This is a genomic window from Comamonas sp. 7D-2 (genome assembly GCF_022749555.1).
Taxonomy (GTDB): domain Bacteria; phylum Pseudomonadota; class Gammaproteobacteria; order Burkholderiales; family Burkholderiaceae_C; genus Comamonas; species Comamonas thiooxydans.
The window spans coordinates 2,229,550-2,285,388 of the sequence record NZ_CP094238.1; the positions used below are offsets into that span (position 1 = coordinate 2,229,550).

General features: G+C 58.6%; 57 protein-coding genes and 2 pseudogenes (1 of these 59 only partly in view). 22 read left to right on the forward strand and 37 right to left on the reverse strand.

Annotated elements, in window-relative coordinates:
- From MPZ60_RS10300 to MPZ60_RS10330, 7 genes and pseudogenes are all read left to right on the forward strand, one after another.
- Positions 1-460: pseudogene (locus tag MPZ60_RS10300) on the forward strand (hypothetical protein); its annotated part reaches 226 nt to the left of the window's first position; the annotation flags it as partial.
- Between the two features lie 285 nt (positions 461-745).
- Positions 746-1,633 (forward strand): LysR family transcriptional regulator, encoded by an 888-nt coding sequence (locus MPZ60_RS10305; RefSeq protein ID WP_238585768.1) that lies wholly within the window; start codon positions 746-748, stop codon positions 1,631-1,633.
- A 119-nt stretch (positions 1,634-1,752) separates the two neighbouring features.
- Positions 1,753-2,745: a tripartite tricarboxylate transporter substrate binding protein gene (locus MPZ60_RS10310; protein ID WP_034359544.1), complete on the forward strand. Its 993-nt coding sequence runs from the start codon at positions 1,753-1,755 to the stop codon at positions 2,743-2,745.
- A gap of 85 nt (positions 2,746-2,830) precedes the next feature.
- Positions 2,831-3,517: an RraA family protein gene (locus MPZ60_RS10315; protein WP_242881749.1), complete on the forward strand. Its 687-nt coding sequence runs from the start codon at positions 2,831-2,833 to the stop codon at positions 3,515-3,517.
- On the forward strand, positions 3,514-4,440 hold the full coding sequence (locus MPZ60_RS10320) for a hydroxyacid dehydrogenase (protein ID WP_034359550.1): 927 nt from the start codon (positions 3,514-3,516) through the stop codon (positions 4,438-4,440). Before MPZ60_RS10315 ends, MPZ60_RS10320 begins: the two co-directional genes overlap by 4 nt.
- 9 nt (positions 4,441-4,449) lie before the next feature.
- The gene (locus tag MPZ60_RS10325) at positions 4,450-5,511 is read left to right on the forward strand and encodes a cyclase family protein (protein WP_034359552.1); all 1,062 of its coding nucleotides are present in this window, start codon (positions 4,450-4,452) and stop codon (positions 5,509-5,511) included.
- A gap of 94 nt (positions 5,512-5,605) precedes the next feature.
- Complete coding sequence (locus MPZ60_RS10330; RefSeq protein ID WP_034359555.1) at positions 5,606-6,571, forward strand: tripartite tricarboxylate transporter substrate binding protein; 966 nt, start codon at positions 5,606-5,608, stop codon at positions 6,569-6,571.
- Positions 6,572-6,860: 289 nt separating this feature from the next.
- Here MPZ60_RS10330 and MPZ60_RS10335 read toward each other — a convergent pair whose 3' ends face one another.
- Positions 6,861-8,021 (reverse strand): IS30 family transposase, encoded by a 1,161-nt coding sequence (locus tag MPZ60_RS10335; protein WP_034359557.1) that lies wholly within the window; start codon positions 8,019-8,021, stop codon positions 6,861-6,863.
- A gap of 50 nt (positions 8,022-8,071) precedes the next feature.
- On the opposite strand from MPZ60_RS10335, the gene MPZ60_RS10340 reads away from it, so the two are divergent.
- On the forward strand, positions 8,072-8,500 hold the full coding sequence (locus MPZ60_RS10340; protein WP_165571729.1) for a MerR family transcriptional regulator: 429 nt from the start codon (positions 8,072-8,074) through the stop codon (positions 8,498-8,500).
- 23 nt (positions 8,501-8,523) lie between these two features.
- Here MPZ60_RS10340 and MPZ60_RS10345 read toward each other — a convergent pair.
- Positions 8,524-9,020 (reverse strand): annotated as a pseudogene (locus MPZ60_RS10345) (IS5 family transposase); the annotation flags it as partial.
- Between the two features lie 356 nt (positions 9,021-9,376).
- Entirely contained in the window at positions 9,377-9,598 is a 222-nt protein-coding gene (locus MPZ60_RS10350; RefSeq protein WP_080746195.1) for a helix-turn-helix domain-containing protein, read from the reverse strand.
- A 36-nt stretch (positions 9,599-9,634) separates the two neighbouring features.
- Between MPZ60_RS10350 and MPZ60_RS10355 the strand changes: the two genes are divergently transcribed.
- Positions 9,635-10,731, forward strand: a protein-coding gene (locus MPZ60_RS10355) for an IS3 family transposase (protein WP_370688514.1) whose coding sequence is annotated in 2 segments (ribosomal slippage) — positions 9,635-9,890 and positions 9,890-10,731 — 1,098 coding nt in all. Because the reading frame shifts where the segments join, the coding sequence is not laid out codon by codon here.
- 1,277 nt (positions 10,732-12,008) lie between these two features.
- Here MPZ60_RS10355 and MPZ60_RS10360 read toward each other — a convergent pair.
- The 7 genes from MPZ60_RS10360 to MPZ60_RS10390 form a co-directional block, all read right to left on the reverse strand.
- A complete protein-coding gene (locus MPZ60_RS10360) occupies positions 12,009-12,476 on the reverse strand; it encodes a hypothetical protein (RefSeq protein WP_034359567.1) in 468 nt (155 codons plus the stop codon).
- Between the two features lie 298 nt (positions 12,477-12,774).
- Positions 12,775-14,327 (reverse strand): IS3 family transposase gene (locus MPZ60_RS10365; protein ID WP_228412727.1). Its coding sequence is split into 2 segments (ribosomal slippage): positions 12,775-13,877 and positions 13,877-14,327, totalling 1,554 coding nucleotides; the frame shifts between segments, so codons are not numbered across the junction.
- Positions 14,328-15,084: 757 nt separating this feature from the next.
- Positions 15,085-15,648, reverse strand: a complete 564-nt coding sequence (locus MPZ60_RS10370; protein ID WP_034359569.1) for a fasciclin domain-containing protein — start codon at positions 15,646-15,648, stop codon at positions 15,085-15,087.
- Between the two features lie 208 nt (positions 15,649-15,856).
- Complete coding sequence (locus MPZ60_RS10375) at positions 15,857-16,585, reverse strand: anti-sigma factor domain-containing protein (protein WP_034359571.1); 729 nt, start codon at positions 16,583-16,585, stop codon at positions 15,857-15,859.
- The gene (locus MPZ60_RS10380) at positions 16,582-17,160 is read right to left on the reverse strand and encodes a sigma-70 family RNA polymerase sigma factor (protein WP_034359574.1); all 579 of its coding nucleotides are present in this window, start codon (positions 17,158-17,160) and stop codon (positions 16,582-16,584) included. Before MPZ60_RS10380 ends, MPZ60_RS10375 begins: the two co-directional genes overlap by 4 nt.
- Before the next feature lie 66 nt (positions 17,161-17,226).
- The gene (locus MPZ60_RS10385) at positions 17,227-17,802 is read right to left on the reverse strand and encodes a DUF3455 domain-containing protein (RefSeq protein ID WP_034359575.1); all 576 of its coding nucleotides are present in this window, start codon (positions 17,800-17,802) and stop codon (positions 17,227-17,229) included.
- 150 nt (positions 17,803-17,952) lie between these two features.
- Positions 17,953-18,207, reverse strand: a complete 255-nt coding sequence (locus tag MPZ60_RS10390; RefSeq protein ID WP_034359578.1) for a hypothetical protein — start codon at positions 18,205-18,207, stop codon at positions 17,953-17,955.
- Positions 18,208-18,338: 131 nt separating this feature from the next.
- On the opposite strand from MPZ60_RS10390, the gene MPZ60_RS10395 reads away from it, so the two are divergent.
- Positions 18,339-18,800 carry an N-acetyltransferase gene (locus MPZ60_RS10395; RefSeq protein WP_034385382.1) on the forward strand — a complete coding sequence of 154 codons (462 nt, stop codon included), beginning with the start codon at positions 18,339-18,341 and terminating at the stop codon, positions 18,798-18,800.
- A 254-nt stretch (positions 18,801-19,054) separates the two neighbouring features.
- On the opposite strand, the gene MPZ60_RS10400 is transcribed toward MPZ60_RS10395, so the two are convergent.
- From MPZ60_RS10400 to MPZ60_RS10420, 5 genes are all read right to left on the reverse strand, one after another.
- Entirely contained in the window at positions 19,055-20,611 is a 1,557-nt protein-coding gene (locus MPZ60_RS10400; protein WP_242881682.1) for an IS66 family transposase, read from the reverse strand.
- Between the two features lie 65 nt (positions 20,612-20,676).
- Positions 20,677-21,009, reverse strand: coding sequence for an IS66 family insertion sequence element accessory protein TnpB (gene tnpB / locus MPZ60_RS10405; RefSeq protein WP_157667094.1), 333 nt, complete (start codon positions 21,007-21,009; stop codon positions 20,677-20,679).
- Complete coding sequence (locus MPZ60_RS10410; protein ID WP_087743482.1) at positions 21,006-21,545, reverse strand: transposase; 540 nt, start codon at positions 21,543-21,545, stop codon at positions 21,006-21,008. The genes tnpB and MPZ60_RS10410 overlap by 4 nt, the downstream gene beginning before the upstream one ends.
- Positions 21,464-22,027 carry a GNAT family N-acetyltransferase gene (locus MPZ60_RS10415; RefSeq protein WP_242881744.1) on the reverse strand — a complete coding sequence of 188 codons (564 nt, stop codon included), beginning with the start codon at positions 22,025-22,027 and terminating at the stop codon, positions 21,464-21,466. Before MPZ60_RS10415 ends, MPZ60_RS10410 begins: the two co-directional genes overlap by 82 nt.
- A gap of 162 nt (positions 22,028-22,189) precedes the next feature.
- A complete protein-coding gene (locus MPZ60_RS10420; RefSeq protein ID WP_034359582.1) occupies positions 22,190-22,426 on the reverse strand; it encodes a hypothetical protein in 237 nt (78 codons plus the stop codon).
- A 259-nt stretch (positions 22,427-22,685) separates the two neighbouring features.
- On the opposite strand from MPZ60_RS10420, the gene MPZ60_RS10425 reads away from it, so the two are divergent.
- Positions 22,686-24,359, forward strand: coding sequence for a sensor domain-containing diguanylate cyclase (locus MPZ60_RS10425; protein ID WP_242881743.1), 1,674 nt, complete (start codon positions 22,686-22,688; stop codon positions 24,357-24,359).
- A gap of 498 nt (positions 24,360-24,857) precedes the next feature.
- Here the strand turns inward: MPZ60_RS10425 and MPZ60_RS10430 are convergent, their stop codons facing one another.
- The 8 genes from MPZ60_RS10430 to MPZ60_RS10465 all read right to left on the reverse strand — a co-directional run bounded on the left by MPZ60_RS10430 (position 24,858) and on the right by MPZ60_RS10465 (position 32,115).
- Positions 24,858-25,301 carry a lipocalin family protein gene (locus MPZ60_RS10430; RefSeq protein ID WP_034359652.1) on the reverse strand — a complete coding sequence of 148 codons (444 nt, stop codon included), beginning with the start codon at positions 25,299-25,301 and terminating at the stop codon, positions 24,858-24,860.
- Positions 25,302-25,529: 228 nt separating this feature from the next.
- Complete coding sequence (locus MPZ60_RS10435; protein WP_034359632.1) at positions 25,530-26,318, reverse strand: SDR family oxidoreductase; 789 nt, start codon at positions 26,316-26,318, stop codon at positions 25,530-25,532.
- Positions 26,319-26,323: 5 nt separating this feature from the next.
- On the reverse strand, positions 26,324-26,884 hold the full coding sequence (locus tag MPZ60_RS10440; protein WP_034359634.1) for a DUF3833 domain-containing protein: 561 nt from the start codon (positions 26,882-26,884) through the stop codon (positions 26,324-26,326).
- A complete protein-coding gene (locus tag MPZ60_RS10445) occupies positions 26,881-28,173 on the reverse strand; it encodes an MFS transporter (RefSeq protein ID WP_034359636.1) in 1,293 nt (430 codons plus the stop codon). The genes MPZ60_RS10440 and MPZ60_RS10445 overlap by 4 nt, the downstream gene beginning before the upstream one ends.
- Before the next feature lie 13 nt (positions 28,174-28,186).
- Complete coding sequence (locus MPZ60_RS10450; protein WP_187771884.1) at positions 28,187-28,756, reverse strand: chalcone isomerase family protein; 570 nt, start codon at positions 28,754-28,756, stop codon at positions 28,187-28,189.
- The gene (locus tag MPZ60_RS10455; RefSeq protein ID WP_034359639.1) at positions 28,749-30,020 is read right to left on the reverse strand and encodes a cyclopropane-fatty-acyl-phospholipid synthase family protein; all 1,272 of its coding nucleotides are present in this window, start codon (positions 30,018-30,020) and stop codon (positions 28,749-28,751) included. Before MPZ60_RS10455 ends, MPZ60_RS10450 begins: the two co-directional genes overlap by 8 nt.
- A complete protein-coding gene (locus MPZ60_RS10460; RefSeq protein WP_034359641.1) occupies positions 30,017-30,769 on the reverse strand; it encodes a DUF1365 domain-containing protein in 753 nt (250 codons plus the stop codon). The genes MPZ60_RS10455 and MPZ60_RS10460 overlap by 4 nt, the downstream gene beginning before the upstream one ends.
- Entirely contained in the window at positions 30,766-32,115 is a 1,350-nt protein-coding gene (locus tag MPZ60_RS10465; protein WP_034359643.1) for an NAD(P)/FAD-dependent oxidoreductase, read from the reverse strand. Before MPZ60_RS10465 ends, MPZ60_RS10460 begins: the two co-directional genes overlap by 4 nt.
- Positions 32,116-32,260: 145 nt before the next feature.
- On the opposite strand from MPZ60_RS10465, the gene MPZ60_RS10470 reads away from it, so the two are divergent.
- The gene (locus MPZ60_RS10470) at positions 32,261-32,896 is read left to right on the forward strand and encodes a TetR/AcrR family transcriptional regulator (protein WP_034359656.1); all 636 of its coding nucleotides are present in this window, start codon (positions 32,261-32,263) and stop codon (positions 32,894-32,896) included.
- Positions 32,897-33,000: 104 nt separating this feature from the next.
- On the opposite strand, the gene MPZ60_RS10475 is transcribed toward MPZ60_RS10470, so the two are convergent.
- The 4 genes from MPZ60_RS10475 to MPZ60_RS25200 form a co-directional block, all read right to left on the reverse strand.
- A complete protein-coding gene (locus tag MPZ60_RS10475) occupies positions 33,001-33,498 on the reverse strand; it encodes a nuclear transport factor 2 family protein (RefSeq protein ID WP_034359644.1) in 498 nt (165 codons plus the stop codon).
- An 845-nt stretch (positions 33,499-34,343) separates the two neighbouring features.
- The gene (locus MPZ60_RS10480; protein ID WP_242607104.1) at positions 34,344-34,775 is read right to left on the reverse strand and encodes a DUF1524 domain-containing protein; all 432 of its coding nucleotides are present in this window, start codon (positions 34,773-34,775) and stop codon (positions 34,344-34,346) included.
- A gap of 52 nt (positions 34,776-34,827) precedes the next feature.
- Positions 34,828-34,947, reverse strand: coding sequence for a DUF1524 domain-containing protein (locus tag MPZ60_RS25195; protein ID WP_080747464.1), 120 nt, complete (start codon positions 34,945-34,947; stop codon positions 34,828-34,830).
- A gap of 4 nt (positions 34,948-34,951) precedes the next feature.
- Entirely contained in the window at positions 34,952-35,134 is a 183-nt protein-coding gene (locus MPZ60_RS25200; RefSeq protein WP_370689379.1) for a DUF1524 domain-containing protein, read from the reverse strand.
- Here MPZ60_RS25200 and MPZ60_RS10485 point away from each other — a divergent pair.
- The 3 genes from MPZ60_RS10485 (at position 35,063) to MPZ60_RS10495 (ending at position 38,266) form a co-directional block, all read left to right on the forward strand.
- Positions 35,063-35,311 carry a hypothetical protein gene (locus MPZ60_RS10485; RefSeq protein WP_242607105.1) on the forward strand — a complete coding sequence of 83 codons (249 nt, stop codon included), beginning with the start codon at positions 35,063-35,065 and terminating at the stop codon, positions 35,309-35,311. The two genes, MPZ60_RS25200 and MPZ60_RS10485, sit on opposite strands and share 72 nt — an antisense overlap.
- A gap of 280 nt (positions 35,312-35,591) precedes the next feature.
- Positions 35,592-37,073: a hypothetical protein gene (locus MPZ60_RS10490; RefSeq protein ID WP_131324741.1), complete on the forward strand. Its 1,482-nt coding sequence runs from the start codon at positions 35,592-35,594 to the stop codon at positions 37,071-37,073.
- Complete coding sequence (locus tag MPZ60_RS10495; protein ID WP_052057703.1) at positions 37,070-38,266, forward strand: hypothetical protein; 1,197 nt, start codon at positions 37,070-37,072, stop codon at positions 38,264-38,266. Before MPZ60_RS10490 ends, MPZ60_RS10495 begins: the two co-directional genes overlap by 4 nt.
- A 22-nt stretch (positions 38,267-38,288) precedes the next feature.
- Here MPZ60_RS10495 and istB read toward each other — a convergent pair whose 3' ends face one another.
- Positions 38,289-39,074: an IS21-like element helper ATPase IstB gene (gene istB / locus MPZ60_RS10500; RefSeq protein ID WP_034359664.1), complete on the reverse strand. Its 786-nt coding sequence runs from the start codon at positions 39,072-39,074 to the stop codon at positions 38,289-38,291.
- The gene (gene istA / locus MPZ60_RS10505) at positions 39,064-40,590 is read right to left on the reverse strand and encodes an IS21 family transposase (RefSeq protein ID WP_034410946.1); all 1,527 of its coding nucleotides are present in this window, start codon (positions 40,588-40,590) and stop codon (positions 39,064-39,066) included. The genes istB and istA overlap by 11 nt, the downstream gene beginning before the upstream one ends.
- Positions 40,591-40,917: 327 nt before the next feature.
- Here istA and MPZ60_RS10510 point away from each other — a divergent pair.
- The 6 genes from MPZ60_RS10510 to MPZ60_RS10535 all read left to right on the forward strand — a co-directional run bounded on the left by MPZ60_RS10510 (position 40,918) and on the right by MPZ60_RS10535 (position 48,181).
- Positions 40,918-42,005 (forward strand): IS3 family transposase gene (locus MPZ60_RS10510; RefSeq protein WP_122974783.1). Its coding sequence is split into 2 segments (ribosomal slippage): positions 40,918-41,170 and positions 41,170-42,005, totalling 1,089 coding nucleotides; the frame shifts between segments, so codons are not numbered across the junction.
- Between the two features lie 59 nt (positions 42,006-42,064).
- Positions 42,065-42,748 carry a glycosyltransferase gene (locus MPZ60_RS10515; protein WP_255777548.1) on the forward strand — a complete coding sequence of 228 codons (684 nt, stop codon included), beginning with the start codon at positions 42,065-42,067 and terminating at the stop codon, positions 42,746-42,748.
- A 1,793-nt stretch (positions 42,749-44,541) separates the two neighbouring features.
- A complete protein-coding gene (locus tag MPZ60_RS10520) occupies positions 44,542-45,444 on the forward strand; it encodes a glutamate ABC transporter substrate-binding protein (protein ID WP_034351868.1) in 903 nt (300 codons plus the stop codon).
- A gap of 3 nt (positions 45,445-45,447) precedes the next feature.
- On the forward strand, positions 45,448-46,110 hold the full coding sequence (locus MPZ60_RS10525; protein WP_003063004.1) for an amino acid ABC transporter permease: 663 nt from the start codon (positions 45,448-45,450) through the stop codon (positions 46,108-46,110).
- Positions 46,107-46,907 (forward strand): amino acid ABC transporter permease, encoded by an 801-nt coding sequence (locus MPZ60_RS10530; protein ID WP_034351869.1) that lies wholly within the window; start codon positions 46,107-46,109, stop codon positions 46,905-46,907. The genes MPZ60_RS10525 and MPZ60_RS10530 overlap by 4 nt, the downstream gene beginning before the upstream one ends.
- 266 nt (positions 46,908-47,173) lie before the next feature.
- Entirely contained in the window at positions 47,174-48,181 is a 1,008-nt protein-coding gene (locus MPZ60_RS10535) for a LysR family transcriptional regulator (protein ID WP_052057562.1), read from the forward strand.
- Between the two features lie 118 nt (positions 48,182-48,299).
- Here the strand turns inward: MPZ60_RS10535 and cobF are convergent, their stop codons facing one another.
- Genes cobF through cbiT form a run of 4 tightly spaced genes read right to left on the reverse strand, consistent with a single transcriptional unit; the run spans position 48,300 to position 51,485 of the window.
- Positions 48,300-49,058, reverse strand: coding sequence for a precorrin-6A synthase (deacetylating) (gene cobF, locus MPZ60_RS10540; RefSeq protein ID WP_034351870.1), 759 nt, complete (start codon positions 49,056-49,058; stop codon positions 48,300-48,302).
- The gene (gene cobM, locus MPZ60_RS10545; protein WP_034351871.1) at positions 49,058-49,852 is read right to left on the reverse strand and encodes a precorrin-4 C(11)-methyltransferase; all 795 of its coding nucleotides are present in this window, start codon (positions 49,850-49,852) and stop codon (positions 49,058-49,060) included. The genes cobF and cobM overlap by 1 nt, the downstream gene beginning before the upstream one ends.
- Positions 49,849-50,292, reverse strand: a complete 444-nt coding sequence (locus tag MPZ60_RS10550; protein WP_034351872.1) for a cobalamin biosynthesis protein — start codon at positions 50,290-50,292, stop codon at positions 49,849-49,851. The genes cobM and MPZ60_RS10550 overlap by 4 nt, the downstream gene beginning before the upstream one ends.
- The gene (gene cbiT, locus MPZ60_RS10555; protein ID WP_034351873.1) at positions 50,289-51,485 is read right to left on the reverse strand and encodes a precorrin-6Y C5,15-methyltransferase (decarboxylating) subunit CbiT; all 1,197 of its coding nucleotides are present in this window, start codon (positions 51,483-51,485) and stop codon (positions 50,289-50,291) included. Before cbiT ends, MPZ60_RS10550 begins: the two co-directional genes overlap by 4 nt.
- Between cbiT and MPZ60_RS10560 the strand changes: the two genes are divergently transcribed.
- Positions 51,478-52,233: a cobalt-precorrin-6A reductase gene (locus tag MPZ60_RS10560; RefSeq protein WP_080746064.1), complete on the forward strand. Its 756-nt coding sequence runs from the start codon at positions 51,478-51,480 to the stop codon at positions 52,231-52,233. The two genes, cbiT and MPZ60_RS10560, sit on opposite strands and share 8 nt — an antisense overlap.
- 31 nt (positions 52,234-52,264) lie before the next feature.
- On the opposite strand, the gene cobJ is transcribed toward MPZ60_RS10560, so the two are convergent.
- Genes cobJ through MPZ60_RS10580 form a run of 4 tightly spaced genes read right to left on the reverse strand, consistent with a single transcriptional unit; the run spans position 52,265 to position 55,715 of the window.
- The gene (gene cobJ / locus MPZ60_RS10565; protein ID WP_034351875.1) at positions 52,265-53,053 is read right to left on the reverse strand and encodes a precorrin-3B C(17)-methyltransferase; all 789 of its coding nucleotides are present in this window, start codon (positions 53,051-53,053) and stop codon (positions 52,265-52,267) included.
- A 25-nt stretch (positions 53,054-53,078) separates the two neighbouring features.
- Positions 53,079-53,819: a precorrin-2 C(20)-methyltransferase gene (gene cobI, locus MPZ60_RS10570; protein ID WP_034351876.1), complete on the reverse strand. Its 741-nt coding sequence runs from the start codon at positions 53,817-53,819 to the stop codon at positions 53,079-53,081.
- 11 nt (positions 53,820-53,830) lie between these two features.
- Positions 53,831-54,460, reverse strand: coding sequence for a precorrin-8X methylmutase (locus MPZ60_RS10575; protein WP_034351877.1), 630 nt, complete (start codon positions 54,458-54,460; stop codon positions 53,831-53,833).
- Complete coding sequence (locus MPZ60_RS10580; protein ID WP_242607006.1) at positions 54,444-55,715, reverse strand: nitrite reductase; 1,272 nt, start codon at positions 55,713-55,715, stop codon at positions 54,444-54,446. The genes MPZ60_RS10575 and MPZ60_RS10580 overlap by 17 nt, the downstream gene beginning before the upstream one ends.
- Positions 55,716-55,839: the final 124 nt, after the last annotated feature.

Genomic DNA, 55,839 nt, shown 5'->3' on the forward strand with positions numbered 1-55,839 from the left:
GGCGCACGATCAAGCAGATGTTTCTGGACTTGCAGGCGTTGGGCTACACCGGCTCCTACAATTGCCTGGCTCACTTGCTGATGTGTGGGAGCAAGAACGCTCAACCTTGATGCCCATGCCTCGGCCGTTTGACGGCTTTGTCGAGCATGCCAAACGAGTCTCTCCCACCTGCCTAGTTCACTTCGAGCGCAATCGCTACAGCGTGCCGGCCTCTTATGCCAACAGGCCCGTGAGCTTGCAGGTTTATGCCGACCGCCTGGTTGTCGTGGCCGAAGGTCAGCTCGTCTGCGAACACCCGCGCATCATTGAGCGCAATCACCAAGGCTCTGGACGTACGGTCTATGACTGGCGCCATTACCTGGCCGTATTGCAGCGCAAGCCTGGCGCATTGCGCAACGGTGCGCCGTTTGCCGAGTTGCCAGACGCATTTAAACGACTGCAAGCTTTGTTCCTGAAGCAAACGGTGGCGCTCCGAAAGACTCGAGTCGACCAATAGAACCATTCCGTTGAGCAACATGGTCTCCGAAACTCCGACGCTCAACGACCAAGAATCAACGCTGTCCTTTTCCGAACACTACGCCCGCCTTGGTTAGGTGATATCGCCGGCAACTATCTACGCCGCTAAACTTTCAATGGGCGTCGCGGCAAGTGTTCGCCTCTTGTCGTTACCGGCATTGCGAGTCTGCGTACGACGATGCCACTGGACATAGATTGAACTAAAGGGATTCACGTGGACTTGCGGGATTTGAAGTACTTTGAAGTCATTGCTGAACTTGAGCACATGGGCAGAGCTGCCGAGCGCTTGCACAAGACTCAACCAGCTCTTACGAGTTGCGTTCGACGTCTGGAGGATGCGTGCGGGGCCACGCTGTTAGAAAAGGCCGGCCGAGGAATTCGGTTGACTACAGCGGGGCATACGCTATTGAAGTGGGCTCAACGGACTCGGTTCGACATCGAGAGCGCTCACCGCGAAATTGGAGACATTGGTCAGGGAGTATCGGGTCACGTCAAGCTCGGAATTGTCCCTACTGCGGCGCAGTTTCTGTTGCCGCCCGCAGCACGGGACTTGCTTGCAGAAGCACCTGGTGTGACGATACAAACAACAGTCGCACTTGGCGACGTCCTTGCCCCGCTGCTGCGTAGCGGAGACATTGATCTTCTTGTCGGCACAGATGCCCCCAGCGAACCGGGACTCACTTCGCGTTTGTTGGCTGAAGACCAGCTTGTTGTGGCCGCGATTTCGAGTCATGAGTTGTTCTCGAGGCCTCGGGTAACACTGAGTGACCTCACAGACTACAAATGGGTATTGCAGCCGCAAGGTGCACCCATCCGCGATTGGTTGGACCAAACGTTCGACCGACACCATCTGCCACGCCCGATCGTCCAGGTAGAAAGCACGATGTTGCTGATGCTGCCCACGCTGATCGCTGAAACAGGCTTGCTGAGCTTCATCTCCCGATTGCACCTCCAGGAGGGCAGTTCTGGTGCAGGGCTGCGTGAAGTAAAGGTACGTGGTGCAACTATGCGCCGTCGGATGGTCGTCACTTACCGAGACAGCGGTTATGTTTCCCCTGCGGCTCAGCGACTGATCGCCTTGTTGGCCAAGCACGCCAGACTGCCAGTCGCCCAATAGGCAAAGTTAAATTTATCGGTTTGAAAAAAAGTTCGATTGGACGAATAGGAGAGTGAAGCGAATACTTGAGTCTTATAGAGGTGCGACTTTGACGCATCCGATCTTTAGGAGACATCAAGATGAATTCGTTCCGCAGCGTTCGCGCTTTTGGGGCCGCCGTAATCGGCGTCGGCCTGCTCGCTAGCCTCACCCCTGCCATCTCTTCCGCCGAGACGTACCCGGCACGCTCAATCAAGATCATCGTTCCATTTCCAGCCGGTGGTGGTCCCGACATGATTGCACGGGAAGTCGCGACGACCGTCACGAGTCAGCAAGGCTGGACCATCATCATCGATAACAAGCCTGGTTCAGGCGGAAACATCGGGATGGATGCGGCTGCCAAGGCGGCACCCGACGGATATACGCTGGTTATGGGGCAGACGTCGAACATGGCCATCAACCCTTCGCTCTACGCCAAGTTGCCCTACAACCCTCAAAAAGACCTTGCTCCTGTCGGATTGGTCGCAAGCGCTCCCTTGGTCATTGCAGTTGCAAGCAACTCTCCCTACAAGACGCTTTCCGATTTGTTGAATGCAGCCAAGGCGAATCCTGAAGGTATTAACTACGCGAGCTCAGGAAGCGGAACAGTTGCTCATTTGGCGACCGAGCAGCTCCAGCGCATTGCCAATGTCAAGTTGACACACGTTCCTTACAAAGGAGCTGCACAGGGCGCGACGGACCTGATTGGTGGACAGATTCAGATGTACATCTCGTCGGTTGTGACGCTCAGCGGCCACATCAAGAACGGAAAAATGCGAGCGCTTGCCGTGACGTCTGCCAAGCGTTCCGCCGACCTGCCTAACGTTCCTACCGTCGCGGAATCAGGCTTCAAGGGATTTGAGGCAGTGACTTGGTTCGGCCTCGCTGCGCCGGCTGGCGTGTCCAAGGACAAATTGAGCAAACTCAACGCTGCATTCAACAGGGCGCTCGAGAACCCTGACGTAAGAAAACGACTCACGGAGCAAGGCGCAGATGTTCTGGGTGGAACCCCTGAGCAGTTCGCTAGCTTGGTACGCGACGAGACAGGCCGCTGGGCCAAGGTCGTCAAAGAGTCCGGCGCGAAGGCCAACTGACTCCCCCTTTTTCCTCCGGTAATGGCTACGCATCTGCCGTTTGCGGGGGAACGCCTGCCTTCTCACTTTTCTTGGAATTTGAATAATGAATAACGTACCTGACATCATCCGCGACTTCGACCGCGTGCCTTTGAACATCGTTCAGGAGGCATCACAGTTCCAGCCTGCCATCTTGGCTGATGTAGCCGGTCGGCGAGGTGCAATGCACGGTCGCATCAAGGCCTTGCGCCCCAACATGAAGCTGGCGGGAACAGCCTTTACAGTGGAAGTGCGCCCTGGCGACAACCTCATGATTCACGCAGCCATGGCAATGGCGAAGCCCGGCGATGTGCTTGTCATAGATGGCAAGGGGGACCAAACGTCCGCTTCGATGGGCACCATCATGATGACTGCCTGCAAACAGCTCGGAATCGCAGGTGTGGTCATTGATGGCGCTGCTCGCGACAGCCTGGAGATTGAGGAGATGGACTTCCCCGTCTTCTCCGTGGGAACCAATCCGAATGGACCAACCAAGATGGTTCCAGGTCGCATTGGTTGTCCTGTGTCCGTTGGTGGCGTCATGGTTCACCCTGGCGACTTCGTTATCGGTGACGCGGATGGGGTTGTGGTTGTCGAGCGCGAAAAAATTGAAGCGCTGCTTCCCGCTGCTGCAAAGAAGGTCAAAGACGAAGCGGCACGCATTGAGGCTATCAAGGGCGGAGACACGAACGCTAAGTGGTTGACATCGGCGCTGCGTGCAGCCGGCGTGCTCAAGGAAGGGGAAAGCCTGTGAGTACCATTGTCATTACGGCCGATGCAATTGCTCCCAGTGCCGTCGCGCTTCTCAAGGACTACGACCTGGTCTACACCGGCAAGACACCGACACCCGACGACATCGTCGCTCTGTGCAAACGCCACAATCCCGTCGCCATGGTCGTGCGATACGGCAAGGTGGGGGCTGCTGCAATGGACGCAGCTCCGGCCCTGCGGGTTATCTCTAAACACGGCTCGGGAACCGACAACATCGACAAATTGGCTGCAAAGGAGCGGGGAATTGAAGTTGTCGCCGCAGTTGGTGCCAATGCGAATGCCGTTGCGGAGCACGCGTTTGCTTTGCTGCTAGCCTGTGCGAAGTCTATTCCTGCCGTTGATGCCCGGATGCATGCCGGACATTGGGAGAAAGCCACTCATTCGAGCGTCGAACTGTCCGGTCGCACAGTAGGCGTAGTGGGGTTGGGTGCCATCGGCCGTCGTTTCGCACGGATGGCAGAAGGCTTCGGAATGAACGTCGTCGCTTTCGACCCTTATGCTAAGGATGTACCCGACTACGTGACGCTCGTAGACTTGGAAGAATTGCTCAGCATATCCGACGCAATCTCGTTGCATTGCCCGCTCACCGAAGACAACGAAGGAATGCTGAATGCGACGACCCTCGAACGGTGCAAGCGAGGGGTCATCGTGGTCAACACCGCACGCGGCGGTCTGATTGACGAGCAGGCGCTCTTGGATGCGGTCAGTGGTGGACAGGTCCGTGCAGCAGGCCTCGATAGTTTTGCCGTGGAGCCCATGGCGCCAGGTCATCCGTTTCAATCCCAAAAGGGTTTCGTACTGAGCCCTCATGTGGGTTCGGTGACGTCGGATGCTTACATCAACATGGGCGAGTCGGCCGCCAGGAACGCACTTGCTGTTCTGGCGGGACAGTTTCAAGCAGCGTAAGGACACTCCATGCAACGATGGAAGCATGCCCCGGACCGAAGCAACTGGGGCGAATTCGGAGCAGATGACCAGCGCGGGCGCATGAATCTGGTTGACAGCAATAAAGTTCTCCAGGGAGTCGCCGAAGTCAGGTTCGGAAAGACCTTCTGTTTGTCGTTGCCCTTGGACGTGCCTGGTGGAATGACGATGAATCCCCGCCGCATGCCTGCGAAGACATTCTCGACCCTTCGCGACGGCAAGAGCGCTGGCGCACAGGGGTTTTGCTGGTCTTACCTGCACGAGGACGAGACGCTAACGGATGTTGTTTGTGACGAAGTGCTTGTCATGAATACCCAGTACTCGACGCAATGGGATAGCCTCGCGCACATGGGAAGCCGCTTCGACGCAGATGGCGATGGTCACCCCGAAGCTGTTTTCTACAACGGATTTCGCGCTGGCGTGGACATCTTTTCTTCTGCGGAAGACAAAAATGCTCCAACCGAATGGATGCGCTTTCCATCGCCTCGTGCGCAGGCACTGGGTATCGAGAACCTGGCAGAGCACGGTGTTCAGGGGCGCGGAGTGATGATCGACCTCGAGCATCACATTGGGCGTTGCCGTGAGGCCGTCGGCTATGACCGGCTGATGCGCATCCTTGAATCCGACCAAGTGGAAATTGAAGCTGGAGACATGGTGTGCATCCATACGGGATTCGCAGACACGTTGCTCGCAATGAATCGCCACCCCGACCTCAAGCAGCTCCACGAGACAGGTAGCGGCTTGGATGGCAACGACTCCAAGCTGCTCAATTGGATAGTTGATGTACGCCTTGCGTGCTTGCTAGCTGACAACCCTGCCGTTGAGTTGCTCGTACCCCGACTGATGCAACCAACGCCGATTCGTGGTCCACGACTGCCACTGCATGAGCATTGCCTCTTCAAGAACGGAATACATCTCGGAGAGTTGTGGCATCTCACTCCGCTCGCGAGATGGCTGCGTCAGCATGGCCGTTACCGTTTCCTGTTGACGGCGCCTCCTCTGCGTCTGCCTGGAGCGGTGGGTTCCCCTGCCACTCCCATCGCGACTGTGTAGTTAATTGAGTTGCTGCCGAGTTTTTGCTCGGCCGCTGAGACGATATGGGGGATGCCTGTTGTCGCGACCGGTCCCCTTTTCTATGGAGACAAAAATGAAACAGTGGATGAAGCCCGTCTTGGCAACAGCCAGCATGGTGATTGGGATGAGCGCAGCGCATGCGCAATGGCCCGACAAGCCTATCAAGTTGGTGGTCCCGTATCCGGCAGGGGGCGCAGCAGACAACACAGCTCGCATCATGGCTCAGCATCTTGGGGAGAGACTTAAGCAGCAAATCATTGTCGACAATCGTCCTGGCGCAAGTGGCACGATTGGAGCTGCCTATGTTGCAAAAGCGCCTGCTGACGGTTACACCCTTCTTTTGGATGCCACTTCATACACGGTCAATCCGAGCCTGTTTCCAAAGCTTAGCTACGACCCTGCCAAAGATCTCGCGCCAGTCTCGCTCATCATGCAGGTCCCTCTCCTCATGCTAGTGCCAGCCAATTCTCCATATACCAGCGTCGCTAGCTTTGTGAAGGCGGCGAAGGAGAAGCCGGGAAAAATTACATTCGCATCTGCTGGAACCGGTGGCGCGCAGCATCTGGCAGCAGAACTGTTCGCTCAAAATGAGAAGATTTCGATGACACACATCCCTTACAAGGGTGGTGCACCGGCACTGACGGACCTGATAGGCGGTCAAGTCGACCTTATGTTCAGCGCTACCACTGCGAGCGGTACTTTCGTGAAGAGCGGCAAGCTCAAACCTTTGGCCATTACTTCGTCAAAACGACTTGACGGCTTTCCACAGGTTCCGACCGTTGCCGAGAGCGGCGTCAAGGGATTCGAGGTGAACGAATGGAACGGCCTCTTCGCACCCGCTGACACGCCTAAGCCCATCTTGGCCCGCCTTGAGGAAGAAACCCGCATCGTTGTTGCCAGCCCTGCGGTAGCAAGCCGCTTTACAGAACTGGGTGTCCAAGGTGTTGGGTCCAGTTCGAAGGACTTTGCTGCCTTCGTAAAGTCTGAGACTGCGAAGTGGTCTAGTGTTATCAAGGCCGGAAGCATCAAGGTTGACTAACCAAGCTTCGAACGTGAAGCAGCGAAATTCGCCTTAACGAACTTCAGGTGGGAGTTCCATAGTGAGTTGACAAGGCTAATTCATAAGCTGAGCAGCTTACTTCGTTCTGCACGTAGGGTCAATGTCGGCACCCGGTTTGAATCCTGTCGTTGGGCCGCCACCAGACCTGGAGCTCGAATGACCGCTATGTAGCAGTGACGAATAGGTCACGAGGCAGCCAGGAGCAACAGCAATCGCTGCGCGGCAGGCATATGCTGGCGAAATCCGAGCGACAGCAATGGTGGCGGATTCAACCGGTCAATGCAACACATTCGCTGAACATCTCCGCGGGTGTACGGAAGCCGAGCGTCTTGCGCGGCCTCTCGTTCAATTGTCTCGCTGTCGCGTTGAGTTGATGCTGTGACAGCCCTGATAGGTTCATGCCCTTGGGCATGTACTGCCTGAGCAACCCATTCGTGTTCTCATTGCTCCCCCGCTGCCATGGGCTTTGCGGGTCGCAGAAGTAAACTTGGATGTCCGTAGCCAGGGTGAATTGCTTGTGCGCATGCATCTCGGTGCCCCGGTCCCAGGTCAGAGATTGGTAGAGCTCCTGTGGCAGCTTGCGGGCATTCTTTATGATCGCGTTGACGACCGTCTGCGTGTCTTTGCCATTGAGTTTCACCAACATCACGTAGCGCGTTTGACGCTCGACCAGCGTCGCGATCTGACTGTTGCCACTGCCAAAGACCAGATCGCCCTCCCAATGCCCAGGCACAGCTCGGTCTTCAACGCACGCCGGACTCTCACGGATCGTGACTGCATCGGCGATCTGGCCATGGATAGCCGTCTTCTGCGTGTAGTGCCGTGAGCGGCGCATTCCGCGAGTACGTCTGAGGTGTTCCAGCAGCTCCTTCTTCAAGGCACCACGCGCTTGAATGAATAGACTGCGGTAGATGGTCTCGTGTGACACGTGGTGGCTCTCGTCGCAAGGATAAGTCAGCTTGAGCCAACCAGCAATCTGCTCCGGCGACCACAGCATCCGTAACTTGCGGGCCACGACTCGGGCCAATGCGCGGTTCGCAACGAGTTTGCAGCGCTTGGGGCGCCGCGCTCGATCCCAGGCTACTTCATCTGCCTGGTTGGCACGGTAGCTGTTGCAGCCTCCATTGCGCTTGATCTCTCGACTGATCGTCGATGGTGCTCGTCCGAGTCGAGTGGCAATGGCGCGAATCGATGCGCCCGTCACCATTGACCGCGAAATCTCTTCTCGTTCGGCCAGCGTCAATGCGGTTGCGGCCCGTGATCGTTGGACTGGACGGATTCCACCTGTCTCGGCCAGGATTCGATGGATCGAAGAGTGGGCGCGATCAAAGAGCTTGCCGATCTCCTGCAAAGTCCAGCCTTGCTTCCAGCGCTCCCACATCAGCGCCTTCTGGCTGTCCGAATAGTAGATTCTGGGTCGCTGCTTCATTTGCAACACTCCTGCCGCCTATGCGGTGGTTAGTGTGTTGCAACGACCGGTTGAATCCGCACGCCAAGGCGGCCGGTGTTTCCACCGACACCGTTCGCTACTACGAGAAACAAGGGCTCATCAGTGCGCCGCCACGCCAGCCCAACGGCTATCGTTCTTACGGCGAACCCCACGTTGGTCTGGTGCGGTTTGTACGGGGCGCGCAAGCGCTGGGATTCTCATTGGCAGAAATAAAAGTCATCTTGCCGCAGATGGCGCAGGGCGCGTTTGGTCGCGGAGAGATCGAGCAGCAACTCGAAGCAAAGATGGCGCAGATCGACGCACACATGGCGCAGCTCAGGACGTTGAAAAAGGAGCTCCAAGCAACCTTTGATGCGCTGCGATGCGCACCCTCGAAGCCAGTGTCCACCGCGCAAGCGACGGCCCCCGACAGCGGCAGTGGTGCGACGCGCATTTGCCAAGTCAAGCGAGCAACGTGATGCGCTCCGAAAGTCAGCCCAGATAGGGCATCAACCAACTCGTCGAACACCACCGAGTCGTGACGATTGTCCCCGGTGACGCAGAACATCATCGGGATGCCTTGGCCATCCGTGACGGGATGGCGTTAGCTGCCAAGCTTGCCCCTGTCCGTCGGGTTGGGGCCCGTTTCCTGGCCCCCCGGGGGCTTGGCACCGAGGAGCCATCTATGCTGGCTCGGCTCCAATCAATCTGGTCATGCTCGCGCAGACGCACCAGCATGGCTTGGTGCAAACGCTGCCAGACGCCATTGGCATTCCAGTCACGCAGGCGCCGCCAGCAGGTCATACCGCTGCCGTAACCCAAGGACTGAGGCAAATCTTCCCATGGGATGCCTGTTTGCAGCAAAAACAGAATGCCATTGAGCGCTGCTTCATCGCTCACGGTGAGCTTGCGTGCGCCACCTTTGACGGAAGGCGTGAAGGCTGGGATTAGGGGCTGCAGTTGTCGCCACAGTTCTGTGCTAACGGGTTGTGTTGCCATGAGGGCCAGAAGCATAAATGCTTCTGGCTGATCTCAAAGGGAAGTGGCGTTAGCGGCTCTAAAAGAGTTATGGTGGAGCTATTGAAGGGGAACCTCAACGGCTTAAATTTCACTGGCTCTCAGGAGCCTCCTGAACCGACCGCCCCAGACTCTGGGGGGCGATTTGTCTCGACCATTGACCGCGGAGACAAGGCCGGAAGCGCGAGGATGGCGCGGCTCTGGGTATCTCCATTGTTCGGGCGATTGCGCAGCGTTTAGGAGGCACGCTGAACTAGGAGGAGGAATCGTTGAAGAGCTGGTCATCCCGGTTGGTGCGGCGGGAGCCTCAAGCCGATGGCTGCACAAGGATAGGCCGGTCATTGCAGCGACTGTTGTGCAGCCCGGTAAGCGCCAGGTGTCATGCCTGTCCAATGGCGGAATGCTCGATGAAAAACTGCTGGTGAACTGAATTCCAGCGCATAGGCAATTTCGCCCAACGAGACGTCATCGCGCACGAGGCTCAGAATGGCAAGATCCCGGCGCAGTTCATCCTTGATGCTTTGAAAGGATAGTGAAGCCTCCTCGAATCTTCGCGCCACTCAAAAGTCGTGAATCCCCCTCACGGAGGTCTCAACATGAAGAAGTCCAAATTCAGTGAAGCGCAAATCGTCGGCATCCTCAAGGAGGTTGAGCTAGGCGCCAAAGTCGGTGACACCTGCCGCAAACATGGCATCAGCGATGCCACGTACTACAAGTGGAAGAGTCAGTATTCAGGGATGTCCGTGCAGCATCTGGCCCAGATGCGGCAGTTGCAGGAAGAGAACGCCAAGCGCAAGCGCATGTATACCGATTTGGCGCTCGTGCACCATGCCCTGAAGGATGTTGTCGAGCGAAAGCTCTGACCCCGGAGCGTCGGCAATCCATCGTGCATGCGCTTATGAGCGAGCACCACCTAAGTCAGCGCAGAGCTTGCCAAGCTGCGGGCCTGGCTCGCTCAACGCTGCGATATGCACGTGTGGTCTGTGACGACTCCGGGGTAATCGACTTCATCCAAAGATACGTGGCATTGAATCCTCGCCACGGGTTTGGGCTGCTTTACGCTAGCGCCCGCTTTCAAGAACAGCCCTGGGGTAAGACTGTGCTTTGGCGTGTGTATTGCCAGCTCAAGCTGAACCTGCCCAGGCGGGGCAAGAAACGTTTGCCGCAGCGCATCAAGCATCCCTTGGAGGCAGCCTCAACACCGAACCAGGGCTGGAGTTGTGACTTCATGTCCGATGCCCTGTGGTCAGGAAGACAGTTCAGAACCTTCAACGTCATTGACGACTTCAACCGAGAGTGCCTGCGTATCGAAATTGATGCCAGCTTGCCTGCAGCTCGGGTGGTACGAGCCTTGGAGGAGCTCACTGAGGTCCGTGGGGTGCCGCAGTGCATTCGCCTGGACAACGGGCCCGAGTTCATCGCCCAGGCCTTGAAGCAATGGGCGCAGGATAAAGGCATAGCGTTGAACCACATTCAGCCAGGCAAGCCGACGCAGAACGCTTACGTAGAACGTTTCAACAGAACCTATCGCACGGAGGTGCTCGACTGCTATGTCTTTGAATCGCTGCAGGAAGTGCGCTCAATGACCGAGGACTGGCTGCATCGCTACAACCACCATCGTCCACATGAATCGCTGGGCCGGATTCCGCCGGTCGCGTATCGTGTCAAACGTTTCCCCAACCTCTACTTTTAGGTAGTGCAGGAAAGCGAGGATGCTTCTCCTGTGACAAAAGAAAAAGCCCGCAAGCAGTTGCTGCGGGCGCGAATAAAAAGCCGGTGACCTATTTGGTCATGCCTGGGCAAGTTGAGGAAGTGAAAGGAGTCTGTGACCCCAGGCCCGGCAAAACAGGTACGTGACGTAAATTTTGCCCAAAGAGAGTGATGGAATCAAGATGTGCGTGGGCTCATAAACAGGCGCTGCCTTATCTGGCGTGACCACTTTGGCTAAAGACGCTGAAGCCACACCGCACTCCCAATTGTCGCCAGCCCAGGCGAATTCCTGAGTTACCGTACCTGCTCAAGCGGTCACGCCGGATGGCCCTAAATTCAGGACAAAAAAAGCCACCTCGTGGGTGGCATAAGAGGCTCCACCTACGTCCTAATAGCTGGGCCCAACGCGAATGCTACTGGAATAATTTCACGAGGGGCATGCTTTTGCTGCTCAATACATTTCGAAGTGCCTTGGCGCGTACATTTCCGCGCTGTGGTGGCTCCGGTAGAGCCCTGCCACATGCTAGCAGCTCATCGCACAAGCGCATCAGACAGGAAAAATCCGCCTAGAAGGCTGCATGCTGAAGAAATCGAAGACGTTTGGTTCAGTGGTGTGTTGGCAAGTCTTCGACGTTGCATATTTCGACGCACAGACGAACTTTGTGGCCGATGTTCGAGCCACGTATGTCCCAAATAAAATGAAGTACATCCTTTACACGTAGGAACTGTCCTGTCTGGGGCTCAGGGAGCCATCTAGCATTTCTAAATCCATTCCAACTCATCTTGTCTCCGACGGCGAAGGGTTGAAATGGTGTTGATGACTCAAGGTGGACGACCGGTTCGCTCTTAATTGAGTCCTGTGAAATTTCAAGGTGATAGGTAATGGGGCGTACCAGCATCTTTGCCTCAGCTTGGCTTGAAGTTCTCTGCCGCGTAAGCTTGCTCTTCGTGCATTTGCATGCATAGAGTGCTTTCATTGATTTTTGCTTGAAGCACTCAGCGCCACTTCCGCAAATTACACGCGAAGCATTCATTCGTCATGTTTAGGAAAGTTGCTGGGCCATCTAGTGTTACCACTGCTGCCACGACGCGAAAGCCGCGCCGTGCTCTTGATAGATGGCTAGCCCAAGCCCATTCCTGAACTGCCGTGCCTGCGTGAGCGAACACGCCAGATGGTCTTCTCGGGGAGCGCTGCATGCTACTTCGTGCAGAAGGCCGGTAACCCTGCAAGCAGGTGTCAAGACTGGTTTGCTGGAATTGCTAAAGCAATGTGGGAGGCTCAACGTAGCTGCAGAGAGCGTGCTTCTTGATATCAAGCGTGGGAGAGCAGTTCGTTTCCCATAGAGCTTGCCCGCGGCAGGTCTTGATCAAGTTTTTCGCTTTGGCAACTTCGTCTTCGTTTTCGAGCCTGTCCTCCATAAAGTTCTTGAAGTCCTTATCCTGAAGCATTTCCACTAGGCTTGCGGTGTGCGTGTTGACTTCATAGACAAATGGTTTCTTGCCTGGATATGACGCTAACTCACCTTGACGAAAGCCCACAAATCCGCAGACAGCATCGCCGTTCTTTCCCAACTTCACATCTTTGAACTCGGCATGCTCAGGGAAGGCAAGCAGCCGCCTGGCAGCTCGCCTGGCCTCAAGTTTGTGGCTCTCCTCATTCGTACAGGAGACAAGGACGAAGCTTGAAATGGCGATCGATATGCTGATAGACAGCGTTGATGGACGCATAGCTATTCCAGTATTGATTTGGCTAAGCCGGGACTTCGCAACGGTCACAGACACGATTGCTAGTTCGCGTTGGCTGTTAGATGAATAGCTAGATCAAGCCGAATTCAAGCGGCTTTCACGGAGATTGCGGTGGCGCTTGGGAAGCGCTTCAGGGCATCTTCAAGTGCGGCGCATGTGCTTGGGAATAAGGCGGTGTAGCAGGCTCCTGCTACTTTGATGATGCATCGCTTCAATGAAATCTCCTTGAGTCTGTTCAGCTCTTATGAGGCGGCGTCTGTCAATGTAGTTGGAACATGAGTCATGCTGCTTCTAGTTCACTATGCACATGGATAACGGTCGTTTCCTTCTCTGGATTCAGCCAAACGCTGCCTACGGGTTGCCAGTTTCGAGTATTGCCCGACCAGCGTGCAGGATGCTGAGCGCGAGCGATCTGATAAAGGGCATGGCGCCGGGCAAGAATGGCGTGATCCTGGCCGGCGTGGCGCTGAGCGGGCGTGACGTAACGGATCTCGCTATGGCGATGCTGTTCGTTGTACCAATACACGAATTGCCCCACCCACTTGCGGGCGTCGGTCAGGTCGGCAAAGCCAGCCACAGGGAAGGCGGGATGGTATTTGCAGGTACGGAACAAGGATTCAGAGTAGGCGTTATCGTTCGAGACGCGGGCACGGCTGTGCGACGGTGTGACGCCGAGTTCTTCAAGCTTGGCATGGATGGTCGAACCCTTCATCGCCGAGCCGTTATCGCCGTGCAGGACCAGCGGCCGGTGACCACATTGCTCACGCAGTACCGCTCGTTGAACGACCTGCGCGCTGTTGGCCATGTTCTCGGCTTCAAAGACTTCGTGGCCCACGATCTTGCGGCTGTAGATGTCGACGATCAGGTACAGATAAAAGAACTGGCCGCGAACCCGGGTCGGCAGATAAGTCACATCCCAGCTCCACACGGCGTTGGCGTGGTCGGCACGATGGCGCCGTGGCGGGCCCTTGCGCTGGGGCGCGGCTTGGCGACCACGACGGCGCTGTTCTCCCGCCGCATGCAGGATGCGATAGAAGGTCGACTCCGAGGCAAGATACCGTTGCTCATCATCCAGCAGCCGCGCAACAATCTGCGCCGGAGGCAAGCTGGCAAACTGCGGTCGGTGGCAGACATCCAGCACCGCCTGGCGTTCTTTGTGCGTCAGGGCATGAGCCGGCCTTGGCCGTGTCGCGTGAGGCCGCTGGTCTTCACCACCTGCCGACCAACGCCGGTAGGTGTTCTGCCCGATTCCCAGCTCGCCACAGGCATGACGCAGGCGCGCACCGGCCGCTCTGGCTTGGTTGACCAACTCTACAATCCGACGGCGATCTGTGGCATTGGTCATTTTTCCTCGTCCCCCCAGATCGCCTGGACTTTTTTTCGCAGCGCCAGCAATGCTGCCGTTTCAGCCAAGGCGGCGTCCTTGCGACGCAACTCCCGCTCTAGCTCCCGTATGCGTTTGCGCTCGGCCTTGGTCGCTTCTGATTGCCGTGCGGCGGCTTGGTCAGACCGATCATTGGCCTGTTCACAACTGGCGCGCCAGCGACGAATCTGCTCAGGATATAGACCACGGCGACGGCAGTACTCGGACAGCTCTTCTTCGGTCAACGCAGCGGTTTCCAGTACCGCATTGAACTTCTGCGCCGAGGTCCAGCCTTCCGTGGTGGGGGAGGCGTTTGGAAGCAATCGGCCCGTGCTACGGGCTTGCTTTCGCCAGTTGTATATCGTGGCAGCTGAGATACCTTCCTCGCCAGCCAGATCATTGACGGTACGGTTATACGGCGCTTCCAGCTTGGCCAAGATGGCTTCGCGCCGCTCGGGGGAATACTTCATGGGAACCTTCTCTCTGCCCCAGGTTGGATATTCAAACTCTAACATCTGTAGAGGTTCCAACTATTCTGACAGCGGGGGGAGGTTATCGGCTGACATGTATCAGACTGAAACATTGAAGGTGAAGCAGTTAAGATAGTCTTCGAAGGCTACGGGCAACAGTTCGGCCGTCTAGGTGAACGTATAGGCTTCAGCCACAGTCTTGATATCCGCGATGTCGAGCTTGGCGTCCTTCGGCTCTTCATCTCCAGACTTCAGGTAAGCCGATGCGGCTGCATTTCTTTAACTAGCTCTTCTCATGTCTGCATGAGCCCCACAGACACCAATCTGCTGAGCTTTGGCCAAGCAAAGTTGATGGCGTGCAACTGCATCAACGACAGTGGTGCCGCTTGTAGCCCGTATCTACACCCAAGCAGCACGTACTAGACGTAATGTTAGCTAAGGGCGTCAGCAACGCCCACATGCACGAAGTTATCGGTGGTCCCTGTTTCGTCAGAACACTGCTGAAAAACAGCGCCCGTAAGCGCCGTCAACTGAATGTGAGCCGTCAAGATGTCACTCAGGAGTAGTCCCTCCATTCAGTGGGGCGCATCGCCAGTTTCTGAGGAGACCCTACAGTATGGGGACTTTACGAGTACATCAACCAGAAGCATTCCCGTCCCATCGACCGCAATCATCACTCGCGTGGTGTTGCGGTCGATTTCAAGGGTGTCCCATATTTCAGCTGAGGATTGTTTAGAGCCTCTAACTGCAGGCTTGCTTATTTGGGGAGCAAAACCTTGTCGATCACGTGAATTACGCCATTGGATTGATACACGTTAGGAATGGTCACTGTGGCAGTGCCGCCTTTTTCATCCGTGAGCATGATTTTCTTACCGCTGGCCCTGGCCGTCAGGGTGCCGCCACTGACTGTTTTGATCATGGCCTTGCCTTTGCCGTCCTTGATCATCTTGCTGAGTGCTGCGGCATCCCATTTACCAGGGACGACGTGGTATGTGAGGACCGTGGTCAGCATGGCTTTGTTTTCAGGCTTCAGCAGCGTATCTACGGTACCAGCGGGAAGAGCATCAAATGCGGCATTGGTGGGCGCAAAGACGGTAAATGGACCGGGGCCCTTGAGCGTATCGACGAGGCCAGCAGCTTTCACCGCCGCGACCAGCGTAGTGTGATCCTTGGAATTGACTGCGTTGTCTATGATGTCCTTGGAGGGCAGCATGGGGGCTCCACCCACCATCACATCAGCCATTGCCGCGATGGATACAGCAGACATCGAGATAGCCATGCTGAATGAGGCCAACTTGCGTGCAGATTGAATCGAGAACATGGATGCTCCTTGATGTACAAGCCGAAAAATGCCGGCTGAAAGGAATACGCAACCACTCCCTATCTGGATTCATTGAATTTCGCTATTTATTTTCTGCTGGCGATTTGTCAGGTGCGCGGGTGAAAGGCAAGGTTGCCTATGGCAGCCGCAATGTTTGCTTATGGAGATGCCGGCAAGTGGCTCATCAAGCCTTGATCGGCAGAAGATCCTAGATCTGGACGGCTCGGCCAATGAACTGAATGGGGCCAGTGGGTCGTCCAATCGGGGAGCCGCCATAGGGTTCCAGGGTCAGCTCAAACAATTGATTGGGCTGTAGGGGGGGGAGCTTGTCCACTGGAACCTCTATGGCCTCGCCTGGCTTTACGAGGCCAAGCGATACTGGAGCGCTCCAGCCATCAGCCTTGGTCCAGAACTGCAGGGATTTTTCTGCAGGAACCTTATCGGTGCCCAACGGGACCAGTTGCAGTCTTCCTTCGACCTGTGCCTGTACCAACCAGCCTGGAGATTGACTCTGAGGCGCGGCCAACACCACGAAATAGCGCGGCGCTGTTGGGGGAGACGCTTCACGTACCACAAGAACAGCGGCCAGCACTGCTGTGGCGGCGAAACCCGCGCCCGTCAGGCTGCGCCATAGAGCGAGGCTGTCCCACTGCCACCAGCGTACTCGAGCTGGCACGACTCGGGGGCGACTCGCTGGCGCGATGCTTGCGGCGATCCGCTGCCAGAGGCTGGCTCCTGGCTCCACAGGCTCGGCTAGCGTGGTCAGCGGCAACAGGCGCTGCTCCCATTCGTCCACAGCTGCGCGCAGGGCTGGCTCGTAGGGAAGGCGCGCTTCAATAGAGCGACGCTGGCCTGCCTCGAGCGTGCCCAATACATACTCTCCGGCCTGTGTATGCAGGTCGTCTGGAGATTGTGGTTGTTGGGTTTCGCTGGTCATTGCATGCATTCCCGCAGTGCGCGCAGTCCGCGCTGAATCCAGGCCTTGACTGTGCCCAGGGGGGCTTTGACCCGCTCGGCAATTTCGCGATGGCTGCAGCCGTCCACATAGGCGTGCAACAGGCAGGCGCGGCGCGCTGGCTCCAAGCCATCAAGGCAATGCCCCAGACGGCCAAGTGAGGCCTGTCGTGCAAGCTCATCACCACTTTCCTGCCAGGCCGCAAAAGCCGCTTGTGCATCCAGGTGCGCTGTAGCCGGTTCATCCAACATGGTCTCTCGCGCGCTACCACGCACTCGATTCAGTGCAGCATGTCTTACGATGCTGTAAATCCAGCCTCGGCCAGCACCACGGCTGGCGTCGAAGCTCGATGCACGCTCCCAGATGGACACAAAAGCGTCGTGAAGCACATCCTCTGCCGTAGCGCGGTCACGAACTATTCTGAGAGCAACACCCAGCAGATAGCGTGTTTCGCGCTCATAGATGCTGCGCAGGGCTTCGCGATCACCTCGCGCACAGGCCTGAAGCGCAGCGTCATGGTCGAAAGCGTCATCTTGGAGGGCGGCAGCAGGCGGCACAAATAGAAGGTCAGAAGGTAATAGAGATAAATCCTCCGACCATTCTAGTCATGCCGTTGCAAAGCCTTACATCGTGGGTTTCCAGAAGATGTAATCGGCCTGGTACTTGACCATGGTCTTCTGGCCTTTGGTGGCGGTGGTGCAGGGTTTGTCTGCAGGAGCAACACCCCCTTGGAGTGCGACGCGCTGAATGTAGCTCACGTCTACCAGCGCGCCGGCCCCCATGGCGGGATTGGCCTTTACCAACTGATAGGGCAAGCTGCCAGGGCTGGAGGGTGCTACTGCGAGTTGCGTAGCTGTGAGCTTGGATCCGTCATTGGCTTCCCAGGTTGCGGGAGGTCCGTAGTAGCGGCCCACAGTCTTGCCGGAGCGATCTTTCAACACCGCATCGGGACCGACGAAGACCCATTCGGTTTGGCCAGGTGCGTTGGCCTTGTCCCGGCACTCATAGGTGATGTCGCCACTGCCAACAGTTTCCCAGGCTACCTTGTGACCGGTTGGAACCTGGATGGGAGCAGGCAGTGAAGCCTGAGAGAAGTTGCTGGCTGATGACTTCATCGAGCCGCATGCAGCGAGCAGGGCTGCAGCGGAAGTGACGGCAGCAAAGGCGGCGAGGCGGTATGCGAAGCGAGTGGTCGACATTGAGATTCTCCAATTAGATCGGTTGGAAGGATTCACTGAAGCAGCACATTGCTTGTGTTGCTGCAGGTACTACCCACGAGATCGATGTTTGGATGCACCCGATACAAATCTTTTTGGAAATGTTCCGTGACGCTATAACTCGTGGCCGCTTTAGTAGCCTTCAACCAAAGGCATTTCCGTCCCATCGACCGCAATCATCACGCCCGTGGTGTTGGGGTCAAGTTCAATCGGGACGCCCCAAAGCTCATTGGGCTTGCCGAAGGAGTTGACGATGTTGAACTGCCGCAGCTCTTCCGGCGTCATCTTGATCAGCTTGGGGTAGGCGTTGTTGTGGGCCTTCCAGTGCCTCAGGAAGGTTTGACACACGCGCTTGTGGATTGTGTGGATGGGAGATTCATCGGTCATTGTGCGATTGTCTCAGAGCATGCGCGGCTCTCCGGCGTATGACTGGGTATGGAGAGATACAGATTCTCAGCAGAGCATTTCAGTTCGAATCGACAAGTCGCTACCATCGAAGAAATAATTCATGGATGGCTATGAACCTACGACCAGCAAACACCGAGGATCTCGCACATCTGTTTGCAATACATCGATCGGTATTTCACTCACATATTGAGAAGCTATGGGGCTGGGATGAAGCTTGGCAACGCGAAAACTTCACATCGGAATGCACAACTGCCACTACCTCCGTGATTGAAGTCGATGATCAAATCGCTGGGTACATCCAAGTCCTTGACCGCGAGTGCCAAATCTACTTGCAGAATATTGCTATCGCGCCTGCATTTCAGAGTGCAGCTATTGGCACCAGAATTTTGAAAGATTTGCAGTTAAGTGCAGCGGCTCGGCAGGTGCCGCTGCACTTAGGTGTGTTCAAAAGCAATATGCCTGCTCATAGGCTATATCAGCGCCTTGGATTTCGTGATGTCGACGAAACACGTACTCATATCGAGATGTCGTGGATTGCTCCTTGTCTTGATAGACTGAGCGGAAAGTGTTGAGCTAATTTTGAATGGCTGCTAAGGGTTGTGAACACTCCTTTTCCGTTGACTGTTACTGGCCAAAGCTTGTCGGTCATATGATTGCCGGATAGGAGGCCGACTTCAGACGCTCTGCTCTCTTACGAGTTTATTGGGTGCATAAAGGCGAAAGCGCTGAAAGCGAGCACCTTCAATGTTTACTTCGCCGTCAGGCTGGAAGCCTGTAAGCGCACGGCAAACCCATGTTGACCGCAGATGGCTACCATGGCTGACGATCAGATGTCGGTGGGCTGCCAGCGGTGCGGCAAGAGCTCGTCGATACGGCTGGCCTTGTGCGTGGGCAGCCTGGTGAGCACGTCCTGTAGGTAGGCATAGGGGTCATGCCCGTTCATGCGTGCCGACTGCACCAGACTCATCACCGCCGCCGCACGCTGGCCCGCGCGCAGGCTGCCGGCGAACAGCCAGTTGTTGCGTCCAATGGCAATCGGCCGGATCTGGTTTTCGATCCAGTTGTTGTCCACGGGCAGTTGCCCGTCATCAACGAAGCGCGTCAGTGCAGTCCAGCGCCGCAGGCTGTAATCCAGGGCCCTGGCAGTCGCCGAGCTGTCTGGCAGCTTTTGCCGCTGCAATGTCATCCACTGGTGTAACGCATCCAGGATCGGCTTGGTGTGCTGCTGACGAATGGCTTTGCGTTGATCGGCGTTCAGCTCCTTGACCTCGCGCTCGATGTCGTAAACCTTGGCGAACTGCTCCAGCGCGAACCCGGCAAGCTGGCTTTTGTTCGCCGCATGCAAGTCAAAGAATTTGCGCCGGGCGTGCGCCAGGCAGCCCACCTCGGTCACACCGTTGGCGATCGTGGCTTTGTAACCAGCAAAGTCGTCGCAGACCAGTGCCCCCTTCCAATCGCCCAGGAAGTGGCGCGCATGCTCGCCCGCTCTTGACTCGCAGAAGTCGTACACCACGGCCTTCATGTCTTCGAAGGCGCCTGGTGCGTAAGCCCACAGGTAAGCCCGGTGGGTGCTGCCTTTGCCAGGCTTGAGCATTTGCACCGGCGTCTCGTCGGCGTGCAGCACGCTGCGGCTGAGTATCTCCGCCTTGAGCGCATCGACCAGCGGTTGCAGTCGCACGCCACAGGTGCCCACCCACTGCGCCAGGGTGGAGCGAGGCAGGCCCAAGCCTGCGCGAGCAAAGATGGCTTCCTGACGGTACAGGGGCAGGTGGTCGGCGTACTTGGCCACCAGCACCTGGGCCAGCAGGCCCGCAGTCGGGATGCCCTTGTCGATCACATGCGCCTCGACCGGCACCTGGGTGATGGTCTCGCACTTGGCGCAGGCCCACTTGCCACGGATGTGGCGCTCCACCGTGAACACGCCGGGCACATAGTCCAGCTTTTCGGCCACGTCTTCACCGATGCGCTTCATCGCACAACCACAGGCGCAGGTAGTCAACTCAGGCTCGTGGCGGATCTCGCGCCGCGGCAGGTTGGCCGGCAGCGGCTGGCGCTTGGGTTGTTGTTTGGCTTGGGGCGCTGGCGCAGGCGGCTGCAGTTGCTCGATCTCGACGGCGACCGCTGCCAGGTCGGCCTCGATCTCGTCTTCAAGCAGGCTGCGCTGCTCGGCGTTGAAGCGCTCGGACTGGGCCGCGAACTTCATGCGCTTCAAGAGCGCGTTCTCGTGGGTGAGCTTGGCGTTGAGCGCCTGGCTGTGCTTGAGTTCGGTTTGGTGGCGGGCGATTTGCGCGTCCTTGTCGCTCACGTGGCCCATGAGGCTGGCAACCATCTCGCGCAGTTGCTCTGCGCTGAGATTGTTCAGGGATTGTTGCTGCACCACCATGGCAGCCAGTGTGCCAAGGAAGGCCCTGCGCTGCCATGCGCAGATCCACCGATTGCGCGCCGGCTTCAGACCATGGTGATAATGCCGGCGTTTCCCATGCGTTGCCAGGGCAGGCCCAGCACCAGGGCGTCAAGCTGGACAGGCTCCAACTGCCACTGCTCATTGCCTGGCGCCGGCCAGACGAACTTCCCCTGGTGCAGGCGGCGAGCGGCCAGCCAGATGCCGATGCCGTCGTGCACCAGCACCTTGATGCGGTTGGCGCGTCTGTTGGCGAACAGGTAGGCGTGATGAGGGTGGGCAGCACCGAACACGCTGACCACCCGGGCCAGCGCCGTGTCGGTGCCGGCGCGCATGTCCAGCGGGGCCGTGGCAAGCCAGGCAGCGTCGATACGGATCATTGCCGCAGCACCTGGAGCAAACCCTGCAATGCGCGGGAACACTCGCCAGCAGCGGCCACCGGCCAATTGACCGTCACGAGGGTGCCGTGATGACAGCACTCGATGCGGATGTCTGATGAGGGAGTTGCCGATGCAGCACTTGGGGCAGCTTGCGCACCCGCTGGCTGAGGCCCCATCGCCGGCGAGCCCAGCGTCATCGCGATGAAGGCGGGCACGGTGCTGGCATGAGGCAGATGCGCCGGGGCACGAACAGGCTGTGCATTGGCCATTGGCTCAGCCGCTGCATCGTCGCAGTGCGGGGCGATGCCGGACGCCACAGCATGCGCGGTATCGCAGGTGGGCTGGTGAAGGCCCAGACGATGCTCCTTGAGCCAGCGATGCAGCACATTGGCATTCATGCCATGTTCACGTGCTGTGGCGGCAATTGATGCGCCGGGCTGCTGGCACGCGGCGATCAGTTCAACCTTGAATTGCGCGCTGTAGACCCGGCGTGTGCGGGGGACACGGGAGCGCGAGTTGGGGATCTCTTGAGACATGGTGTGCACGATGGTTTACGTGGACACGATGGTGCTTGCAATTGCTCATTCGGGGTAGATGGGGTGGCCGGACGGATACGGAAGCCTAGCCTGAAAATTGCTTTGATTCTTGTCCTTGAGGGGGGAAGCAAAATTGTGATGGAGCCCAGCTTCAGAGAGTTGAATGCCCATTTAACGATCTCGTGATAAATCGCTTTCCCTCTACCCCAAAAATCTGGATGAAGCACTAATGCTAGGTCGGCATCACCTTTCTCGTACTGCAAGCCACCCCAACCAGCAAATGTCTGATTAATTAGAAATGCCCACGGACCGTAGCCATATTGTTGCCACTGTGCGTCTTTTTGCTGGACCCATCCTTTTGCCTTCGAAAGATCGAAATTTGCACTTCCAAGCGGCATTTGCCGTAGCACATCGGGATTGTTGTTGAGCGAAATGATGTCTATCAGGTCGATTTCTGTAAGGCGCTTGAATTCCAAGGTCATGCTGAAGCTAAATATGTTTGTCCGTCGACTCGCAATAGCATATTAAAGCGGTGCTGGCTGGCTGTTGCGTCTTAAACTGACAGGCAGCTCTTGGTGGTTTGCAGGGCCGCGCTCGTTGGGAAAGCCATATCTGCCTGGAGTGCACAACAGGGGGATCCGTCCTCATCGATCATCATCACAATACGGCTTGCGCATTACACCTGATATTGTGTTTTTGTGTGTGCGTTCCCAGTATTCGTCCAGCGTGTCAGCCACCTCGATGACTGTGAGAGTTCCCTCAACCGGGGTGGCTTCTGGATGTTCCTTTTTAATCATCTCCCCGGAGCAGAGGTGCCTGGTGGTGCGCCACTTACCGAGATTGTCTTGATAGCGCCAGTTGTAGTGATGTTCGATGTGCATGTGAACTTCCTTTTTGCGCTGTGTATTTATACAGATTTAGAGAAATCCGACTTGCTAGTCTGTACGTATGTGCAACCGCAACAACACCCCGTCAGAGATCAAGATTGAGCGCTACTTTCGCATCGGCCGGGAGTTTCCGGGCTGGTGGAGGAATAAGCGCAACAGTAGCGTAGCGGCTGCGCCGACAATATTGGGCGCTATGCGCCTGAGCCGTCTTTTCCTTTGCTCCACTGTGCTGCTACTCAGTCTGGTCTCATTGATGCTGGTGCGCACGATGTGGACCGACTGGCAGGACGTGCGCCGTGCTGAATTCGGACTGGATGCGATGGAGCTGGCCTATGCTGCCATGAAGGTCGCCGAACACGCCTCGGCCGAGCGAGGTCCTGCTATCCCGGTACTCAACGACCCGCCCTCGGACGCTTTGCGCAAGCGCCTGACGCAGTTCCAGTTGGAGACCGATGCGGCCTTCGATGTGGCGCTGACGCGGCTGCGCCGACGTGAGGAAGCCGAGCTGCTGACTGCCCTGCCGGTGTTGGAGCGGGCGCGCACGCAGGTGCAGGCAGCCCGGCAAGAGCTTGAGCGGGTGGCGGCCCTGCCCCAGGCTGAGCGCGCGGCCGTCGATAAACGCCGCACCCGTCAGGTCATCGACCAGATGTTCGAGGTCGTCGACACAGTGCTAGAGGCGGTTACCCTGCTGTCGGCCAGTGCCGAGCGCATCCATCCCAGCCTGTCGCTGCCGCTGGTCGGCGCGCGCTACGCCGCTGAGCTGCGCGAGCATGCTGGCCGCTTGGGCTCGCAATTCACCGCGCCGCTGGCCAGCGGCTCGCCGCTCGGCCCGCAAGAGCGCGACGGCATTCCTCGAATGCTCGGCCGTATCGAGCAGCTCAAGGCTCTGCTGGATGTAAAGGCGCGCACCAGCCTCTCCGATCCGCGCATTGACGCCGCGCTGCAGGCCCAGCAGGAACGCTATTTCGGTCAGAGTTTGCCCTTTATCGCCGAGATTACCGCTCGAGGCCTTGCCGGCCTGCCCTATGGCATGGACTCGGCACAGTTTGTCTCCCGCCATGTCCCGGGGATGGGCAGCATCGTCGATCTGCGCGACACTCTGCACGAGGTAGGCCGCGAACAGACGCTGGAGAAGGTGGCGGAAGCCTGGCGGCGGCTGCGCGTCAACGCGCTGATTGGCTGCTGCATCCTGGTGCTGGAGGTTGGCGTTTTCATCACGCTGCGCCGCCGTGTGCTGTCGCCGCTGCTGCTCATCACCCAGCATATGATGGAACTGATGCGTGGCCGGCTGAACCGGCAGCTACCCGCGGTCCAGCGCAGCGACGAGATCGGCGAGTTGCAGGCCGCGGTGCATGCGTTGCAGGCCAGCCTGCAACGAACCCAGGAGCTGGAGGCCGAGCGCGAGACCCTGATTACCGAGCTTCGCCAGCTCAGCCACCGCGACCATCTGACCGGGCTGATGAACCGCCGCGCCTTCGACGATCAGGCGCCGGCCCAGCTGGCCCAGGCCGAACGTCATCGTTGGCCGCTGGCGCTGATACTGTTCGATTTGGACCATTTCAAGCGCATCAACGATCAGCATGGTCACGAGACCGGCGACCAGTTGCTACAGCATGCGGCGCAACTCGCACAGGCCCAACTGCGCAGAGGCGATCTGCTGGCCCGCTATGGCGGCGAGGAGTTCATCGCGCTGCTGCCCGATTGCGATGACAAAGCGGCACTGGCCCTGGCCGAGCGCTTGCGCCAAGCCCTGCAGCAGCCGCTGCATCGGCCCGATGGCAGCATGCTGAACCTGAGCGCCAGCTTTGGTCTTGCGGTGCAGCCGGCTGGTCTCCAGTCCTCGCTGCCCGAACTCTTCAGCCGTGCCGACGCCGCCCTCTACGCAGCTAAGGCCAAAGGCCGCAACCGGGTGCAGTTGGCTCTCTGAGCAGATCAAGTTCTGGTCACAAAGCCGTAAAAAGCCATCTCTGATGACCGTTTGGATCGGCGATTCGTCTGTCATGGAGCACAGACTTTTGGTGCCGAGTGCTCATTTCATCTCGCGCTTCCATAATTGAACTCACTGCTGCATGAATTACTTGCAGCACTAGACCTCTAAGTGACCTGATGGCATGTATTTCCTCTCTCTGTTGATTTCCACCCAGAAGTGACCCACTAGCCCCCGGCGGGTCAGTTTTGCGTGGAAATTAACACGGCATGGGCCAAGAACTGTGCACAGCTGAGCCCTGCCGTACCGGCGCCAATGATGGCAATGCGGTGGGCGGCGCTGTCCGCTGTAGGGTGAGAAGTCATCATGTCAATGGAGTGTCTGTCTGAGGTTGACTATCTGTGACTGGCACGAATGAGTCGGTTCACTGCGATGCAAAAGGCCGCGGTGCGAACTTCAAAGTCGTTTGAAAATGCTTGTACCTGGCGGCAATGAGCGCTATTGGGGCACCCGGATTACACGACTGAGATCTACGCCGAAACTTTGAGCCTTTAGCAGCAGCGAATGAAGTTGCTCCTCTGGGATGGACTTCTGGCGCGACAGCAGCCAAAAGTAATCCAGGCTACCGCCAATGACCAGAGAGGTCTGGTATTCGTCGTCTAGGCTGACAACGTTATAGCCGCCGTAAAACGGGCCAAAAAACGAGACTTTCAGTGCCGCTACATTGGACGGTCCTAAAAATTGGGCTTTCCCCTCGGCTTCGCGCCATTCCTGCTTGCGCGCGTCAAAACCTCGATTCAGCACGGAAATGCTGCCATCCGCGTTGAGCTGATAACGTGCTGCCACTTGGATCAGATTTTTCTCAAAGTGGTGATCAATGCGGGCCAGCTCATACCAAGTTCCAAGATAACGATTGATATCGAAATGGCTCACCGGATCCACCCCACGAGGTACAGATACGGCGCAGCCCGATAAAGCCAGCTGGGTCCCGACAAAGACGGCCGCTAGCGCTGTAGCGCGCATGAAAGAGCTTCTTGAAATATACATAAAGCGCCTCGATAGTGTGAAGTAAACAGAGACCACGGCAGGCTCTGGTGTACGAGATTCAGGCTGAATGGCAACAGTGCATCGACGTATGCGCACTTGAAGTGCAGACGGCTGCGGGTGAGATCACATTCCGGTGACACGACGTACCGCCGAGAAATACCAGCTATCGGGCAGGCAGCGCATGAGCTTCACCCAGCGCGTGAAGCGACGGGGAAAGTTCATTTCGAAATGCCCCAGCCTCCAGCCGCGCAAGATATGCTGAGCGGCTTCTTCAGGGCTGATGAGAGCCGGCATCTTGAAGCTGTTTTGTGCGGTCAAAGGGGTATCCACAAAACCGGGATTGATGATGGAGACTCCAAGGCCCCGAGGGTGCAGATCCAGATAGAGGTTCTCTGCCAGGTTGTTGAGCGCGGCTTTGGTGGGCCCATAGGCCAGGGACATGGGCAGGCCCCGGTAGCCGGCCACACTGCCGACCAGAGCCAGGTGACCACGCCCGGCCTCCAGCAGCATCGGCATGACAGCGTCCAGCAGTTGCAGAGCGCCGACATAGTTGACCGCTAGATGCTGCTGCATCTCCAGCAGATCGAAAGTTGTCGCGCGTTGCGGTCTGTACCGGCCTGCGCAATACAGCACCAGATCCGGCGCCCCTGCATAAGCTTTCACCGTCGCAGTGGCCTCAGCCATGGTCTCGGGCTGGGTGACATCCAGCGGCAGGACCAGAAAGCCGCTGCGGCCAAGGGTCAAGGAATGCAGGGCAACTGCATCTCTGGCCGATACGATGACCCGAGCGCCTTGCGCATGTAGAGCCTCTGAGGTGGCTCGCCCTATGCCTGAAGAAGCGCCGACTATCCAGGCACATTTCCCTTGCCAGTGGGACAGCGGCGGATTGAGCCTTGCGTGCAGCAGCGACATCGCACTTACTCCTTGATGAAGGACAGAGTCACATCGCCCAGGTGAACACCGAATTTGCTCATGACAGCACGGTTGAGCATGGTCCGCGCATCCATCAGATACATCCAGTCATCCATACTCACGTGCCAGACCTTGCCGTTCACTGGCAGGGCCAGCACATAGTTCCAACGGAAGGCGTTGCCAGCCGTCTGGCCCTGAGCCTGCCCCACCACGTCGTCTGCGTTTCCGCTATAGCGGCCATCACCCAGATACTTCAGATGCCAGATGCGTTGCTGCGTGCTGCCGTCGCTGTAGACAAAGTGCTCGTCGAGCACACCGTCGTCGCCGTTCCATTTGCCTGTCATGCGCACGGTGAAGCGCTTGACCACTTTTCCGGATCTGTCCGTGAACAAGCCGTGAGCGGTCAATGGTCCGTTGAAGTACTGACGCAGATCCAGTTCTGGGCGCTCCTGGGCATATTCCTGCACAGACGGACCCGCGCAGCCGGCCAGCATTCCCATGAACGTCAGTCCTATTGCGGCGCGGCGCCAAGGCAGGAATGAGAAAGTACTTGTCATGGATTTCATTTCAGTCTCCAAGATTGGTGCAGGCGTTCGCCACGCCACAGGCAAGCCCAGGCCATCAGTTTGAACAGGCAGGGAAGGCCTCCATATGCCCATGCCAGTGCCTGCAAGCCGGCAGGGTCGGTCGTGCCGCTGCGGTATCCCATTGCGGCAAGAAGCGGCAGGCACAGTCCAGCTGCCAATGCCAGATTGAGCTTGGCAGCACAGGCCCACCAACCTAGATAGCGTCCCTCTGCAGAGCCTCCTTGGCCAGACTCGTGGATGACGCCGGTCAGTAAAGCCCCAGGCAGCGCCAGATCTGCCCCGAGGGCCAATCCGCTTGTCAGACAGATGATGGTGAAGATCCAGCTGTCGCCGGCCCCGAGCCAGGGGGTGATGGAAAATGCGATCACGCTCGCCAGCATGCCGGCGCGCCAACTGGGCGCCAGCCCCCAGCGCGAGACAGCCTTCACCCACAGTGGCAATCCCGCAGCGGCGGCACCGAAATAGCACAATAGAAGTAGTGGCTGCAGATCCGGCGCATGCAAGCGATCCATCACGAAGAACGGCAGCAGTGTGGCGGGTATTGCTGCTGCCACGCCGTTGAGCATGAATACAGATAGCAGTCTGCGAAAACTTGCGTCCGCCCATGGTGAGGGCATAGCAGGCTTGGTGTGCAGTTGCACGGTGGACGCCGGTATCGCACTGGACCGTCGCAGGCTATGCAGCCCTAGCAAGCCCAGGACAAGCGCCATCATGAGCACCATGCTGGTTGCATCAAAACCCAGCCAGGTGGGCAGCACGCTGGCGAGGAGTACGCCAGCGAGAGTGGAACCTTCGCGCCAAGCGGTCACGCGCGCGCGCCAATCAGGCTCACCTCCCCAGCGCGTGCCCCAGGCCTGGTGCAAGATGCTCACGGCGCTATAGGCCAGAGTGCAGAGCAGCAGGCTGGCAGCCAGCCAGCCCAGCAGACTGGCTTGGCTGGCGTTTGGAGGATGCCACAGCGCAGCGAAGCCCAATGCCATGAGCACGCTGCAGAGCACCGCGGCCAGCCATGCGGCACGCAGCCCGCTTTGCAGCAGGCGATCGGCCATGCGTCCCAGGGCTGGGTCGAGCACCGCGTCCAGAGCGCGGGTTGCAAGCAGTACCGCCCCCAGGCCAGCCAAGGGCACCCCGGCGACCGCTGCATAGTGATGAGGCAGGTTGACATACAGCGGCAGCGACACGAATGCCAGCGGCACGCCGAGACCTCCATAAGCGAGCCCCACACGCCAGGGCAGCGGCTTGGATGGAGCTGAGCTGGGGGAGGGCATGGTCTTTGTCTCCTCAGCGCTTGCCCAGCAGTGCAGCGCGTAGGCCAGGCGCCGAAGTCTGATCAGACAGCCAGATGCCAAAAAACAGGCGCGCGTACTCTGCATCCTGCAGGCGTGCTGTTTCGCGTCCATTGTGGAAAAAGCTCACATCGCCGGCTCCGTCAGTCACTCCCAGCAGTCGATCCTGCGCAGCGACATCAGGAAAGGCCTTCTTCATCATCATCAGCCATTGGCGTGCCTGTGCTTCGGAGAAGCTGCCCACGCGCCGCATCTCGGCCACCGATCGCTCGGCGATGGCCTCACCCTCCAGCTTGCGGTCATAGACCAGCTCCAACGCGAACGGCTGGCGTGCATAGTCCGCCGGCTCGAAGTCCGCCTGCGCCCAGAGACGGGCCTCGTAGACTCGCAGACCAAAAAAGCGCAGCACGCCGCTTCCAATCAGGCGCGCCGAGGGCAGGGTGGAGCGCAGCTCCGCAGGGGCGGCAGGCGTAGCTGCCAAGAGGTTGTGGGTTATTAGAGTCATAGTGGGAGCAAGAAGGCTGGCGCTCCAGACCAGGGCTTGGCGCCGTCGAATGTCATGCATGGTCAGGCCTGCGCAAAGTGAACTGGACCACATCGGTGTTGCCCGTATCAAAGGCCGCTTCGCAATAGGCCAGGTAAAACCTCCATATGCGCACAAAGCGCTCATCGAAGCCCAGGCTTCGCACCACATCAAGGCGCTGCTCAAAGGCGTGACGCCAGCGTCTGAGCGTTTCGGCATAGTCCTTGCCAAAGCGCATCTTCTTTTCCACCGTCAGGCCGGCGCGTTGGGCCTCTTGCTCGAAGGCTGTAACGCTGGGCAACAGACCGCCCGGGAAAATGAACTGCTGGATGAAGTCGGTGGAGTGCAGATAGCGCGCAAACAGGTCTTCGCGCAGGGTGATGGATTGCAGGCAAGCGTAGCCGCCGGGCTTGAGGCAGTCGCGTAGCACCTGGAAATAGGTACGCCAGTATTCATGCCCGACTGCCTCGAACATCTCGATGGACACAATCGCGTCAAAGGGCTGCGCCGCATATTCAGCCACCAGATCCCGGTAATCTTGGTAACGCAGGTTGACTTGAGCCTGCAAGCTTGCTTGTGTGATGCGCTGCATGCCCCACTGCAACTGTTCGCGCGACAAGGTGACGCCGGTCACCTGTGCGCCAAACTCGGTGGCCGCCGTCTCTGCCAGGGCCCCCCAGCCACAGCCGATTTCCAGCAGGCGCTGACCAGGCTGCAGTCCTGTTTCGTTCAACGCACGTCTTATTTTTGTGCGCTGTGCATGTTCCAGGTCGGCCGCTTGCAAGGGCGCACCGCTGAGCCCTTCGAACCAGGCAGAGCTGTAGCTCATGGTCGGATCCAGCCACAGCCTATAAAAGTCGTTACCCAAGTCATAGTGGGCATGAATGTTTTTTGCGCTCCCCGCCCGCGTGTTGCGACGAAGCAGATGGCGCAGCCTGAATCCCAGGCGGCCCCACCAGTGGCCGTACACCAACTGCTCCAGGTGGTCGCGATTGCTGATGCAAAGTCGCAATAGCGCACTGAGGTCATGGCTGTCCCATTGGCCCTCTATGTAGCCCTCGGCCAGTCCAATATCGCCCGAGCTCAGGATTCGGTCCAAAGCTTCCCAGTGCTGAACTGCACAGCGTGCGTCTGCTTCTGCTGCGATCTGCTTCGGGAAATGGCGCACTCGTCCATCAGGCAATTGCAAATCCAGTTGGCCGTGCGGCAAATGCTCCAACAGTTTCATGACGCGACTGGCGCTGCGTGGCAGGGAGCGCGTTGAACCGGCGGACTTGCTCAGTAGGGGGATAGTGGTCGTGTTCATCGTGTTACAAAGCGCTTGGGCGCAGGTGGTTTGCGATGGAAAGGAAGCCGCTTCGCCCAAAGGCGGAGTGCCTGCCAGTGGATGCGGAAGATGACTCCGAGTGTCATCAGCGGCGTGCCGAAGAAAGCCTGGCGCACTGTGGAGGTGTTCAAGGGATGCAGTGTCCCTTCGATGCCAGTGCGCAGCAGCGGCCCTGTCTCGTCGTAGAGATCCACGAGCGCCAGACTGGTGCTTTCACTGCGTTTGAAGCGGAAGCGATACTCTCCCTGGGTCTCGCAAAATGGTGAGACATGAAAGCACTTGTGCGCCACATGCTCGTAATCCCAGGCGAGCTGAGGTCCTGCGAGAAGATAGGCATGACGCTCACCAAAGGTGTTGTTGACCTCGGCCAGGATTGCTGCCAGCGAGCCATCTGCTCGGTGTGCGTACCAGAAACTCACCGGCTTGAAGGCATAGCCCAGCACGCGGGGAAAGGTATGCAGCCAGATTTCTCCATCTGCATCCCGGATACCTTCTTGCTGCAACAGCTTTTCGAACCAGGCCAAAGAGTCGCAGCTGCCGTCGCCATGATCGCTGTCATGAAAGCTGAGCCAGCCGCGCCGATTGCGCCGCAGCACTGCAACCGGATGCTCACGCAGGCTTCGCATGGGAAGCAGCAGAAAATATCCGGGGTAACGGAATGCATGCTCGACTGGCCGAAGCCGGCGATGCCAGATATGGCCAAAGCCAATCAGAGGAGGAACGCTCATAGAGCTTCCTCCAAGATGGCCCCTGGGAGCACTGGTTGCTGTGTGTGGCTCAGAGAGTGGAGCACTCCATCGGCAGCTTCGAGACCTGAGCGTAAGCCATCTTCATGAAACCCATAGCCACACCAAGCGCCACAAAACCAAGTATTGCGTCTACCTTGTAACTCACCAACACGCTGTTGTGCAAAGATCGCAGCCTGGTCGAAAACAGGGTGGCTGTACTGAATACGCGCATGAACTTTGTTCTCTGCGACTGGTCGAGTTGGATTCAGTGAAACCAGTACGGGTTGCTGCCAAGGCAGGGGCTGTAAACGGTTGATCAGATAGTGCAGACAGACACCGGCATTCTCTGCGCTGAGGGAGGGTGCACGTTCGTAGTTCCAGGCCGCCCAGGCTGCCTGGCGTTGCGGCAGCACGGCTGTATCGGTATGCAGAACTGCTTCATTGGGCTGGTATCGAATTCCACCTAGCACTGCACGCTCCAACGGTGTCGCATCTTGACCCAGCAAACGCAACGCCTGGTCACTGTGGCAGGCCAAAACAACCGCATCAAAATGCTCCGACCCATGGGGCATCTGCAGCATGACCCCATGCGTATCGTGCTTCAAACTCAGCACTGGGGTGTCCAATCTGGTTTCATGGCGACCATCCTGCTTAATTCGGGCAATCATGCGACGCACGTATTGCTGAGAACCGCCGCGCACGGTGTACCACTGAGGCCGATGTGTGACCTGGATCAGTCCATGGTTGTGGCAAAAGCGAATCAAGGTGGCGACGGGAAAGCGCAGCATCTGATCCGTAGGGCAGGACCAGATGCATCCAATCATGGGCAGCAGATAGTCGCTGCGAAACGCTTTACCGAAGCCATGCTGGTCCAGAAAGTCCTCTATTGACGCATTGAGCTGTGCCTCGATCTGGCGTTCTGCGATATCTGTGGTCAGGCGGTTGAAGCGCAAGATCTCGAGCAGCATGCCGATAAAGCGGGGACGCAGCAGATTTCTGCGTTGAGCGAAAACTCCTCCTAAGGAGCTGCCGCTCCACTCGAGTCCGCACCTGCCATCGACGCTGGGAACTTGAACTGAAAAAGACATCTCGGAAGGTGCCGTTTCCACATTGAGTTCACTAAACAGCTGCGTGAGCATGGGGTAGGTACGATGATTGAATACTAGGAATCCTGTATCTACGCCATGGCTTACATCATCAAGGCAGAGCTCTAACGTGTTGGCATGCCCGCCGAAATGGCTGGTCGCTTCGATTAAACAAACGCCGTGCGATGCTTGGGTGGTAGCCAGACGAAATGCGGCGGCCAGACCGGATATACCCGAACCGATAACAGCTATACGAGGCATGAAAGCTCCTTGAAGTATTGGGTGAACACTCAAGAAAACCGAAAAGATCAAATCTTGAACTGCTTAGTTCAAACTATAAACCTTAAATTTCAAATTTGCACTACCTGGTGTGCAAGATGATCTTGTGCGTCCTAAAATGTTGGCTATGAACGCTCGGTCAACAATCAAAGAACAAATTCAACGTGTACGGGAAGAGGCTGTCGTGGCGGCGGTGAACCGCCTTTTGGCGACTAAGGGCTACGACGCGATGACGGTGGATGAGGTCGCTGCGGAAGCAGGAGTCGCCAAGGCCAGTCTGTACAAGTTGTTTACTTCCAAAGAAGAGCTAGCCGGCGCAGCGATGGTCGGCGTGCTAGATCGTGCTTTGAGTTTTGTTGATGGCTTGCGGCGAGAGGCCGAGCAGGTAGCCGAATCCGGTCAGAGCACTCCTGCGCTGGATCAGCTCAAAGCGGTCGTGCGGTGGGCTATGCAAACGCAACTGGAAGGACAAATGCCCTCACTTCCGGCCCAAAATTCGAGTCTCAGCGCATCATTGCAATCGAACGACGAGTACATGGATCGACTCATTGCGTTGAGCAATAGGCTCAGTACGTGGATTACCGAAGCCCAGACAGGTGGTCATTTGCAGTTGCGACTACCCGCTGAACTAGTGCTCTACACTCTGTTCGCGCGCGCCTGCGATCCGGTCGTGGCTTTGCTCAAGGAGTCGGGCCAATACACGCATGACCAGATCATCGACTGGGTAACAAGCACGACTTTCGATGGTTTGGCCGCGAGATAGCGCTGCTCTCTCTTTGCTTTAGGGTTTCGGAAGAATCGGACGATATTGATGGTGAGAAAGCCATCTCTTGCCACCGTGGCAAAAATCGCCTCTAACGCCAATTGCTAGGATGCAGAGCCATTCGTGTGTACTGACTTTGCAGGCGCCGAAACCCTACGGCGCAACCAGCGCATCAAGACCCCAAGCAACGGCAATTTCTCGTACAACTCTTCTGCGGTGTCCCAGTAATCACGGTGGTGAGTTACGCGGCCTTCGCAATCGAAGCACACAGAAGAAGCGCCGCGAATGCACTGCTGAACCTCGGACCGCCAGAGACCAAGCCGGAAACGGAACTCCCATTCCAGAAATGCTCGATCGCCTTGCACCAGCGTTTGGGTAACTACAAAGCGTGGCTCCTGCAACGAGGCAAACATGTGTTCAAAAATGCTGGCGATCGCTGTCACCCCACGAACTTCGTTGAAGGGATCTTTGAAGAAGGCATCCGCCGCATAGTACGCGTCAAGCCGTTGTAGATGTTCTCCTGTCAGCCCTTCGTAGAACTCGACAAGCCTTTGAACAGCAACCCGACTGTCGTGGTTGCACGAAAATTTGTCCACATTCATTGACTACTACCTGATGGTAAGCGCGGTATTAGGACAAGGCGAGCATAGAACACAGGCTTTAGGAAGCAGGCTTAACTTGCAACTCCCAAATAATAGTAGTTGCTCTGGTATGGCTAGGAGACTTTACTTGTGCTCAACCGGGACTCATTTAGGACTGAGTTTTCCCTAGGCGGATTTGCCGCCTGGGGCGAAGCCAGCTAGATGAAGATGAGGATTCTTCCATCTTACCGGCCTGTGGACATAGAGGTCCACATTGTTGAGTTCGTAGTTGTGAGTGTTAAAAGTCGCTGCACGAACATCGAATTTCGTGAGCTCTAAGGAGGGATCGCGGTAGCGTTAGTCGTTCGAACACTCAATCTGGAGTCCGTGGTCGACTCATGCGTATTCCTGTTGAATTGACCGCCTGTGCGGTTGTGGCTGACCGGTCTACTGGTCGTGACCGACTGAGTTCGGCCAGAAGCTGTCGTCCGATAAGTAGCCGTGAACGGCAGGTCTAGGCAGTCTGCAGTCGCTCAACTCAAAGATGTCAATGACTGCCAATGCACAAAGCAGTCATTGGAGCTCGACTTCCACGGATGTCCGCTCCAAACCTCAAAGCAGTCACTGGACTGTCGCGAATTTCGAGTGACCGCTTTTACCTGAGGCGAACTGGTGCTAACAACCCATTGCCGTCCTTCGAAATCGGGTAGTCAATGAGCGCTACGCAAACTGAGCGGCCTGTTGCATGACGCCAGATTTAAGGCATCTTGCATCAAAGCGATGCTCCATGTCAGCGGTTGCCCACATCAGAAAGCAATCGCCCCACAGTTGCCGTTCGAAGTTTGGCGTAGCGTCACCGCATCACATCACATCACTTGGCTCCGATCCTCAAACTTCCTGACCCAGGGGATGAGCGCTCGCCCGTCCACCTTTCTACCGTTCGAGTAGCGTCCGGCCTGCACATCGTCCGCAACGTCGCCAAAGAGCAGCGGCAACCAAGCGGTCAACGGCTCCTCTTCACGGACCACGGTGAATTCCCAAGTGCGCTGAGCAAGTCGCATCATGGCAATGCCTTTGGCCGCTATCTGTACGACGCTCCATCGCTCACAGAGCCTCCCCACCTGCATCTCAGAGTAGCTTCCTCCGAGAAAGCGCTGCCGCTTTCCAGCCAATTCACCAAACGAGCAGTAGGGCTGATTTGAAAGCTGCGAGTTCACGCTAATCGACAGAAGCAGAAGGTTGCCTAAAGAGTTTGTGATAGCCGACTTGGCACGTTTTGACCTTGTGGCAACCGTCACATCGTCGGACCACTGAGCATGCGGGCTCTGCGGATAGATATGCTCGATGGACTCATAGCAGAAGGTTGCCTAAAGAGTTTGTGATAGCCGACTTGGCACGTTTTGACCTTGTGGCAACCGTCACATCGTCGGACCACTGAGCATGCGGGCTCTGCGGATAGATATGCTCGATGGACTCATAGCAGAAGGTTGCCTAAAGAGTTTGTGATAGCCGACTTGGCACGTTTTGACCTTGTGGCAACCGTCACATCGTCGGACCACTGAGCATGCGGGCTCTGCGGATAGATATGCTCGATGGACTCATCCCAGGCGAACTTTTCCCAAGTCCGCTTGACGGGACGACCGCGGTCACCTCGCAAGTACTCTTCCCAGAGGTAAATAAGAAGCTTTCCAAACTGCCAGTTATAGAAGCCGCTCTGGCTTCGCAACCTGTCAGCGATAGTGGTCTGAACTGCGTCAGCGTCGAAGAAGCCAGGCCAGGAAAAGCGAGCATCTCGGTACTGTTCGAATTCAGAGTCACCATTCTCGACAATTGACGCCAAGTGATCTTTTGCCAGCAGAATGGCCGCGGAAGCACTCGGAGGTGAGGTCAAGTGCGGGTGTCGTATGTAGATTGGCTCCCCAGGCTCTTTGGCATCCCCGCCTAATATAAGATACGAGGAAAACATTCACTTACACGCACGTCGCTTGATTGCTTGCCGACGCGGAGTTGAATTGGAGATCCATAAGGCGGCATCAATCGCCTACCCGAGAAGCGTAGATTATGTGGATCGACGTCCACGGGGTGCGGGTATCCGAACAGTCCGTCGAAGCACCATGAACGGTAGTTATTTCGAGGTAAACGTATTGGCGATTGCTCCAGGCACACGAGATAGCGAAGCGGGGATGAAGCGTCAAATTGCGCTCAGTGACCTTCTTACAGAGTTCGACGAGCGCATTAGTAGCGAGCTGAACGTGGACCCGTTGGGCCTGCAGGTCATCTGGTCGGCCTATGGACAAAAAATCTTCCGCAACCGCATCAGCTCCATTTCCAACGACGTCCGCAACTACACGCTCAACCTCTTTAACCACTGGGTGACCAAGGCCCTGGTCGAGGACGATGCGGTGCAGCTCGGCAAGGGGCTGCTGCACGACAAGGCCTACGCAGGACGGGGCAAGGATTCGGCCGCATTTAAGCAGGCCTGCATGATCTACCTGGAAAACGTGTTCGCCTTCGCGATGGTCGAAGTGCAGGCCGATGCGAGCGTCCAGACTGGGGGTGTGCTTGGAATTTCCAAAGCGCGCCGGCGCTGGGAAGAGACCAATGGCAACCCCCAGCTAGTATTCAGCACCGGCGCTCGAGCCCACGTGTTGATGCGGCAGAACTCGCTCGGAGTGAGCGGGCGTTACAAGACGCCGTTGGTGGAGATGGGCTTCTTTGACGGTAGCTACGACTACGCGCTGCCTTCGTCGCGTCCGCAGTGGCAGAAGGCGCAGGCGCAGTTGTTTGCCCAAGGTAAGCCCCTGGCGCGCTTGCAGGCGCTGATGCACGCGCACCTGGCCGAAGTGCTGGCGGACGTACGCCGGGAGCCTGAGCTGAACTTTGCCGAACTGCCACAGGCACTCAAGCATGCCTTCGTCGCGGCCTTCCGGTCGCCGTCGAGCGTAGGCGCGTATGCGCGCGACTTCTGGCTTGGGGTCACCGAACTGGACCAGGGCGCGCCAGGTGCCTTGTACGAGGCACTGAAACAGGAGTGGCTGCCGGATGGCCAGGTGCGAGAGCAGCCGACCCAGCAGGTGTTCGCGCTCGCTGCCGGGCGCGCGTCGCTCGCGGCAGGCGATCGCGACAAGCTCGAACGCGTGCGGGTACTGGAGCCCTTCCTCGCCGAGCTGGACCTGCTGCTGGGGGTAATGCTCTCGGCCAAGTCGCAGTCGCTGGCTGAGGTGCTGGCAGGTTGGAAGTCGCTCGACCGCGATGGGGACACCTTGCCTCGGTTGGCAGAGCCCATTGAGGTCAATGCTGCGATGCGCGAGCAGGTATCGGGAACGGCCGCCGAGCGGCTGACGGAGTTGTTGGCACTGGCACGCAGCAACAGCGTGCAGCAGCAGGTGGAGAGTCTACTCAAGTACCACGAGAGGGTAATGGATGCGCGTGGCCAGTCGCCCTGGCTGCGGCTGCTGAACGGCAGCCAGTTGAAGATCGACGTGCGCATCCGCCCACTGCCGGCAAAAGAGGACCGGCCGGTGGACGCCTGGGTCCACCAGTACTACGTGCCGCAGTTCCGCCACCTCCTCTCAGGAATGCGGGGGCTGGTGTGAAGCTGCTGGATGCTTTTCGCCAGCAAGTGCGGGCACTAGGTCCACTGAGGAGGGCCTGGTTCACCACGTTCAACTTGGGCATCTCGTTCTTCGAGACTCATGTGCTGCCCGAGCTTCTACAGGGTGATGCTGATCCGCCCGTCAACCGCATGGACTACGAGAACATGCAGTTGCAGCTGGCCGAGCGCGGAATCGATCTGCGTGTGTTCTGTGACCTGCGCATGATGGAAGCCGACCAGCTCAAGCGCACGGCGTTGCCGGTGCACGGTGTGCTGCCGAGGAGGCTGGGGCTAGAAGGGTTCGGCCCGGAGTCGCTATTCCACCCGAAGGTGATCTTTTTGGAGGACGAAGGCGGCTGTATGGTGCTGGGCGCGGGCAGCGCTAACCTCAGCGTCAGCGGCTGGGGGCGTAACCAGGAAGTCTTCTGCTTCCACACGGTGAGCAACAACGAGCAGTACAAGCAGATCAAGCGCTTCTTTGAGCCGCTGTTAGTGGCTGCGGGGCTGAGCAAGGCGCTGGGCGTGCGCAGGCAGTTCAAGGGTGACGACGAGGATTGGCGCTTTGTGCATAGCTTCGAGGATGAAAGCTTTCTGGAACTCCTGCTGGAGGGCACGGAGGCTGGGCGGATGACTGTGTGGTCGCCGTACTTCTCGCTCGACCTCGCGGGGCTGCTCGAAAAGATCCGGATACTGGCTGACCGGAAGATTGATTTCACCATCGTGCCGGATCGCGTCGGAAATCGGCATGTGCGCACGAAGTGGTCTGCGGCAATCGGGGAAATGCTGGACGAGGGTGGGCTCGCCTTTCATGACTGGCCTTCGCCGCGGGCCGGTGAGATCGAGATGACCCACGCCAAGCTCTGGCTGGCGCACGGGCGGAGGACGCGTCTAGCCGTCGGTTCGTGGAACTGTACCGAGCCAGGTAGCTCGAGCTTTGAGCTGCGCAACGTCGAAGCTGGCTTCTTGCTTGACGTGGCGCCTGCAATGCAAATCGCCGGCCAGCCACTGACCTTGGGAGTCACGGATTTCAGTACCGATGACATGCTGGGGGATGACGAGTTAGATCCGCCGCCTTATCCCTTGCCTTTCGAGCTGCAGGTGTGTTTCGACTGGGCGCAGGGGTGCTACAATGTTAATTTCCACGCAAAACTGACCCGCGATTTCCATCTCAAACTGACCCACCCTTTGACTTGAGCCGCAAGGCTCAAGATGTGGATCAGGTTTTGTTTCTCTCCTTCTTCATGGACGGTTGTTGGACTGCACTGCTGTGCTTGAAGCGGTAGCTGTCGTTGCCTGTTTCCAGAATATGGCAGTGGTGGGTTAGGCGGTCCAGCAGAGCCGTGGTCATCTTGGCATCACCAAACACGCGGGCCCATTCGCTGAAGCTCAGGTTGGTGGTGATTACTACGCTGGTGCGTTCGTAAAGCGTCGAGAGTAGATGAAACAGTAGCGCACCGCCAGATGAGCTGAAGGGCAGATAGCCCAGCTCATCGAGTATCACCAGATCCGTATGCACCAGCCTGTGGGCGAGCTGTCCGGCTTTGCCTTGCACTTTCTCTTGCTCCAGCGCATTAACCAACTCAACAGTAGAGAAGAAGCGCACCCTTTGACGGTGGTGCTCAATGGCCTGAATACCCAGTGCTGTAGCAATGTGCGTCTTGCCCGTGCCAGGCCCACCGACAAGCACCACGTTGTTAGCCTTCTCGATGAACTCACAGCGATGAAGGCTGCGTACCAAGGCTTCATTGACTTCACTGTGTGCGAAGTCAAAGCCTGCCAGATCTCTGTAGACCGGGAACCTGGCGACCTTGAGTTGATAGGCAATGGAGCGCACTTCTCGCTCAGCACTCTCGGCCTTGAGCAGTTGCGACAGTATGGGGTGTGCTGCTTCAAATGCTGGTGAGCCTTGCTCTGCAAGTTCTGTCACGGCCTGGGCCATGCCAAACATCTTGAGTTGGCGCAGCATGATGATGATCGCAGCAATGGCGGGGTCATGACGCATGGCGCACCTGTCGGAGTTGGTCATAGCGCACGACGTTGGCTTGTGGCTCAACGATCAAGGCCAAGGCTTGGGGTGAATGGATGGGCTCAGGTTCCGGTGTTCCATCAATGAGGCGGTGCAAGATATTGATGATGTGGGTCTTGCGAGGTACGCCATCCTCCAGTGCCAACTCGACAGCGGCCAGGACGGCTTGCTCATCGTGCTGCAACACCAAGGCAAGAACTTCCACCATCTCGCGATCGCCGCCAGGTTGCTTCAGGAGCAAAGCTTGCAGTCGTTTGAATGCGTCTGGCAACTCGGCAAACGGCGCACCGTTGCGCAATGCGCCAGGCTTGCGCTGCAATACGGCCAGGTAATGGCGCCAGTCATAGACCGTACGCCCAGAACCTTGGTGATTGCGCTCAATGATGCGCGGGTGTTCACAGACGAACTGACCTTCGGCCACGACAACCAGACGGTCGGCATAAACCTGCAAGCTCACGGGCCTGTTGGCATAAGAGGCCGGCACGCTGTAGCGATTGCGCTCGAAGTGAACTAGGCAGGTGGGAGAGACTCGTTTGGCATGCTCGACAAAGCCGTCAAACGGCCGAGGCATGGGCATCAGGGTTGAGCGTTCTTGCTCCCACACATCAGCAAGTGAGCCAGGCAATTGGCCATGCGCAATCTCTTGCCATAACTGCTGACACCGTTGCTCTAGCCAATCGTTGAGGGCACTGAGTGTCGGAAACGCTGGTACAGATTGCCAGATACGATGGCGAGCGTCCCGAACATTCTTCTCGACCTGTCCCTTCTCCCATCCCGAGGCCGGATTGCAAAACTGTGCCTCGAACAGGAAATGGCTGGCCATAGCACTGAAGCGGGCGTTGACCTCTCTGAGCTTGCCACGGCCGACACGATCGACGGCTGTGCGCATGTTGTCGTAGATCCCCCGCCTAGGGACGCCTCCAAACACCGCAAAGGCACGGTTGTGGGCATCGAACAGCATCTCATGGGTTTGCAGGGGATAGGCCCGCAGATAGAAGGCTCGGCTGTGGCTGAGCTTGAAGTGAGCCACTTGCAGCTTGGTGCGTACACCCGCAATGACAGCCCAATCCTCGCTCCAATCAAACTGGAAGGCTTCTCCAGCGCCGAAGACCAGGGGCACAAAAACGCCTCGCCCTGATGTCTGCTCCACCGCATGACACTGAGCCTTCCATACTCTGGCAAAGGCAGCGACTCGGTTGTAGGAGCCGGTGTAGCCCAACGCCTGCAAGTCCAGAAACATCTGCTTGATCGTGCGCCGCTGCTTGCGAGAGCGGTTGACTTCTGTACGCAGCCAGCCTGACAGCTTGCTGGCGAAGGGGTCGAGCTTGGTGGCGATGGTGCGCTGTGCAAGTTGAGGTTGCACAACGTCGGAGCGCAAATACTTGCGGATGGTATTGCGAGAAAGCCCAGTTCTGCGGGCGATCTCTCGGATGGACAGGTGCTCACGCAGAGCCCAGCGCCGGATGACACTCAAAGTGGCCACGTCAATCACTCCTGGTCTCCTGCTGCACAAGAAAGCAGCAGGCTAGGGTTAATGCGTGGGTCAGATTGAGATGGAAAAACCGGGGGCTAGTGGGTCACTTCTGGGTGGAAATCAACAAACTTCGATAAGCATGACCCGAGGCTAACATTGGTGCGCGACATGGTTGGACAAGGGAAATATCCTCCACCTCAAGCGGAGCAGTGGGATTTGGACATATCTTTAGATTGGCATTATCCAAAACGTGGCGAGGATATCGTGTTCCTGCTCCTTGGGCGGTAATCCCCCCGTAAAACCAACGTCTTGAGAAGTAGAGACCTCCCAAGGAGAATCTCTACTATGAAGAAGTCACGTTTTACAGACAGCCAAATCATCGATGCGCTCAAGCGTGCAGAAGCTGGCTTGGCAGTGCCCGAGCTGTGCCGTGAGCTGGGCATCAGCGCAGCCACGTTCTACAAGTGGCGTGCCAAGTTTGGTGGCATGGATGCATCTTTGATGGCCCGCATGAAGGAGCTCGAAGAAGAGAACCGCCGGCTGCGCAAGATGTACATCGAAGAAAAGCTCAAGGCGGAGGTCGTCTCGGAGGCGCTCGCAAAAAAGTGGTGAGGCCATCTCGCAGACGCGAGATGGCTCAACAAGCAGTGCAACACCGGGGCCTGACGATTCGTGCAGCGTGTCAGGCGTTTCAAATTAGCCAAGCCTGCTACCGCTACAAGGCGCAACGCAACACAGACAATGATGAGATTGCCCAGTGGCTGCTGCGCCTGACGGATAACAATCGCAGTTGGGGCTTTGGGCTGTGCTTTCTTTATTTGCGTAACGTCAGAGGTTTCAAATGGAACCACAAACGGGTCTACCGGATTTACCGCGAGTTGGAGCTCAATCTGCGTATCAAGCCGCGAAAGCGTTTGGAGCGAGCAAAACCTCAGCCATTGGCCGTACCAGAGCGCCCTGGTGCAGTTTGGTCTGCGGACTTCATGCACGACCAGCTTGAAGACGGTCGCAGCTTCAGGCTGCTGAACATCATTGATGACTTCAACCGAGAGGCGCTGGGCATTGAAGTGGACTTCTCGCTGCCTGCGCTGCGTGTCATTAGGGCATTGGAGCAAATCATCCAGTGGCGTGGCAAACCCCAAGTCATTCGCTGTGACAACGGCCCCGAATACATCAGCGCAGTCCTGCAAAACTGGGCGATTGCCAAAGGCATCCGATTGGAATACATCCAGCCTGGCAAGCCTGCACAAAACGCCTATGTCGAACGTTTCAATAGAACGGTTCGCTATGAATGGCTGTCACAGTACCATTGGCGCAATCTTGATGAAGTTCGAGATTACGCCACGCAATGGATGTGGCGGTATAACCATGAACGCCCAAATATGGCATTGGGCGGCATCACCCCCAAACAGCGGCTTGCCATGGCCGCATAGCTCTACTTCTCAGAGCAATGGTTTAAGGGGGGATTACCGGGCGAAGTACACCACCACCGCTGTTTCAGCGGTGTATCACATCACTACAAGCGCAAGAAGACCAAGAGTTTGGGGTTATCGTCGTGGATGATGCCAGTGAGAGTTGGTTCAGTCAGCAAATGCCGTTTGTACTAGGCTCGCTGAAGAATCGCACCACGCTGGTTCGTCATTCTCAAAGACAGGGCTACCTCGCAAACTTCCGTTTGGCAGTAGAAGAAATATGCTTGAGGCCAGATACGTTGGTTGTCGTGCTTGATCAAGATGATGCGCTCATGAGCCCAAACGTTGTTGAGTCACTGAGGGCGCGTTGGACAGATGGTGCGGACATGATTCATGCGCCTATGTTCAGGCCAGAAAAATCTTTGCGTCGTTACACGCCTGACTACACGTCACCAAGATTGAAGGGCGGTGGCAATGTCTGGGCACATCTCCGTGCCTTTCGAAAATCTCTGTTCATGGCTGTGCCTGCTGCGGAATGGGATGTTCCGAACGCATATTTTGATGCGCTCAGTGACTACCTGATGATGGTGCCGATGGCGGAGTTAGCACGGCGACCGATATGGATTGATGAGGGGTACGCCTGTCTTCATCAGCGGATGCCCTACACGATGGAGCGAAAGCTCGTGGAGCAGAAGGCAAAGCAATGGTTAGCTGCGCGTCAAACCATGTCTCTAAGCAAAGATGCAAATGGGGTGTGGGATTAATTAGCCATGCGAACATGGCTATTTGCTCTGGATGGTCGCTATCTGGCAATGACCGGCAGTTCGACGTACGGAAATGAGCCGCCATAACCGCTGCGGAGCCAACATAGATCCCTGGAGTTGGGAGGGCAGCAATGGGCGATAGCATAAATTCGCTTCAGGCAAAAGCGGTCACCCAGAACTCGTGCCAATGCAGTGATGCTTTCAGGTTGGGAGAGCACCTTTGTGGAGTATGCGAGAAGCGGGACCGAGGCCCCTCGCAAAGGCCAATATTGACCACTAATCACTACGAGTGCAGCCTTAACTTGCTTCTGGCCCAAGCTCTTAGCACACCTAACCACTTTTTCATCTGATTTGTGCCTGCTGGTACATAGATGTGCTCGGTACTAGGCAGTCAGCAGGAATTCTCTGAGAGATAGCAAGCTATTGGCATTGTCGGGCACATGGAATTCCTGGCGACAACGTAACCATCCCTGGGATGGGTCGTCATTGGCAAAAGATGCTGTAAAAGTGGTCGGCATGCTATAGGCTATTTGAGGGTACATTTTCGCTGCACCATGGAGGCCATCATGCTGATTTACGTTAGCAACTGCCGTCAAGCACCAAGCGTTGAGTCGCAGGCCGAAGTTGACCTCTACCACTGGCGCATCCTGCAACTGAGCTCTGGATCGCTGCGCATTGCTGCCCAGCTGGACTCTGGGTCATTTCGAGTGACAACCTCACTTAGTGCGATCGATCTTCCTCGGAGGATTGTCAGAACCGAATCCGGTCGAAGATATCGCTTATGTGCACCTCCAGAGGAGGACCCATGCTTGACCATGTTGATGATTGCCAATGTTGCACGTGGGTCCAGTGCGACCACGCATGATGTGAGTGAGGTCGTATGGAGCGCGGTGGAAGCTGGTGCGTGGCTAAGCGAAGGGGGGAGCTTAATTCCTTCGATGCAATAAGGTTGGCTGCTTTGATCGAAGTAAAGTGAACAGCTCACGTTTAACCAACTCATGCCAAGCACGCGGAGGGATTGTCCAGTGTTAGCTCTAATCGCGAACGATAGCGAGCTCGGACATGGTTCTGACTCCCTTTCCAGTGTTGATGCGATGCAGAATTGTTCCCGCAGGACGCCAGAGTTGTTAGGCCGATCAAGGTGGCTCTGAGGTGGATCCTTAAGCTTCGGGCACCCCTTTCAGCTGAAACAGTGAATAGATTCGATTCAGGTCTCATGTTATCGATGAACTTTGCTAGCAGCGATTCTGTGAAAATGTTGCGACGAACCTTAATGAGAAAAGCACCTTCTAGTAAAAACCCTTGTATTTCTCGCGATCATTGATCATGTTTGCCATGGACAGTGCCAGGGACAGAGATGCTGCTCAATATCGCTGGATCTGTTTAGGGGTCGTGTGTATTTGGTCACGCCCGGTGACAGTGGAGGTTTCGACTTCTCAAGTTGATGGCTTGAAAGCTGCCGTCGAGGTGTTCTCAGCAGGTTGCCTTGGCGGTGTGATCTAGCGGCGGCAATATTGCCTTGCCTGCGGCAGGTGCTGCTTGGCCGGCTTGGCACCACCAATCGCATCGAGCTTGAGTTCAGACTGTTCGCTAGTTGCTATAGCCGGACGCCGGCAGGGTCAGTCTCTCGAATGAGTGCTAGGCAAGGCCTGGGACTGTTGGCGGTGTCGTGCCCTGTTGGGGCACAAGGGCCGTATTGTGTGCACAATGGTGACTACGCTCGGACGAGCGGCTCGCGCATTCCAAATGCTGCTTTATATTGATTCGCGTCGCAGACCATCCAAGAAGACCGCATGTCGATCAAATCCATTCTGAAATCCACCGTGGTGGCACTGACGATCGTGACCGGTGGGTCGCTTTTCGCACAGGGCACTCCCATCAATGCAGCGGCCTATGACGCACTGGTTGCGCAAGGGCCTGTGGCCGATGCGGCGACCATCGCATCGAGCACCTGGGCCAGCAAGATCAAACAGGCTGGCACGCTGCGCCTCGGCAGCACGCAAACCTCGAATCTTTTCTCGCTGCTCAATGAGAAAGACGGCAAGATCCGCGGCTTTGACCTGGGTCTGGCCCAGCTCATCACTCGCTACATTCTGGGCGACGCCGCCAAGTACCAGTTCACGCAGGTGACCTCGTCCACGCGCGAGCAGGTGCTTGTCAATAATCAGGTGGACATGGTCTTCGCCACCTACTCCATCACTCCTGCTCGCGCCGAGAAGATCTCGTTTGCCGGCCCTTACTACACATCGCAGTCCGGCGTACTGGTCAAGTCGAACAACAAGACGGTTCAGTCTTACAACGACCTGGGCGGCAAGAAGGTGGCCACGCAAGCGGGCTCCACGGGGCCTGCGATATTGGCTCAGTATGCCCCCAAGGCTGTCGTGCAAGAGTTTCAGACACATCAGGAAGCCCTCGATGCACTGCGTCAGGGGCGCGTGGATGCCTACGTGACTGATTACACGCTGCTGCTCAACGCCCTGAGCCTTGGCGCCAGCAACGCGCGGCTCGCGGGTGCGCCATTCGGCGCGCAGGACCCCTATGGCGTTGGACTGCCCAAGGGCTCGGACGGCGTAGCATTCATCAATGCCTTCCTGAAGAAGCTGGAGGCTGATGGTACCTGGGCCAAACTTTGGACTATCTCCATAGGGCAGCGTACCGGTAGCACGACTGTTCCGACGCCGCCCGCTCTGCCTTGAACAATGGGTGAGGTTTCCAGGCTCCTGGCCGATTATGGGCCTGCCTTCTGGCAGGCCCTCTTGCTGACATGGAAGCTCACGGTAGTGTCCTTTGTGCCCGGGGTCATGCTGGGTACGGTCGTCGCGGTGCTTAGGCTTATGCCATTGCCGCCGTTGCGCTTGGCACTGACCGTCTACGTCGAGATCTTCCGCAATATTCCCAGCGTAGCGCTGCTGATCTTCATCGTTTTCGCGCTACCCGATCTCAACATCGTGATCGACTATGAGCCTAGCGTGATACTGACGCTGACGCTGGTCTGCTCCGCATTCACGGCGGATTACCTGCGCTCGGGTATCAACACCATTCCCGGCAGCCAGATTGAGGCAGCACTCAGCCTGGGCATGCGGCCGCTGCAGATTGTTTCTGCCGTGGTCTTGCCGCAGGCACTGCGTTCGGTGGTGCAGCCGATGACTTCGTTGCTGATTGCATTGATGCTGTCGACCTCTCTGGCGTCGCAGTTGCCGTTTCCAGGCCGGGAGCTCACTGCGCTCGTATCCAAGATCGCCAACGATTCGGCGCTCGGCATTGCCGCGTTCGCAGTGGCTGCCACCATGTATGTGGTGACAGGCCTGCTCATCGCCTGGGCCGGCGCAGCTCTGGAAAAGAAAGTGCGGATACTGCGATGAGCCGCTCTCTGGAGGACATTCTGTTTGCTGCGCCAGGCCCCCAGGCCCGGGCCGTCACCAACGCGGTGAGCGCGATCGCCGCAGCCGTGCTGCTTTTGCTGGCGGTGGCCATCGTGTTCCGCTTCCATTCGGCAGGGCAGCTCGATGCCCCGTATTGGGAATTCTTTGCCTGGCCGACGACCTGGAGCTTTCTTGCCAAAGGTCTGCTCGGCACGCTGGCATCGTCGGCGATGGCCGCCGTCATTGCTCTGGCCCTCGGGCTGGTGCTGCTGCTGGGGCGGCTGTCGCGGCTGAGGCTGATGCGTTGGCCCAGCATTGCTGTCATCGAGTTCCTGCGCGGCACGCCGACGCTGCTGCTCATCTATGTTTGCTTTCTGGTGCTGCCATCGGTCGGGATCAAGCTGAGCACCTATTGGATGCTGACCTTGCCCATAGGCCTGAGTACCGCAGCCGTGGTTGCCGAGGTATACCGCGCGGGCGTGCTAGCCGTTCCGCGCGGCCAGACCGACGCCGCGCGAAGCCTGGGTTTGACCGAAGTCCAGGTCTTTTTCTTCGTCGTTTTTCCTCAGGCCCTTCGCTACATCGTTCCGGCACTGGTTGCGCAACTGGTCATCGTGGTCAAGGACACCACCTTCGGCTATGTCGTCACCTATGGTGAGCTCATGCAGAACGCCAAGGTGCTGATAGCAAACTACCATTCGCTGGTGCCTGTGTACCTGGTTGTGGCGGCGCTTTACTGCCTCGTGAACTATGCGATTTCAAAGGCGAGCCAGCGACTAGGTAGACCCATGCATTGACCGCTCTCGGGTGGTTCGCGGGCGGCTGGTACGGCGCTCTGTCATCCGCAGACGGGGCAATTGCATGACAATGCGGTGTCGCGGCGTTTCCTCCGACCGTTCAAGCGGGTGTGAATGCATAGTCGGATGCGTGCAAACCATCCGAATCATGCTCACTTCGGTGCTCGATGCGAGCGGCTCGCTCTCGAACACCGGCGGTGTTCGGTGCTGGCATTGGCGAGAGGCTGGAACGAACTTTGTGGAAGCGATCGACATCCGTTGAAATCATGGCTGCTGACTCTTCTTTTTCTCAGATACAGGCCGGAGCAGGGGCTGCAAGCCCCGAGGGCCGCTTGCTCTTTTCCCGTATGGTCAAGCAGGTGCGGCTGCGTCAGTTGCAGCTTTTGCTGGCTTTGCAGCAATGCGGCTCGGTCATGCAGGCGGCAGTGGAGCTGAACATGAGCCAGTCAGCGGCGACCCAGGCCCTGGCCGAGCTGGAGCGGGTGCTGGACATCAAGCTGTTCGAGCGCCATGCACGCGGCATGCGGCCCACAGTGGCAGGCCAGGCCTTGATCGATGCGGCACGCGGCATGCTGGTGGGATTGCAGGAAGTGTCCGAATCGCTGGCCTCCATCCGTCGCGGGGCTTCGGCAGCGTTACGCCTCGGGGCCATTCCGGCAGCTGCGCTTTCGGTGCTCTCCCAGCTGCTGCCACGCTTTTACGAGGCACACCCGCAGGTCTATGTGGATGTGCATGAGGACGCCAGCGCCCCTTTGCTGTCGCAGCTCATGGCTTCCGGTCTCGATGTGGTGTTCTGTCGCCAGCCCCAGCTTTTGCCGGTGGAGTTTTCCTTCGAGCCGCTGCTGCTGGATGCGGCAGTGGTGATTGCGGATGCTGATCATCCGCTGGTCGGGCGGCGCGATGTGCCGCTGCCTGCCTTGAGGGGTGCGCGCTGGGTGCTGCCGAGCTTTGGCATCGCGGTGCGCAATATCGTGGAGACCGAGGTGCTGCCCGTGCTGGAGGATGCCTCCTGGTTTCCGGCCTCCACTGTGTCGCTGCCCGTGCTTGAGGGCCTGCTCACCCAGCCTGGGGCCGTATCGCTGGTGCCCCGCAGCATTCTGCCGGGACTGCGTTCCCAGGGGCGTGTGCGTGCGCTGGATGTGCGTATGGAGGGCGGTTTGCCACCATTGGGCGCGGTGTATCGCACAGACCATGCGCCAGCGCTGCTGCAGGAGATGCTCAGACTCTGGCATCGGCTCGAGCTGCCTCATGCAGCAGTACCGGCGTCCGCATAGGCTGGCATCGGCAGGCAAGCTGAACACCCCAGGCCATCGATTCCTTGATGAGGTGAAGCACACCGCACGGTGATCCGGTGTGCCCGCCAGGCGACGGATGCGCCTGGGCGACCTTGGGTCAGGGGGCCGCGACCCTGCGCAGCAGGTAGATGTCCATGATCCAGCCATTTTGTTCGCGGGCCTGGGCGCGCCTGCTGGTGATGTCTGGCGCGATGTCGCAAAGCCGGCCATGCATGAGCAATTGCTGGGGCATGCCCAGATAGGCACCCCAGTAGATGTCGACATCGGTGTCTTTCAGCTGTTCATAGCTGCGTTGACCATCCAGCATCACGACCAGGGTGTTCACCCCGGATGGCCAGCCGTTTTCACGCAGCTGGCGACCGGTGGTGATCAGAAAGGGCTCGCCGATTTCATTGAGGGCAATGCCGTGGGCGCTGCACAGCACCTGCATGGATGTGATGCCAGGCACGACGCATACCTGTTCGCGGGCCAGGCCCAGACGCGAGGCAATGCGCAGCGTGCTGTCGTAGAGGGCCGGGTCGCCCCAGACAAGCAGGGCCACGCGTCCCGAACGGGCAGGGAGATGCTCCTGAAGACTGGCTTGCCAGCGCCGGGCAATGGCCTCATGCCATTCGTCCACTTGCTGGTCGTAGTCCGATCCCTGCTGGCGGCGTTGCGGCATGTCGAAGTGAGCAATTCGGCTCTCTTCCACGGCCAGGCCTTGCAGCAGCGACAGGCGGACCTGGGCCAGCTCGGCCTTGCTGTCCTCCTTGTGTGGCAACAGAACCAGGTCAGCGCTGCGAATTGCTTTCTCTGCTTCCCGGGTGAGGTGATCGGGGTTGCCGGTGCCGATGCCGATCAGGAACAGCTCCAGCATCAGGCGCCCTCGGTTCCGCGAGGGAAGCGCGGTTCGTCGCCGCGCGGCCGGTAGCGGCGATCGTAGTCATTGGCATAGAGTCGGCTGCTGCCGAAATCCTGCTGATTCAGGGTGGCCCCGACCAGAATCAGTGCGCTGCGCTGCAGCGGATTGGATTGGGCGGCGCTGGCGATATCTCCCACGCGGGTGCGCAGCACTTGCTCGTCCGGCCATGAGGCGCGCCAGACAATGGCGGCAGGGCAGTCTGCGCCGTAATGGCTGGTGAGCTCCTGCTGCACCTGTTCGGCCACGTGGACCGACAGATGAATCGCCAGTACGGCGCCGGTCGCCGCGAAGGCGGCCAGGGTTTCGCCGTCGGGCATGCTCGACGCCCGGCCCGAGGTGCGTGTCAGCACCACCGATTGGCAGGAGCCGGGCAGTGTCAGCTCGGCTTCCAGCGCAGCGGCTGCGGCACTGAAAGCGGGGACACCGGGAGTGACGGTGTAGGGGATGTTCAGCTCGCGCAAGGCGCGCAACTGCTCACCCATGGCAGACCAGATGCTCAGGTCGCCGGAATGCAGGCGGGCAACATCCAGCCCTTGTTCGTGTGCGGTCTGGATTTCGGCCACGATGTCTTCCAGCGACATGGGGGCGGTGTTGACGAGACGGGCACCTGCAGGGCAGTGCGCCAGCAGCTCGCTGGGTACCAGCGAGCCTGCGTACAGGCACACAGGTGAGGCGGCCAGCAGATCACGCCCGCGAACGGTAATGAGGTCGGCCGCACCGGGGCCGGCTCCGATGAAATGAACGGTCAAGGCAAAACTCCAGGGATAAATGGTGTGGGCAGCGGCAAGCCGGCAATCGCCAGCGTCGCACGTCGGTCTGCCGAAACGGTGCGCAGCACCAGCAGCCGGCTATGGGCCAGGACGGCGCCGGCATGTAGGGCCAGGGCTTCTGCAACGCTGCCCGTGGCAAAGCGCTGCTGCAATCTTGCGGAATGGGATGGTGTGGCGATATGCGCAATCGCGCTTTCGGCACAGGTCTTCCAGTCGATATGGCCAGGAATCTGGCTCGCCCAATCCTGCAAGGCGCGCGCCGCTGAGGTCTGGCTCCTGGTGGCCAGCAGGGCAAAGGTCCAGCGGCAGGGCGCTGAATCCGCACCTCCAAGTCTCTGGCGAGCCTGGGTCCAGCAGCTTTCGAATGATTGAGGCAGAGCACCGGCTTGAAAGCCCCAGCCCGCGAACAGATGTCTCATTGGCTGCTCCAGACCCACTGCACCAGGGGGCGGGCAGGGGACCAGGAATGCATGCTGCCCAGGCTCTGAGCTTCGCTCCATTGCAGCTGATACAGCTGGCCGCCATGTGTGCGGTGCAGCTCCAGCAGCAGTGCCTGGGTGTGCAGCGCCACGGCATTCACCACGAGGCGCCAAGGACCGGAAAGACGCATGCACAAGGCATTGAACAGCTCCGCGCTGAAGCCGCCGCCGACAAAGACGGCCTGTGCCTCTGGCTGCAGACGGGGCAAGGCTGCCAGTGCATGGTCATGAACCACTTCGAGCGCTGCCGCATAGCGCTGCGCGTTCTGCGCAATATTGGCCGCGCGCGCGGCGTGCTGCTCCACGCAGATGGCCTGGCCGCCAGCCAGACACCACTCGACGGCGACCGAGCCCGAGCCCGCACCCAGATCCCAGAGCCACTCGCCCCGGCGCGGTGCCAGCGCGGCCAGCGTCATGGCGCGCACCGGGCTCTTGGTGATCTGCCCGTCGTGTGCAAACTCACCGACGGGTCTGCCTGGTACCCGGGACAGGCCGTTTTCGCCGCGCGCTTCGAAAGCCGCAGTCACAGGGGCCTTGGCCGGCTGGGTTGCCAGCAGGGCGGTCAGCTCGCGCACCGTGCCGCTGCGAATGTCCTGCTGATCGCTGCCTGCTTGTTCCACCAGCCACAGCGGGCTGTCGCCCCAGCCTTGCTGCAGCAGCCATTGAGCCAGGGTGTGAGCGGCCGGGCCGTCACGCAACAGGCAGATAAAGCGCTCTTGAGGCGCCAGCAGAGGCGTCAGGCTGCTCAGGCTGCGGGCATGCAGGCCCAGGCAGTGGGTGCGCTCCTGGGACCAGCCCAGCTCGCCTGCAACCCAGGAAAATGTCGAGGCTTGAGGGTAATTGCGCCACTCGCCCAACTCCAGGTGCCTGGCCAGCGATGCCCCGGCACCGAAGTGAAACGGATCGCCGGACACCAGCACGGCCACGCCTTGCTGTCCACGCAGCTGCAGCACGGGCTCGACGCTGAAGGGGATCGGCCAGGCTCTGCCACGCGCTCCTGCTTGCGCCAGGGCCAGATGACGCGGACTGCCGAACACAACACTGGCATCATCCAGGGCTTGTCGCGCTGCGGGGCTCAGGCCTTCCAGCCCTGACGGATGAATTCCGATAATTGAAAGCCACGGATTGGCCATGACCCAAGTTCTCCTGTTAGGCGGCACTTTCGATGCCTATATGTTGTCCACGCTGCTGCATGAGGCCGGGGTGCAGGCCATCTATTCCTATGCCGGGGCCACCCAGACGCGCCGTACTCCGGCCTTGCCTGTGCGTGTGGGCGGCTTTGGCGGTGTGCAGGGGCTGGTCGATTACCTGAGTGCGCATCACATCACCCATGTCATCGACGCCACCCACCCATTCGCCGCACAGATGAGTGCCCATGCCATCGCGGCCTGCGCCCAACTGAATCTGCCCTTGCTGTCCATGGAGCGGCCAGCCTGGCAGGCGCAGCCCGGCGACCAATGGCAGCATGTGCCCGATATGGCGGCTGCCGCACAGGCCTTGAGTCGGTCTTTGAAGCGAGTGTTTCTGGCCATAGGACGCAAGCAGCTGGCGGCGTTTGCAGGCCTGGCCGACGAGCACCAGTTTGTGCTGCGCGTCATCGACCAGGAGGGCGGTGCCCTGCCCCTGCCGGCATCCAGCTATGAGCTGATCGTTGCGCGCGGTCCGTTTCGGCTCGCCGACGAACTGGCGCTGCTCGGGCAGTACCGCATCGACTGCATCGTCAGCAAGAACGCCGGTGGTGCAGATACCTATGCCAAGATCGAGGCCGCGCGGCAGCTGGGTATTCCGGTCATCATGGTCGACAGGCCGGTGCTGGCGCCGCGCACCCAGTGCCAAAGCCCGCAGCAGGCCATGGAGTGGTTGCGCCGGCAGCGCTGCTGAGCACTTGTGCCCGGCAAGGCCTTGCGTGCGCTCAGGCATGGTCTGTCACGGCAGAGGTAGCGCTGCTGGCGGCCTTATAGCTGCGCGGGGTATAGACATGCTTGCCCACCTGCCTGGTCTGGCTGTTGCCCACAATCACCACCGTGCGCATATCGGCCATGTCGGCTTGTGCGTCCAGCAGCCGCACGACCCGCAGCGTTTCATCGGGGCGGCTGACGTTGCGGGCAAAGCAGATCAGGCGCTCGGGCTCGCATTCCTGCTGCAGCACCTGCAGTGCTCGGGAAAAGCCTTGCGGGCGTGATCGGGAGCAGGGGTTGTAGAACGCCATGGCGAAATCGGCCTGGGCGGCCAGACGGATGCGGCGCTCGATGATGCTGGCGGGCTTGAGGTTGTCAGACAGATTGATGGTGCAGAAGTCATGTCCCAAGGGGGCGCCCAGACGCGCTGCCGCGGCCAGCATGGCGGTGATGCCCGGCTGCACCTGCACGTCCACGCCTTGCCAGCGGGCATGCTCCTCGGGGCTGGCCTGCTCCAGCGTCTCGAACACGGCACTGGCCATGGCGAAAACGCCCGGGTCACCCGACGAGAGCATCAGCACCTTGCGGCCCTGGGCTGCAAGATTCAAGGCGTTGCGCGCACGCTCCAGCTCCTCACGGTTGTCGCTGGCATGCAGCTGCAGATGTTCCAGACCCTGCAGCCGCTCCACATAGGGAAAGTAGCCGAATGCATCGCTTGCGCTGGCGATGCTGTCGCGCACCTGCTGCGTCAGCAGCGCATCATCGCCCGGGCCCAGGCCCAGCACCAAGAGTTGTGGAGGCATTGTGGTCGTGCTCATGACAGCGCATTCACATGTCGTTTGCCGGGCGGCGGCCCTGGCCGTGCACGACGATGATGGCGAAATAGGGGCAGCGCTCGGGTGCGTCGCGCAGCGGCATGACCTGCTGATCGCTCATGGTGCCGTTGATGACCAGCCAGGCTCGCTCCAGCTTGCCTTGCTCGCTCAGCAGCGTACGGATGCGGCCCAGATGCCGTCCCACCTTCATGATGACCAGCGCATCCGAGCGCGCCATATGCTCGCGCAGCGGCGTATCGGGCAGGGTCGCGGGCAGCACGCTCATCACATCGTCACCCCAGGTCATGGGAATGCCGGTGGCATGCCAGCAGCCCACCATGCCGGGTATGCCGGGCAGCACTTCCACGGTCACCTGTTCCGCCTGGCGCAGACGCACATAGAGGTGCATGAAGGAGCCGTAGAAGAACGGATCGCCTTCGCAAAGCACGATCACATCCTCGCTGCGTGTGAGCTGAGTCAGCCGGGACTGCCAGTCCTGATAGAAGCTGGACAGCTGGGCGATGTAGCGCGGGTCGTCGTGCGGAATCTCCGTGGTCAGCGGGTACTCCATCGGGTACTCCGTAACCTCGGCATGCAGCAGGCCGTTGACCAGTTGCCGCGCCTTGCCCGGGTGACCGCGTTTGCGGAAGTAGGCCACATGACGGGCGTTTCTCAGCAGGCGGTCGGCCTTCACGCTCATCATGTCGGGATCGCCGGGACCCAGTCCCACGCAGAAGATTTTTCCGTGATTCATGGTGACTCCTCCTACTCCACCGTGGTTGCCAGCGCGTTGATGGCGGCAACCGTGATGGCGGAGCCACCGAGGCGTCCTTGCACGATGGCAAACGGAATCTGTCCCCATTCGCGCAGAGCGTCCTTGGACTCCGCAGCTCCCACAAAGCCGACCGGGCAGCCGACGATGGCCGCCGGGCGCGGGCAGTCCGGGTCCTGCAGCATATGGAGCAGATGAAACAGGGCTGTCGGCGCATTGCCGATGGCGACCACGGCGCCGTCCAGATGCTCGCGCCACAGCTCCAGTGCTGCGGCGCTGCGGGTGTTGCCCATGTCGGCTGCAAGCGCTGGCACACGCGGGTCCTGCAGGGTGCAGATGATGGGGTTCTGGGCCGACAGGCGCTTGCGCGTGATGCCCTCGCTGACCATGCGTGCATCGCAGAGCACGGGTGCTCCGCGCTGCAGTGCGGCTTCCGCCGCTTCGGCAAAGGTCGGGGAGAAATGGATATGTGCGGCCAGCTCCACCATGCCGGCTGCGTGAATCATGCGGCAGGCGACCCGCTCTTCCACGGGGTTGAAGCGCTTGAGATCGGCCTCTCGGCGGATGATGCTGAAGGATTGCCGGTAAATCTCTTCACCGCACTTTTCATAGTTGTAGGTCATTGAGTTGTTGCTGTATATCGTGAGGATCGGAGTTCAGAGGCCGATAGGGAATGGATGCCCTGGCTGACGGCTGAGCTTCAGCGGGGCTGGCGTGCAGCCATATCTGGCCCGTTGTGTCCTGGCTGGCAAACACCACACTTGTCGCATCGGCAGGCAGGGCACAGAGCTTGGCGCAGCCGCTGATATGAAGATGCCGGTCCGCCGCCTGTGAGCTGGCGAATTGCAAGGCCATGGGCTGGGCCGGGATATGGGCCTGAGGGCAGTTGGGGGCGCCGGTGCAGGCCGAGACCCGCAGGCGCACATCCGCGGACTGGCTGATCCAGTCCCTGGCATCGAGCCGGGCAGGCAGAGAATCCAGGTGCTTGTTCGGCAGAAGCAAGAATTTCCAGGGCGTGACCCGGATCTCCGCTTGTTCGGGCATGAGAGCCGCCAGCTTCTGTATGGCCCATGCGTCCAGGCGTCCCAACGGGGCGCCGAGCAGCAGGCCGTGGGGGTTGGGCGCTCCGGGCCGCAACGACCTGGCAGCGTTCCTGTCCAGAGTCCGGGGCTCAAGGTGATGACTGGCCTTGGCGAGTCCGCAGGCCTGAAGGTCGATGGGCTTGGCAAGGCCGCGCAATCGGCCTGCCGTCTGCGAGCTGCGCTCACGGGCAAACCACAGGGCAATCTGTATGGCTGCTTGCACGGCAGCCGGTGCAGTCTCAAAGCCATACCAGTCTTCCGATTGGCCCAGGGCAAGCCCATAGCCTCCATCGGCGCAGGCCCATAGCTGAAGGTCGGAGCTCAGGCTTCGGAGATGACACTGCGGATCGTCGACCAGCATGTCGAATTTGCCGGGCAGGGCCGGCATGTTCTGCTGTTGCAGGGCCAGGGGACTGAGGTCACGCGCCGCTGCACCGGAAAGCGCCAGAGCCAGTGCATGGGTGCGATCTCCTCTGGTATAGAACGGAGTGCAATGCACGGCAGGCGCCAGATCTGCCTGTTCATCGGCAGGGGCCAGTCTCGAGACAACGAGCGCTGCGCGCAAGGCAGGCAGGGCCGATTCGTGCACGCCGCGCAATTGCAGATTGCCGAGGCGGGTCAGCTCGATCTGGCCCGAGGCATGGGTTCGTGCGAGTTCGGCCAGTACCAGCCACTGAGCGGCGGTTAGAGACGCGCAGCGAGGGCGCACGCGAACGATCCAGCCGTCCTGTGCCTGCATGGGCTTCCAGGTGCTGGGGCACCAGCCGCGAATCTGAATGGTCTCAGGGCTGGACAAGCGCTGCTCCAGGCGATGAGGCCAGGGCGCGGCCGGCCCGCTGGGACAAATCTGACTGGCAAATTCCATGCAACATAGGTCATCCACGGTCGGTTTGGCCGATACCCGGGCCAGACAAACAAAA

What these genes read in the sequence shown, in the direction of transcription:
- MPZ60_RS10310 (WP_034359544.1), top strand. Translation starts at nt 1,753, where the DNA reads ATGAATTCGTTCCGCAGCGTTCGCGCTTTTGGGGCCGCCGTAATCGGC.
- MPZ60_RS10315 (WP_242881749.1), top strand. Translation starts at nt 2,831, where the DNA reads ATGAATAACGTACCTGACATCATCCGCGACTTCGACCGCGTGCCTTTG.
- MPZ60_RS10325 (WP_034359552.1), top strand. Translation starts at nt 4,450, where the DNA reads ATGCAACGATGGAAGCATGCCCCGGACCGAAGCAACTGGGGCGAATTC.
- MPZ60_RS10330 (WP_034359555.1), top strand. Translation starts at nt 5,606, where the DNA reads ATGAAACAGTGGATGAAGCCCGTCTTGGCAACAGCCAGCATGGTGATT.
- MPZ60_RS10335 (WP_034359557.1), bottom strand. Translation starts at nt 8,021, where the DNA reads ATGAAGCAGCGACCCAGAATCTACTATTCGGACAGCCAGAAGGCGCTG.
- MPZ60_RS10360 (WP_034359567.1), bottom strand. Translation starts at nt 12,476, where the DNA reads ATGCGTCCATCAACGCTGTCTATCAGCATATCGATCGCCATTTCAAGC.
- MPZ60_RS10370 (WP_034359569.1), bottom strand. Translation starts at nt 15,648, where the DNA reads ATGTTCTCGATTCAATCTGCACGCAAGTTGGCCTCATTCAGCATGGCT.
- MPZ60_RS10375 (WP_034359571.1), bottom strand. Translation starts at nt 16,585, where the DNA reads ATGACCAGCGAAACCCAACAACCACAATCTCCAGACGACCTGCATACA.
- MPZ60_RS10385 (WP_034359575.1), bottom strand. Translation starts at nt 17,802, where the DNA reads ATGTCGACCACTCGCTTCGCATACCGCCTCGCCGCCTTTGCTGCCGTC.
- MPZ60_RS10390 (WP_034359578.1), bottom strand. Translation starts at nt 18,207, where the DNA reads ATGACCGATGAATCTCCCATCCACACAATCCACAAGCGCGTGTGTCAA.
- MPZ60_RS10395 (WP_034385382.1), top strand. Translation starts at nt 18,339, where the DNA reads ATGAACCTACGACCAGCAAACACCGAGGATCTCGCACATCTGTTTGCA.
- MPZ60_RS10400 (WP_242881682.1), bottom strand. Translation starts at nt 20,611, where the DNA reads ATGGTGGTGCAGCAACAATCCCTGAACAATCTCAGCGCAGAGCAACTG.
- tnpB (WP_157667094.1), bottom strand. Translation starts at nt 21,009, where the DNA reads ATGATCCGTATCGACGCTGCCTGGCTTGCCACGGCCCCGCTGGACATG.
- MPZ60_RS10410 (WP_087743482.1), bottom strand. Translation starts at nt 21,545, where the DNA reads ATGTCTCAAGAGATCCCCAACTCGCGCTCCCGTGTCCCCCGCACACGC.
- MPZ60_RS10415 (WP_242881744.1), bottom strand. Translation starts at nt 22,027, where the DNA reads ATGACCTTGGAATTCAAGCGCCTTACAGAAATCGACCTGATAGACATC.
- MPZ60_RS10420 (WP_034359582.1), bottom strand. Translation starts at nt 22,426, where the DNA reads ATGCACATCGAACATCACTACAACTGGCGCTATCAAGACAATCTCGGT.
- MPZ60_RS10425 (WP_242881743.1), top strand. Translation starts at nt 22,686, where the DNA reads ATGCTGGTGCGCACGATGTGGACCGACTGGCAGGACGTGCGCCGTGCT.
- MPZ60_RS10435 (WP_034359632.1), bottom strand. Translation starts at nt 26,318, where the DNA reads ATGTCGCTGCTGCACGCAAGGCTCAATCCGCCGCTGTCCCACTGGCAA.
- MPZ60_RS10440 (WP_034359634.1), bottom strand. Translation starts at nt 26,884, where the DNA reads ATGAAATCCATGACAAGTACTTTCTCATTCCTGCCTTGGCGCCGCGCC.
- MPZ60_RS10445 (WP_034359636.1), bottom strand. Translation starts at nt 28,173, where the DNA reads ATGCCCTCCCCCAGCTCAGCTCCATCCAAGCCGCTGCCCTGGCGTGTG.
- MPZ60_RS10450 (WP_187771884.1), bottom strand. Translation starts at nt 28,756, where the DNA reads ATGCATGACATTCGACGGCGCCAAGCCCTGGTCTGGAGCGCCAGCCTT.
- MPZ60_RS10455 (WP_034359639.1), bottom strand. Translation starts at nt 30,020, where the DNA reads ATGAACACGACCACTATCCCCCTACTGAGCAAGTCCGCCGGTTCAACG.
- MPZ60_RS10460 (WP_034359641.1), bottom strand. Translation starts at nt 30,769, where the DNA reads ATGAGCGTTCCTCCTCTGATTGGCTTTGGCCATATCTGGCATCGCCGG.
- MPZ60_RS10465 (WP_034359643.1), bottom strand. Translation starts at nt 32,115, where the DNA reads ATGCCTCGTATAGCTGTTATCGGTTCGGGTATATCCGGTCTGGCCGCC.
- MPZ60_RS10470 (WP_034359656.1), top strand. Translation starts at nt 32,261, where the DNA reads ATGAACGCTCGGTCAACAATCAAAGAACAAATTCAACGTGTACGGGAA.
- MPZ60_RS10475 (WP_034359644.1), bottom strand. Translation starts at nt 33,498, where the DNA reads ATGAATGTGGACAAATTTTCGTGCAACCACGACAGTCGGGTTGCTGTT.
- MPZ60_RS10485 (WP_242607105.1), top strand. Translation starts at nt 35,063, where the DNA reads ATGCTCGATGGACTCATCCCAGGCGAACTTTTCCCAAGTCCGCTTGAC.
- MPZ60_RS10490 (WP_131324741.1), top strand. Translation starts at nt 35,592, where the DNA reads ATGAACGGTAGTTATTTCGAGGTAAACGTATTGGCGATTGCTCCAGGC.
- istB (WP_034359664.1), bottom strand. Translation starts at nt 39,074, where the DNA reads ATGCGTCATGACCCCGCCATTGCTGCGATCATCATCATGCTGCGCCAA.
- MPZ60_RS10520 (WP_034351868.1), top strand. Translation starts at nt 44,542, where the DNA reads ATGTCGATCAAATCCATTCTGAAATCCACCGTGGTGGCACTGACGATC.
- MPZ60_RS10525 (WP_003063004.1), top strand. Translation starts at nt 45,448, where the DNA reads ATGGGTGAGGTTTCCAGGCTCCTGGCCGATTATGGGCCTGCCTTCTGG.
- MPZ60_RS10530 (WP_034351869.1), top strand. Translation starts at nt 46,107, where the DNA reads ATGAGCCGCTCTCTGGAGGACATTCTGTTTGCTGCGCCAGGCCCCCAG.
- MPZ60_RS10535 (WP_052057562.1), top strand. Translation starts at nt 47,174, where the DNA reads ATGGCTGCTGACTCTTCTTTTTCTCAGATACAGGCCGGAGCAGGGGCT.
- cobF (WP_034351870.1), bottom strand. Translation starts at nt 49,058, where the DNA reads ATGCTGGAGCTGTTCCTGATCGGCATCGGCACCGGCAACCCCGATCAC.
- MPZ60_RS10550 (WP_034351872.1), bottom strand. Translation starts at nt 50,292, where the DNA reads ATGAGACATCTGTTCGCGGGCTGGGGCTTTCAAGCCGGTGCTCTGCCT.
- cbiT (WP_034351873.1), bottom strand. Translation starts at nt 51,485, where the DNA reads ATGGCCAATCCGTGGCTTTCAATTATCGGAATTCATCCGTCAGGGCTG.
- cobJ (WP_034351875.1), bottom strand. Translation starts at nt 53,053, where the DNA reads ATGCCTCCACAACTCTTGGTGCTGGGCCTGGGCCCGGGCGATGATGCG.
- cobI (WP_034351876.1), bottom strand. Translation starts at nt 53,819, where the DNA reads ATGAATCACGGAAAAATCTTCTGCGTGGGACTGGGTCCCGGCGATCCC.
- MPZ60_RS10575 (WP_034351877.1), bottom strand. Translation starts at nt 54,460, where the DNA reads ATGACCTACAACTATGAAAAGTGCGGTGAAGAGATTTACCGGCAATCC.